Annotated in this window: 42 protein-coding genes; 26 read left to right on the top strand and 16 right to left on the bottom strand. The window is 61.2% G+C overall.

All coding sequences use genetic code 11. The features are described 5' to 3' along the window. Positions 1-23: 23 nt before the first annotated feature. On the top strand, positions 24-887 hold the full coding sequence (locus B5520_RS07530; RefSeq protein ID WP_079596468.1) for a GAF and ANTAR domain-containing protein: 864 nt from the start codon (positions 24-26) through the stop codon (positions 885-887). Between the two features lie 10 nt (positions 888-897). On the opposite strand, the gene B5520_RS07525 is transcribed toward B5520_RS07530, so the two are convergent. Continuing rightward, positions 898-2,217: a BTAD domain-containing putative transcriptional regulator gene (locus B5520_RS07525; RefSeq protein WP_254865514.1), complete on the bottom strand. Its 1,320-nt coding sequence runs from the start codon at positions 2,215-2,217 to the stop codon at positions 898-900. 517 nt (positions 2,218-2,734) lie between these two features. Between B5520_RS07525 and B5520_RS07520 the strand changes: the two genes are divergently transcribed. After that, positions 2,735-2,992 (top strand): hypothetical protein, encoded by a 258-nt coding sequence (locus tag B5520_RS07520; RefSeq protein ID WP_079596466.1) that lies wholly within the window; start codon positions 2,735-2,737, stop codon positions 2,990-2,992. A gap of 41 nt (positions 2,993-3,033) precedes the next feature. Beyond that, positions 3,034-3,750, top strand: a complete 717-nt coding sequence (locus B5520_RS07515; RefSeq protein ID WP_176156810.1) for a GAF and ANTAR domain-containing protein — start codon at positions 3,034-3,036, stop codon at positions 3,748-3,750. 98 nt (positions 3,751-3,848) lie between these two features. Here the strand turns inward: B5520_RS07515 and B5520_RS07510 are convergent, their stop codons facing one another. After that, a complete protein-coding gene (locus B5520_RS07510) occupies positions 3,849-5,879 on the bottom strand; it encodes a multicopper oxidase family protein (protein ID WP_079596464.1) in 2,031 nt (676 codons plus the stop codon). Between the two features lie 151 nt (positions 5,880-6,030). On the opposite strand from B5520_RS07510, the gene B5520_RS07505 reads away from it, so the two are divergent. Then, entirely contained in the window at positions 6,031-6,411 is a 381-nt protein-coding gene (locus B5520_RS07505; RefSeq protein ID WP_079596463.1) for a DUF1304 family protein, read from the top strand. A gap of 285 nt (positions 6,412-6,696) precedes the next feature. Here the strand turns inward: B5520_RS07505 and B5520_RS07500 are convergent, their stop codons facing one another. Both B5520_RS07500 and B5520_RS22705 read right to left on the bottom strand, forming a co-directional pair. Next, complete coding sequence (locus B5520_RS07500) at positions 6,697-7,911, bottom strand: acyltransferase family protein (RefSeq protein ID WP_254865513.1); 1,215 nt, start codon at positions 7,909-7,911, stop codon at positions 6,697-6,699. Between the two features lie 306 nt (positions 7,912-8,217). Beyond that, positions 8,218-8,358, bottom strand: a complete 141-nt coding sequence (locus tag B5520_RS22705) for a hypothetical protein (protein ID WP_176156809.1) — start codon at positions 8,356-8,358, stop codon at positions 8,218-8,220. A gap of 225 nt (positions 8,359-8,583) precedes the next feature. On the opposite strand from B5520_RS22705, the gene B5520_RS07495 reads away from it, so the two are divergent. Both B5520_RS07495 and B5520_RS07490 read left to right on the top strand, forming a co-directional pair. Then, positions 8,584-9,309 (top strand): hemerythrin domain-containing protein, encoded by a 726-nt coding sequence (locus B5520_RS07495; RefSeq protein ID WP_079596462.1) that lies wholly within the window; start codon positions 8,584-8,586, stop codon positions 9,307-9,309. Between the two features lie 7 nt (positions 9,310-9,316). Further along, positions 9,317-10,975: a serine hydrolase domain-containing protein gene (locus B5520_RS07490; RefSeq protein WP_104443455.1), complete on the top strand. Its 1,659-nt coding sequence runs from the start codon at positions 9,317-9,319 to the stop codon at positions 10,973-10,975. Here the strand turns inward: B5520_RS07490 and B5520_RS07485 are convergent. Continuing rightward, positions 10,866-11,675 carry a hypothetical protein gene (locus B5520_RS07485; RefSeq protein WP_079596460.1) on the bottom strand — a complete coding sequence of 270 codons (810 nt, stop codon included), beginning with the start codon at positions 11,673-11,675 and terminating at the stop codon, positions 10,866-10,868. The two genes, B5520_RS07490 and B5520_RS07485, sit on opposite strands and share 110 nt — an antisense overlap. Before the next feature lie 393 nt (positions 11,676-12,068). Here B5520_RS07485 and B5520_RS07480 point away from each other — a divergent pair, with 393 nt between their 5' ends. From B5520_RS07480 to B5520_RS07455, 6 genes are all read left to right on the top strand, one after another. Then, on the top strand, positions 12,069-12,500 hold the full coding sequence (locus B5520_RS07480; RefSeq protein ID WP_254865512.1) for a hypothetical protein: 432 nt from the start codon (positions 12,069-12,071) through the stop codon (positions 12,498-12,500). Positions 12,501-12,542: 42 nt separating this feature from the next. Beyond that, positions 12,543-12,965 (top strand): hypothetical protein, encoded by a 423-nt coding sequence (locus B5520_RS07475; RefSeq protein WP_079596458.1) that lies wholly within the window; start codon positions 12,543-12,545, stop codon positions 12,963-12,965. A gap of 26 nt (positions 12,966-12,991) precedes the next feature. Further along, the gene (locus B5520_RS07470; protein WP_176156808.1) at positions 12,992-13,210 is read left to right on the top strand and encodes a hypothetical protein; all 219 of its coding nucleotides are present in this window, start codon (positions 12,992-12,994) and stop codon (positions 13,208-13,210) included. Between the two features lie 653 nt (positions 13,211-13,863). Continuing rightward, entirely contained in the window at positions 13,864-14,475 is a 612-nt protein-coding gene (locus tag B5520_RS07465) for a GtrA family protein (RefSeq protein WP_079596457.1), read from the top strand. Further along, positions 14,472-15,764, top strand: coding sequence for a glycosyltransferase (locus tag B5520_RS07460; protein ID WP_079596456.1), 1,293 nt, complete (start codon positions 14,472-14,474; stop codon positions 15,762-15,764). The genes B5520_RS07465 and B5520_RS07460 overlap by 4 nt, the downstream gene beginning before the upstream one ends. Beyond that, the gene (locus B5520_RS07455) at positions 15,761-17,440 is read left to right on the top strand and encodes an ArnT family glycosyltransferase (RefSeq protein WP_079596455.1); all 1,680 of its coding nucleotides are present in this window, start codon (positions 15,761-15,763) and stop codon (positions 17,438-17,440) included. Before B5520_RS07460 ends, B5520_RS07455 begins: the two co-directional genes overlap by 4 nt. Positions 17,441-17,538: 98 nt before the next feature. Here B5520_RS07455 and B5520_RS07450 read toward each other — a convergent pair whose 3' ends face one another. Continuing rightward, the gene (locus B5520_RS07450; RefSeq protein WP_079596454.1) at positions 17,539-18,366 is read right to left on the bottom strand and encodes an SGNH/GDSL hydrolase family protein; all 828 of its coding nucleotides are present in this window, start codon (positions 18,364-18,366) and stop codon (positions 17,539-17,541) included. A gap of 246 nt (positions 18,367-18,612) precedes the next feature. On the opposite strand from B5520_RS07450, the gene B5520_RS07445 reads away from it, so the two are divergent. Beyond that, positions 18,613-18,903, top strand: coding sequence for a hypothetical protein (locus B5520_RS07445; protein ID WP_079596453.1), 291 nt, complete (start codon positions 18,613-18,615; stop codon positions 18,901-18,903). A 123-nt stretch (positions 18,904-19,026) separates the two neighbouring features. On the opposite strand, the gene B5520_RS07440 is transcribed toward B5520_RS07445, so the two are convergent. Further along, positions 19,027-19,446 carry a nuclear transport factor 2 family protein gene (locus B5520_RS07440; RefSeq protein ID WP_079596452.1) on the bottom strand — a complete coding sequence of 140 codons (420 nt, stop codon included), beginning with the start codon at positions 19,444-19,446 and terminating at the stop codon, positions 19,027-19,029. 215 nt (positions 19,447-19,661) lie between these two features. On the opposite strand from B5520_RS07440, the gene B5520_RS07435 reads away from it, so the two are divergent. Both B5520_RS07435 and B5520_RS07430 read left to right on the top strand, forming a co-directional pair. Further along, positions 19,662-20,519, top strand: a complete 858-nt coding sequence (locus B5520_RS07435; protein WP_079596451.1) for an SGNH/GDSL hydrolase family protein — start codon at positions 19,662-19,664, stop codon at positions 20,517-20,519. A gap of 77 nt (positions 20,520-20,596) precedes the next feature. Further along, positions 20,597-21,511 (top strand): TM2 domain-containing protein, encoded by a 915-nt coding sequence (locus B5520_RS07430; protein ID WP_254865511.1) that lies wholly within the window; start codon positions 20,597-20,599, stop codon positions 21,509-21,511. Between the two features lie 124 nt (positions 21,512-21,635). On the opposite strand, the gene B5520_RS07425 is transcribed toward B5520_RS07430, so the two are convergent. Continuing rightward, positions 21,636-29,660 (bottom strand): PKD domain-containing protein, encoded by an 8,025-nt coding sequence (locus B5520_RS07425; protein WP_079596449.1) that lies wholly within the window; start codon positions 29,658-29,660, stop codon positions 21,636-21,638. Positions 29,661-30,163: 503 nt separating this feature from the next. Between B5520_RS07425 and B5520_RS07420 the strand changes: the two genes are divergently transcribed. From B5520_RS07420 to B5520_RS07410, 3 genes are read left to right on the top strand one after another with little or no spacing between them, the layout of a single operon-like run. Further along, the gene (locus B5520_RS07420; protein WP_079596710.1) at positions 30,164-30,835 is read left to right on the top strand and encodes a LuxR C-terminal-related transcriptional regulator; all 672 of its coding nucleotides are present in this window, start codon (positions 30,164-30,166) and stop codon (positions 30,833-30,835) included. 56 nt (positions 30,836-30,891) lie between these two features. After that, a complete protein-coding gene (locus tag B5520_RS07415; RefSeq protein ID WP_079596448.1) occupies positions 30,892-32,037 on the top strand; it encodes a sensor histidine kinase in 1,146 nt (381 codons plus the stop codon). Next, entirely contained in the window at positions 32,034-33,029 is a 996-nt protein-coding gene (locus tag B5520_RS07410; RefSeq protein WP_079596447.1) for a hypothetical protein, read from the top strand. Before B5520_RS07415 ends, B5520_RS07410 begins: the two co-directional genes overlap by 4 nt. Before the next feature lie 391 nt (positions 33,030-33,420). Here the strand turns inward: B5520_RS07410 and B5520_RS07405 are convergent, their stop codons facing one another. Genes B5520_RS07405 through B5520_RS07395 form a run of 3 tightly spaced genes read right to left on the bottom strand, consistent with a single transcriptional unit; the run spans position 33,421 to position 37,246 of the window. Then, positions 33,421-34,899, bottom strand: a complete 1,479-nt coding sequence (locus tag B5520_RS07405; RefSeq protein ID WP_079596446.1) for a dihydrolipoamide acetyltransferase family protein — start codon at positions 34,897-34,899, stop codon at positions 33,421-33,423. 2 nt (positions 34,900-34,901) lie between these two features. Further along, on the bottom strand, positions 34,902-36,014 hold the full coding sequence (locus B5520_RS07400) for an alpha-ketoacid dehydrogenase subunit beta (RefSeq protein WP_079596445.1): 1,113 nt from the start codon (positions 36,012-36,014) through the stop codon (positions 34,902-34,904). Continuing rightward, on the bottom strand, positions 36,011-37,246 hold the full coding sequence (locus tag B5520_RS07395; RefSeq protein WP_079596444.1) for a thiamine pyrophosphate-dependent dehydrogenase E1 component subunit alpha: 1,236 nt from the start codon (positions 37,244-37,246) through the stop codon (positions 36,011-36,013). Before B5520_RS07395 ends, B5520_RS07400 begins: the two co-directional genes overlap by 4 nt. Positions 37,247-37,543: 297 nt before the next feature. Here B5520_RS07395 and B5520_RS07390 point away from each other — a divergent pair, with 297 nt between their 5' ends. The 4 genes from B5520_RS07390 (at position 37,544) to B5520_RS23235 (ending at position 40,787) form a co-directional block, all read left to right on the top strand. Then, the gene (locus B5520_RS07390; RefSeq protein ID WP_079596443.1) at positions 37,544-38,155 is read left to right on the top strand and encodes a metalloregulator ArsR/SmtB family transcription factor; all 612 of its coding nucleotides are present in this window, start codon (positions 37,544-37,546) and stop codon (positions 38,153-38,155) included. A 409-nt stretch (positions 38,156-38,564) separates the two neighbouring features. Beyond that, positions 38,565-38,786, top strand: a complete 222-nt coding sequence (locus tag B5520_RS07385) for a hypothetical protein (protein ID WP_079596442.1) — start codon at positions 38,565-38,567, stop codon at positions 38,784-38,786. 195 nt (positions 38,787-38,981) lie between these two features. After that, positions 38,982-39,446, top strand: a complete 465-nt coding sequence (locus tag B5520_RS07380; RefSeq protein ID WP_079596441.1) for an Lrp/AsnC family transcriptional regulator — start codon at positions 38,982-38,984, stop codon at positions 39,444-39,446. Positions 39,447-39,662: 216 nt separating this feature from the next. Further along, on the top strand, positions 39,663-40,787 hold the full coding sequence (locus B5520_RS23235) for an acyltransferase family protein (RefSeq protein ID WP_079596440.1): 1,125 nt from the start codon (positions 39,663-39,665) through the stop codon (positions 40,785-40,787). A gap of 1,301 nt (positions 40,788-42,088) precedes the next feature. Here the strand turns inward: B5520_RS23235 and B5520_RS22365 are convergent. After that, the gene (locus B5520_RS22365; RefSeq protein ID WP_139386220.1) at positions 42,089-42,418 is read right to left on the bottom strand and encodes a hypothetical protein; all 330 of its coding nucleotides are present in this window, start codon (positions 42,416-42,418) and stop codon (positions 42,089-42,091) included. A 468-nt stretch (positions 42,419-42,886) separates the two neighbouring features. Between B5520_RS22365 and B5520_RS07370 the strand changes: the two genes are divergently transcribed. After that, a complete protein-coding gene (locus tag B5520_RS07370; RefSeq protein WP_079596439.1) occupies positions 42,887-43,648 on the top strand; it encodes an ANTAR domain-containing protein in 762 nt (253 codons plus the stop codon). A 19-nt stretch (positions 43,649-43,667) separates the two neighbouring features. On the opposite strand, the gene B5520_RS07365 is transcribed toward B5520_RS07370, so the two are convergent. Both B5520_RS07365 and B5520_RS07360 read right to left on the bottom strand, forming a co-directional pair. After that, positions 43,668-44,483, bottom strand: coding sequence for an MBL fold metallo-hydrolase (locus B5520_RS07365; RefSeq protein ID WP_079596438.1), 816 nt, complete (start codon positions 44,481-44,483; stop codon positions 43,668-43,670). A gap of 1,800 nt (positions 44,484-46,283) precedes the next feature. Beyond that, positions 46,284-47,213 (bottom strand): MinD/ParA family ATP-binding protein, encoded by a 930-nt coding sequence (locus B5520_RS07360; protein WP_254865510.1) that lies wholly within the window; start codon positions 47,211-47,213, stop codon positions 46,284-46,286. Positions 47,214-49,249: 2,036 nt separating this feature from the next. On the opposite strand from B5520_RS07360, the gene B5520_RS22360 reads away from it, so the two are divergent. Further along, on the top strand, positions 49,250-51,097 hold the full coding sequence (locus B5520_RS22360) for a hypothetical protein (RefSeq protein WP_139386219.1): 1,848 nt from the start codon (positions 49,250-49,252) through the stop codon (positions 51,095-51,097). Positions 51,098-51,403: 306 nt separating this feature from the next. After that, the gene (locus B5520_RS07350; protein WP_139386218.1) at positions 51,404-53,212 is read left to right on the top strand and encodes a glycosyl hydrolase family 28-related protein; all 1,809 of its coding nucleotides are present in this window, start codon (positions 51,404-51,406) and stop codon (positions 53,210-53,212) included. A 169-nt stretch (positions 53,213-53,381) separates the two neighbouring features. Here the strand turns inward: B5520_RS07350 and opgC are convergent, their stop codons facing one another. Continuing rightward, positions 53,382-54,473 carry an OpgC domain-containing protein gene (gene opgC / locus B5520_RS07345; RefSeq protein WP_139386217.1) on the bottom strand — a complete coding sequence of 364 codons (1,092 nt, stop codon included), beginning with the start codon at positions 54,471-54,473 and terminating at the stop codon, positions 53,382-53,384. Positions 54,474-55,060: 587 nt separating this feature from the next. On the opposite strand from opgC, the gene B5520_RS07340 reads away from it, so the two are divergent. Continuing rightward, positions 55,061-56,650 (top strand): SGNH/GDSL hydrolase family protein, encoded by a 1,590-nt coding sequence (locus B5520_RS07340; protein ID WP_079596432.1) that lies wholly within the window; start codon positions 55,061-55,063, stop codon positions 56,648-56,650. An 88-nt stretch (positions 56,651-56,738) separates the two neighbouring features. Here the strand turns inward: B5520_RS07340 and B5520_RS07335 are convergent. Then, a partial coding sequence (locus B5520_RS07335; protein WP_139386216.1) for an isomerizing glutamine--fructose-6-phosphate transaminase occupies positions 56,739-57,671 on the bottom strand: 933 nt, incomplete at its 5' end.

Raw genomic sequence — 57,671 nt, 5'->3', positions numbered from 1 at the left:
CTGACTGTCATGGGGGGCAGGCTATGAGTAGTGAGCTACACGTGCACGGTGCACGGTATCAGGCAGGGGTCGGTGACAGAGGCAGCTGCGGGACAGCGTCGTCCCGCCGGCGGTCACCGGCCCCGGCGTCCATCCCGCCGGCCCGGGATGAGGTCTTCTCGGCAGACAACTGGTGGGAAAACCCCGCAAAATTCCTGCTGGATGTCCATGCCGACACGGAGCATGATTCCTTGTGGTTGCTGGCCCTGACCGCCAAGTCAGCACTTCTGCAGGCTACCGGCCAGCTTTTCGACTGTGCCGTGACACTGGCCCGTCCGGGAAAGACCCCCTTGACTGCCGGGAACTGCAACCGTGCCGCCAGCCTTGCCATGTGGGACGAAAACAGCGGTGAGGGGCCCTTGTCGCAGGCACTGGCAGGGCGGCTGGCGGTCACTGTCAACGGTTATTCACGAGATCTGCGCTGGCCCGCCTACCGGGAACAGCTGCGGATTTCCGTTTACCGGTCGGTCGCGTCTGTGCCGCTGCCGATGGCAGCAGGACACTTCGGTGCGATGACGCTTCTTGCCACAAACGGCGGCGTCTTTACTCCTGCTGTTCTTGGCAAAGTTATGGCCTTCGGCGCAGTGGCCGCCACGAGCCTGACGGCAGCAACTGAGGTCAGGGAGGCACTAAGTGCGGCAGATCAGGCGCGTTCGGCGTTGAAGGGGCGTACGTCGATCGATGTCGCCTGCGGTGTGATCATGGCAAGGAACCGCTGCTCCTATGACGAGGCGTTCGCCGTCCTCCTCAATGCCTCCAACCACAACAGCGTGTACCCGAACGATGCCGCGGAGACCATCCTCGACGACCTGCCGGGCGGTGCTCCCGCCGTTCATTTCAAACGCTGAACCGGTAGGGTCAGGCAGCACCTACCAGGCCCGCAAAGAGGGATGGGTGGACGATCATGTTGCCGGGATGGGCGTGCCGCAGGGTGTCCAGCATGACTCCCAACCCGCCGTCTTTGGGGAGAAACCCGCAAATACCCATCCGGGCAGCCTCAGTCAGTGCTTCCTGTGACGGGTTGCCGGTGAGCATGATGATCCGGGCCTTCGGTGCTTCCGAGAGGATATGTGCGGCGGCCTTGAGGCCTGACCCGTCCGTCAGATGAAGGTCCATAATTACGACGTCGGGACGCAACTCGCGGAACATGGTCACCGCGGACTCCACTGACTTCGCCGCCCCCACACTTTTCAGGTCCGGTTCCCGATCCAGTGCCCCGGCCAGCAGGTCCGAAAAGGTGGTGTGGTCATCAACGATCAGGATGCTCAGCCGTTCGGTTTCCTGCTCGGTCACCACCGGTGCAGCGGCACGGCTTTCGGCCACTACGTGGATAGGGGTCCGGCCCTCCGATGGCATGCGTCCTGCCGCGGTGCTGGTCAGGAGCCTGGCGTGTGCCTCTTTCAGCGCCGGACTGGGCGCGCAGCCCAGTTCCTCGTCCAACACCTTGCGGCAGCGGTCATACGCCCGCAGTGCCTCTGTTTTCTCGCCGTTTCGCTCCAGCCCCAGAATCAGGGCCGTCCAGGCCCGTTCATTCAGGGGATCTTCCTTCGCCGCCACACCGCCCCACGTAATCGCTTTGCCCACGTCCCCGACGGCCAGCGCGGTCTCAGCCGCCTGGACCCGGACCATACTGACACGGGCTGCGTGCAGGGCCCTTTCCTCCTCAGCCCAGGTCGGCAGCAACTCATCCCCCAGCAGCGGGGCAGAAGCGATCTCGAGTGCTTCGGTGAGCAGTGCCAGCGCGGCGGGCGCGTCGGCCTGGCTGGCCTGCGTGGTCAGTGTGTCGAACCGGTTCAGGTCCAGGTCCACCAGCGAGCGGTCGATCGCGTAGCCGCCGGTGACCGTCCGCAGCGGGCCAGTCCGGCCGGTACCCGGCTGCAAGTGCCGCCGCAGGACACTGACATAGCTTTCCAGGGTGGGCAACGCCACCGACGGATGATTGTCACCCCACAGCAGGTCCATGATGCGGGTCTTGGACACCGCCGAGCCGAAGTTCAACAAAAGGATCTCCAGCACCTGCCGGGGCTTGGGCCCGCCAAGATCGTTCGAGCCCAGCTCCCTATCCCCTCGGCGGATGGTCAACGGGCCGAAAACCGAAATCGTCAGCACCGGCGCCTGCTGTGATGCGGGAACCTGCCCCGGACCGCCGCTCTTCTTCGCCATCTCCAAAATAGTCACGATGTGCCCCCCGAGTAAGTGAGTACTGCTGGTTTCTATTGAATTGGCGGGAAAAAGGGCGAACAACAGTGGTCACTACTCGCTTGCAGGCCGGCTATTTTCGTCTGACTACTTGGTACTTGGGGGCAGATACTCAGCGGCCATACAGGCGAAACGGGGCTGTACTCGGGCAAAACCACTAAGCGATGAGGCGTTTGTGCTGGTGAAACGTGAATCGTGGCGAACCTGTCTCAAACGATTGGACAAACCTAGGTAGCCCGGCGCGGAGGCGAAATCACGGATTCTGCGCCGCACCCCGTAATCCCCCTATTTTCACGATGACGCGGAAGATGGGCTTCTCTCGGAACCCTGCATAGTCCAGGCGGCCGGGTGGACAGGCGGCATGTGATTGGTCCATCCTGAGTGGTAAGCGTCGCACCTTTGTGGGGACGTTTCCCTTGTGGCCGAGTGCAGGGCCTTGAGGAGTACCGCTAGAGCCTGCTGGCGGACAGATGCACACCGGGGAAAGAGAGCCGACATGGCCACCTCGCATTTCACAATGTTCCTTGCAGAAGCCACCGTCCCTGAATTCGACACGGACTGCCCCCTGACCGCCGACTGCCTTTACGGCCTGTACGTCAGCTGGTGTGTCCTGCAGGGTATGGATGCAAAACCGGACGTCACTTTCCGAGCAGCAATGCACTGCCGGGACGTCGACGTTCATGATAGCCGGCTTCGAATGGTAGGCCCGGCGGCCGCGGACTATATCCTCTCCAGCTACCCCACCGCGGCTTGATCATGTCCATACATCCGGCGGGCCCGGTTAGAGAAACAGCCATGAACGATGCCCTTCCACAGGCCTATGAACTCTCCGGAGTAGCAGGGAGGATGCTTTCCGGCCTCCTCACCGAGGACGATGCCTCCAAGGCGGTCCAGTCCCTGTCGTACGTCTTAAAGGACTCGATCCCGAACTCGGCAGGAGCTGGGGCGTCAATCATTCACCCCCGCGGCCGTAGCGAAAGCACCGGTGCCACCGATACGGTCGTGCTCGGAGCGGACAAACTGCAGTACAGGTTCGGCGAGGGACCGTGCCTCAGCGCTTGGGCGGAACAGCGCCCCATCATCATCCAGGACATCCGGGAAGAAATTCGCTGGCCTACCTGGACGGCGGCCGTGGCGGATCTTCCGCTTCGTTCTGTTCTCAGCGCACCGCTGACCACTGGGCGAAGAAAAATTGGTGCCCTGAAGGTCTACTCCCCCCTCCCGCTGTCATTTGATGACACCTCGGTCTTCCTGATCGAGCGGCTCGCCAGCCCAGTCGCGGTCTTGCTGCGCCACATGCGGGACCGGGAAGCTGCACAACGGATGAGTGAGGAACTGGCGGAGGCCCTGGCCAACAGAGACATGATTGCAAAAGCGCAAGGGATCCTGATGGAGCGCATGAATTTGAACTCACAGGAGGCTTTGGAGGTACTGTTGGCCCGCTCTCGTGGAGAGAGCACACCACTCCACGATGTAGCACGGGATATTCTCCGAGAGGCCACCCGGGAGTAGGGGTAGCAGCGGAGCCTCGCTACCCAGGCCGGCTCCCCGAAGCCCTCACTGCATGGTTCGGCCCCCGGCGGTAAGACCGCCGGGGGCTTTCGAACCTGTTACCGGGTATCCATCCGGCGGGTGGCCGTTCCGCCGCGGCTGGACACGGCCCTGACGGATGTGACCTGCTGGCGCGGGCCGGGCTTAGCTGACAGGGACCAGCTGCCCAGGGAATTGATGGGGACGGTTCCCAGCAGGGTTTCGGTACGTCCGGGCGTGACGTCGTAGACCTTCACCGAGGCTGAACCGGTGGGGACGGCCCCGTCGATCCTGGAGGTTCCCGCAACGTCCATGTCCTTGTTAAGGCGGTGCCGCGCGGTGGTGATGGTGAGGACGTCGCTCGTTGCCGTCGGGGTTGCTGTCGCCGTCGGTTCCGCGGGGGCAGCGGTGGCCGTCTCCGTTGGCTCGGCAGTGGCACTTGCGCTGGCGGTTGGTTCCGGCGTTTCCGTTGTCGGCTCGTCCGTGGGTTCCTCCACCGGTTCCTCCACCGGCGCGGTCTGGTTGATCGGATGCGGCTTCGAGGCCTCGATGGGGTGGTTGGGGTCGGGGTCGTTCGTGTCGATGCCCACGCTGAACTGCGCCATCATGTCGTGGTCCTCATGCGGGAGGTTGTGGCAGTGGATCATGTACCTGCCGCGGTGGTGCTCAAACTTCATGAGCAACCGGACCGTCTCGCCCTCGCCGACGTACACCACGTCCTTGGGCCCGCGTTCGTAGGCAAACGGCGGCCGTCCGTTGCGGCTGAGGATCTGGAAGTCCACCAGGTGGATGTGGACGGGATGGAACCATCCGCCGGAGCTGTTTTCGATGGTCCAGATTTCCACATCGTCCAGGTCCGGATCGGCCAGGACCTTCTTGTAGCCGCTTTCAACCACCTCGTCCCACGTCATGCCGCCGATGGTCCAGATGTCGTTGTCCCGCTTCACGCGCATGTGCCGGCTCTTCACGGACTGGGAAGGTGTCAGGCTCATGGGCCCGCTCGGGGTGAGCAGAGTCGGCATGACCTTTGCGGCCGGACCGGACGTGTCCACCGGTTCGTCGGTCACATCAAAGGCCATGACCTTGCCCGTGAAGTCGTAGTCCACGTTGTTGTCGTTGGACAGGTTGCGCAGTTCCACGCGCCGTCCTGCCGCGTATTTGGAAAAGTCGATGAGGACCTCGTAGCGCTCCCCGCCGCTGTGCCGCCATGACGACACCTGCTGGGCAGTGGGCATCAGCCCGCCGTCCGTGGCCACCATGGTCACCGGATCCCCCGTGCTCAAGGAGAAACGGTAGGAACGTGCAATCGAGGCATTGAGGATGCGGAAGCGGTAAATCCGCCGCTGGACCTTCATGACCGGCCACGGTGCCCCGTTGACAAGGACGACGTCGCCCCAGAGGCCGGAGTGGGTGTTGTCGTCGTAGGCCAGTTGTCCGTCGGCCGCGAACATGGCGTCGGATACCGTCAGCGGCACATCGAACTTGCCCTGGGGAAGCAGGCTGCGTTCCACGTCGTCATGCATGTGGTACTGGCCGGCGAGCCCGGAGTAGACACTTTGCGCCGTGTTGTGGACTGCATGGTCGTGGTACCAGAGGGTCCGTGCCGGCTGGAAGTTCGGGTACTCGTAGTCCTTGCAGAAGCCAAGCCCGGTCAGGTCGTTGGCGTACCCGTCGAACTGCGGCAGCGACGCCGAACCGTGCAGGTGGGTGGACGTATCCAGCCGGTAGCCCCACTGCGGGTGGAACAGCGGCAGAATGTTGTCCATCATCAGGGTGATTCGTTCGCCCTGGTTCACCTTGATGGTGGGGCCCGGGAACGTCCCGTTGTAGCCAAGGATGGGTGTGCTCAAGCCTGGGACGATATTGGCCGAACCGAGCTTCTGCTCGATGCGGTAGTGATGCCGCTTGTGGCCGTCCGGGTCCACCGTGGTGCGCGTCGGCGCAACCACCGTGGGCACCTCGAGGGTCCTCTGGAAGGGCCTGGGCATGTTGCTGGGTGCCAGCCGGCTTGCCGACTTCGCATCCACTGACGTCAACGGCACCGCCAGACCAAAGGCGCCGATGATTCCAACTCCACCTATTTGCAATGCCTGCCGGCGTGTGATTGACATGGCTAAAGACTGGAATAACCACCCTGAGAAAACATTGGGGAAATCTGGTCCTCTGGCGAAGTGCACCTCGCCGAAAGCCCTTGAAGGCGCTTGCCGCTGCGGAGTACTCTGCACGAAAAGCCTGCGGCCCATGGGATGAGGAAGGACGCGGATGAACCTGCTGAGCCAGATCTTTGCCGGCGGAACCGCCCTGGCCCTGCTCGCCGTCGGGCCCCTGGAGATTTTCTTCCACGGTGACCGCCGCTTCTACCGGATCTTCCTGATCAAACCTGAGGATGTTGCGGCCGTGCGCATGTGGGCGATGAACGTTGGCGCCTACAACATCACCTTTGGCGTGGGCATTGCCGCCGGCCTGTGGATGGTGAACACCGGGAACGCCGCCGGCGGGACAGCGATCGTGCTCTTCTGCTGCGCGAGCCACATCTTCCTGGGATTCTGGCTGTGGGTCACCGAAAAACGGCTGCTGACCAGTGCCATTGGACAGGCATTGTTTCCCGGCCTGGCAGTGCTCTTCTACGTTTTCTTCCGGTAAAGCCGGGACGACCCGCAAAAGCGGCTTTGGCTCCGGGCGCCGGCAAGGGGAAAGCCCCTCCTAGGAGGGGCTTTCAACGTAGTGGTCATTTGTCTTCTGGTAACGGTCAGCGGTGATGCACTCCCCCTTCCCGGACGCCCCTCAGCGCCCATCCGGACTATGACAAGAACTGACTCTAATAAGCCGGGCCCCCTACGTAAAGTGCTTCGGCAAAGGAAATTCGCTGGAGATTATTCGCGCAGGTGGAGGACGCTGCAGAGGGCAGGCAGCGGGCAAGCAGGCACCCTACGTCCCCCGCCCGGCGGACACCAGTTCACGCTCCGGCACCTCCGCAGAGGCAGAACGGACGACGGCGGGCTCCAGCCTTTCGTTGGCCCAGCGGCGGAGCGGCCGCTCCACCAGGCGGAAGGACGCGCAGGCCAGCAGCACGGTGAGGACGGCCGCCAGCGCGATGCGGAGAGGCAGCTCCGGGATCAAGGGCATCAGCAGCAGGTAGACGGGGATGTGCCAGAGGTACACGGCGTAGGAGAGGTCCCGGCCGGGGCCTGCAAGCCAGGGGTGGCTGAGGAACCGTGCCATGAAGCCGGCCGGCTGCAGGACCAGCGATCCGATCAGCGTTGCCGCCAGCAGGGACAGCACCGTGGGGCCGGCCGTCCAGAAAACACCGAACCACGGGCCGGGGGTGTCCGGTTCCTTCAGCAGGAACACCGCAGCCACCACGATGGCGGCCGCCAGCGGGGCGCCCCACCGGGCAGCCGCCTGCAGGGAGCCGTGGAGTGGTGAGCCCCGGCGGACGCAGGTGAACAGCAGGGCCAGCGCGCAGCCGATCAGCAGCTCATCGGCCCTGGTGTCCGGCCCGTTGTAGAGTCGGCCCAACGGCGCGCCGAGTGCAACCAGCACGAACCGTTCCAGCAGGAAGGCGACGGCCAGGCCGGCCGTTATCCACGTGACAACGCGCAGGTTCCAGAACCGCAGCATCAGCAGGAGCAGCGGCGGCCACACCAGGTAGAACTGCTCCTCCACGGCGAGGGTCCAGGTGGGGCCGAGGGTTTCGCCGGTGATGGAATTGCCGAAGACGCCGACGTGGGCCAGGTTCATGACGTACCCGGCGGCCGGCAGGACGAAGCCCTCCTGGCCGCCCCACCCGGACGCGGGAAAGAGCAGCCCCACCGCGAGGATCACAGCGCACAGCGCCAGCAGCGCGGGCCACAGCCTGGCCAGCCGCTTGGCGTAGAAAACACCGAGGCGCAGCCGCCCGGTGCTGAGGCGTTCCTTCAGGATCAGCAGGGTGATCACAAAACCGCTCAGCGTGAAGAACACGTCCACGCCGATGAACCCGCCGGGGATGAGTTCCGTTGCCGTGTGGAAGAAAAAGACGCCCGCTACGGCGATGGTGCGCAGCCCGTCCAGGGCATGCTGGCGCCCGGATACGAGCCCCGTGTCGGGGGCTGCCGCGCGTTCTTTGACTGATGAAATTCCGCTGCTTGACCTAAAAACCACTAAGCAAGCATATATAACGTTCCGGTAACTGCGCTGGGTGAAGGCTGGGCGGAACCTCCAAGAGGAGGCGTACGACGGCGGCGCGGGGCCGTCGTCGTACGCCTTCTTCCTCGGACCCTACGCTGCGCCCGGAGGTTCTGTGACGGCGGAGGGACCACTGCGGGAGGGGTCAAAAGTGCCGGAGCCACCCAGCGCCACCTGTCCCGTTAGTGACCCGCTGCATGCGTCACAACGTCCCACAAACTGATGCGGGCAATCGAAATCCTGCCCTTCCGGGGCCGGCAGTACGACGTGCATCAGCTTGGACTATCGCATCAGGGCGTACGCGGTGACCAGTGCGGCAATCATCAGGACGACGACACCCAAAACAGCGAGAGGCTGGCCGTTTCCCTTGGCAGGACCAGGCCCTCTGCGGCGCCCGTGCCTGCGCTCAATTACATTTGCCATGCGCCGAGTCTATGCAGCCCAAGGCGCCGGCACCCGCGCATCGCGTACCTGTCTTTGAAAGGCCAACTACTTGAATAAAGGGTACGACGGCGGCGCGCGCCGCCGTCGTCGTAAGCACCACACAGCGGCACCAAGCATGGGCCATTGTGAAGCAAATAGGCAGGCGTTACGATGCTGGCGGGGAGAGGTCCTGGTCTGCATGACGTCCATGAGAGGGCCCATCACATGACCGACTTCTTCACCATGCAGCCCGGCGAGACCGCTGCTCCCCTGCCGCCGGGGCCCGTGCTGTGCACCGGCTCGGCGTCCATGCGGAGGATCCACCGCTTTTTCCTGTGGGCGTACGACGAAGCGCCCGGCCTGGTGCGCTCCGTCAAGGCTGGGGACACCGCCCGCGCCGCGTACGTGGGGGAAGTGCTCGGCAACTTCGACAAGGTCCTCCACGTGCACCACGAGGGCGAGGACCTGCTGATGTACCCGCAACTGGAGCAGCGGGCCCCGGCCTGCGCGCTGCACGTGGGGCAGATGCTCGAGCAGCACAGGCAGGTCACCCAACGGCTGGAGCACATCGAGCCCAACCGCCTGCGCTGGATGGAGACCGCCGACCTCGAAGCCGGCTCGGAACTCGCCGCACGCTACGAGGACCTGTCGGCTGTCCTGAAAGTGCACCTGCGGCGCGAGGTCACGGAGGTGATGCCCGTGGCGGACAGGGTGATGACGGAGGAGGAGAACAAGAACATCGGGCAGCACGGGATCAAACAGTTCGACAAGAAATTCATGGTCGCCTATCTCGGGATGGTGCTGGCCACCAACCCTCCCGCGGACCGGAGGGAACTGTTCAACGAGATCCCCGCACCGGTCCGCCTCGCCTACAAACTCGTGGGGCGCGGCATGTACCGGAGACAATACGCCACACTTTTTCCGGGACGCCCCATTCCCGAGACGCTCTAACCAGCCGGTGGCCTGGCGTGTGGAAGCGCGGACGACGGCGGCACGTGCCGTCGTCGTTCGGGTGGCCCTGGCCGTTGTCATCGCCATGGGGGCGATCGCCGCTTCCCAGGTGGACGTCAAGGACCCACCCGGCGCCGTGGGGCAGATAGGTGCTGACCGGTTCCAGGCCGCGGACCAGTACCTGCAGGAACAGATGGAGCAGCTGGGCCTGCCGGGAGTGCAGCTCGCGGTGGTGGAGGGTGACCAACTGGTCCACCTTGCCGCGTTCGGCGTGGCTGACGCCTCCGGGCGCCCCATGACCCCGCAAACGCCGGTACTCCTCGCCTCAACGAGCAAAGCCCTCACCGCCGTCGCCGTGATGCAGCAGGTGGATGCCGGCCGGCTGGACCTGAACACGCCGGCAAGGGACTACCTTCCGTGGTTCCGCACGGCGGACGAGTCAAAATCTGCACGAATCACGGTGGCCCATCTGCTGAACCACACGGCGGGCTTCTCGGAACGGGACGGCCGCGCCTACCAGGCCGCGGATGACCGCAGCCCGCAGGCCCTGGAGCAGGGCGTCAGGGATCTGTCGGACGCGGTCCTCGTTGATGACCCGGGCAAAACCTTCACCTACTCGAACCTCAACTACGACATCCTGGGCCTGCTGGTGCAGTCGGTGACGGGTGAAAGTTTCGCCCAGTACATGAAGCTCTACGTTTATACGCCCCTGCAGATGGCTGACAGCCATGCCTCTGCCGATTACGCAGCGGCCAACCGGGCAGCCCAGGGTTACTACCAGTGGTTCAGTTCCGTTTGGCATCCGGCTGACATGCCGGTCCCCGCAATGGGCGCGCCCTCGTCCACCATGTACTCCTCGGCCGAGGATCTGAGCCGCCTTCTCATCGCAGAACTGTCAGGCGGGCAATATGCCGGAAGGGCCATCGTGTCCCCCGAATCCGCCGCGGCGCTCCTGAAACCGACGGTCAATGTGGACCAGTTCAGCTCATACGCGATGGCATGGTTTGCCCGGCCGCTGTGGGAGAACCTGGACCCGGCGGGGCCCAAGGATCAGTGGTACGGCCTGCCGCTGGTGCTGGAGCACACCGGTTCGTGGTCCAACACGCAGTCATTTCTGGCCATGGTTCCCGGCGAGCGCCTGGGCGTTGTGTTGCTGGTCAACGGCGCCAGCCAGTCCACCGCTTCCCTGGCCCGTGCCATGGACAGCAACGTCCTGAGGATCCTCCATGGCAAGGCGCCCGTGCCGGCGGAAGTCCGGGAGGAGCCGCTTCAGCAGTACGGCTGGGCGGTGGCGCTGCTGGCCCTCCTCGCGGAGCTCGTGTCGCTGGGTTTCGTGGGCCGCGCACTGAACCGGTGGGGACGGAGCGGCCGGCCGGTTCCGGGACGCCGGATCGCCGCCGTCGCGGTTCTGCCCCTGCTGCTGGACGCGGCCATCCTGTGGCTGGGACTGGTCTACATCCCGAACCATTTCGACGCCGACCTGCCGGTCATCGTGCGCACAGTCCCCGACGCCGGGCTGTTTATTGTGCCCGCCCTGGTGTTGGCGGCGGTGTGGGCTACCGTGCGGACTGCCGTGGCGGCATGGCTTTGGTTCCGTTCGCGGGCAGCAGCGCCAGGGCCGTCCCCCACAGCACCATTGCGACACCCCACATCGGGCCTTCCATAGCGCCTGCCCGGTCGGGGTAGGCGAGCATGGCCACGCCGATATAGACGGCGGACAGGCTGATGCTCACCCTCAGAAGCGGACGGCCCTGGCCCCACCAGCCCATGATCAGGGCAGCCACCATGATGGTGATGCCCGCGGCGCCCTGGACCGGCCAGTGCTCGATCCCCCAGGTGTCGTGCCCTGCGTTCGGTTCCAGCCTGGACATCTGGAAGGCGTGAATCGAGTACGGCAGCCAGAGCGGCACTCCGGCTGCCCCGAACAGGAGGTGTAGCCAACCCGGCCGCAAGGAACGGTCGGGCGGCGCGATCTCCTTACGTGCGGAGAAAAGGAGTCCGATGGCCGGGACGGCGACAATCAGAGCCAGGGGCAGCGGGCGGCTGTCAGCGCCGAGCATGGCGCACACTACGAGCGCCATGCCCGCCACAACCAGAAGGACTGTTCCGGGCCAGGGGTCACGCGGGTTCAGCGCGATGCTGGCGTAGGATCCTGCCAAGATGAACGTCATCAGGCTCCCCCAACTGGCCTCCAGCGAAACGGCCCAGACATAGCGCTGGTCCACCCAGCCGGGGAGGGTCATGAGATCGGCGATGCCGAAGAGCCCGACGGCGGACACGGCCACCATAAGCCAGGCCACCACACGGACGAACTGCAGCCGGTCGGGCAGGGACTGCTTCTGATCGAGGGCTTGGTCGTCGTCCATAGTTCATTCTCCGGGCAAGCCGGTGGTTGAGCTTGGAGTCGGTGGTTGAGCCTGTCGAAACCTCCAACCGGTGGTTGAGCCTGTCGAAACCCGAGAACACCTTCCGGGGCCCGCCGCGATGGGCACAACTCCCCTGCCTGGAAGTTCGCTGGTCATCCCGGCAAGTGATTTACTGACCAGACCGTCGCATACTCATGGGGGATCAGTATGAAGGGCTTGGTTGCCTCGTTTTTGCTCACATCGCTGGTGCTCACAGGCTGCGCCGTGACTGGTCCTGGTACTCTCGCAACAGCGTCACCAGCGCCCTCGCCGCCATCGGGCGCCAAGCCCTACTCACGTCTGGATCCGGCCGGAATTGAACGGATCAAGACGTCAAAGATTGCATTCTTCGATATGACGTCTGGCGAGCTCAGCAAAAAAAGCGTCGGCCTGGAGGACGGCACCAGCCAGGCGCCGGATGTCCTGATTTCCGATGGTGTCATGGAACTGATCATTGAAGCGCCGACGGGTCTGATCCGTACCCATACGGACAGGCTCCGGCTCAACGGCATGAACAGTGGGCCCGACTTCCGTGAAGTCACATTTTTCCTCACAGCCGAATCATTGCCGGACTTCACGGCCCTGATTCGCGACGGCGTGGACCGCTACGGCATTCCCAGTGAATCGGCAGAGGACTGGATCGAATCCACGTCCCGCCATCCAGACGACAGAAGCGACTTTGCGCTGGCGCCGGGCACTTCGACAGGCCTCCAGGTCCAGTACGACCTCCGCTACGACGGTTCAAAGGACGTCCAGGTCATTATCGTGCACGTCCACCCCGTCTGACCGCCCGTGAAAGACTTGCAGCACAAGCCAGAAGAGAGCACCGTGGAACCCCATCACCAGTACCCTCATAACCCCGCCCAGCACCCGGCAGCTCAGGTCCAAGTACCACCGTTGCCTGCCTGGGCCAAGGTGTTCAGGACGATTCTGCTGGTCGTCGCCGGTCTCCTGATGGTCATGTTGCTGCTTCTTTTTCTTGCGGGCACGTCCGCCTCGGCCGATATGTACACGCCAGGCGGGACAGATGTTCTGCAGGCGACCATCTGGCTCGGTTTGGGAACGGTCGTGATGACAGTCCCGTACCTGATCGCCAGCATCATTTACGCCATCCTCTGGGCGGCTAAGCTGCGCGGCAGAGGCTATCGCGGGTATCCGGCCACCTGGGCCCTGATTGCCGGGCCCGTTGTTGTTGCACTCCCTATCGTGGCCCTAATAGGGCTAATCTCGGTCCACCCCAGCACGCTGTAAAAACGCGGAAGGCTTAAGGTCACACCGTGGTCCCGATCCGGCCACCCTTGTGGGGTGGGCTGTTCGTGACTGCCCTGTCCGGCGGTGCCACCTTTTATACATTCACGGTGGCCAGAGACGAGTACCGGGCCACCCATCTCCGTATGCTGCGGGGCTCGCCCAAGCCGGGCATTTCCGGCAGGGTGGACATCAATCTCCTTGAGCTGGGCCGGAAACATCCCGACGAGCCCGACACTCCTCAATAGGATTTGTTCTTCACCACTTCCCGCCGGAGATGCCGGACACGCTGGATTACGTCCTCCATTGAAATGCGACGAAGAGATTGACAATTATGCGCGCGCAGTGATTCTCGTGTGCCATGAGCCCAGTCAGGTGATTTAGCCATCATTTAGAGCGTGAGGGAGATTTACGGTCCACGTGCCCGCATTCCGGCGAGAATGAGCGTAAACGCCGCTCGGACGGCCTGAACTGGTGCGGCATTGGTTAATAAAAGAATTATGCCCGCGCATAAGTGAAATGTGAGTAATGGGACGGAAACAAAGTGTTCGGAAATTAGTTCCAACACGGGACTAATACAAGTAATCCACTTTATGAAAGACAGGTACTCGGTTTTCTGTAAAAGCTGTCTGAGGGCGATCTACGCTGACTCTACGTCGAGCCAACGGCAACAAAGCTAATAGCCCCGAAGCGGTATCGGTTACGACCTCCCGCTCACATCGAATCAGAATTTCGCTCGTCCACACAGGGATTCCCGGGCTGATGCCCTGGATCTTGTTCCCTGTGAGGCAGCACCGAACTCCGACTTAACTCCGCTGAGAGTGCACAACGCTTATGACCTCGGCGCCATCGCAGCCTGTCTGCATGGCGTCCAAACTGCGAAAACTCACCGGGAGCTACCATGATTTTCGGCATGAAGCAGCTGCCTCAACGCAGCTTCAAGAATCTGCACTGGCCGGAGTTGTCCTTCATGGTCAGTAAGCGCCTGGCGGCAGAGAACAAGACCAGCTGGCGCAACGGAACTCTGTCTCTCTATCAAGCGGCGAGCCTCCGCCTGGGCCGTATGACCCGGTTCGCGGTAGTGGGAGCGCTCGGGACCGTTGTCAATCTGCTCGTCATGGCACTGCTCGTCCACGATGGATTCGCAATGGGTTACGTTGCCGCCGCAGTCATTGCCGCTGAAATTTCCATGCTTCATAACTTCCTGCTTCAAGAGCGGTTTGTGTTCCGCGACCTGCGGGACGGCACCCACTCGTGGCGGGGCCGCCTGACTCAGCACCTGGTGTTCAACAACGTCGAGGCGCTTATCCGTCTGCCGTTCCTGATCCTCCTTGTCGAAACGATGCACGTCCTGGCGGTACTTGCCCAAGCGGTGACACTGGCCATCGCGTTCATCGCCCGGTTCCTCTTCGCGAGCCGGGTGGTCTATCGTCCCAAGCTGGCGAAGCGGGACGCACGCCACCGTGCGGCCGGCGACCGAGTAGGCGACCGAGTAGAGGAGGTCTCCGCATGAGCGCGCTAATCTTCTTCCTGCTGCTCGGCACTGTCCTGCTCTTCACAGTCTGCGTAGGAACGCTGTGGTGGATGCTCCATGCCTGGCGGACTCCTGAGAACTACGAGTCAACCAACTTCGCCACCGACAGCGTGTCCAGCCAACGCTCCTTCTCGATCATCGTTCCTTGCCGGGACGAACCGTATGAGGTCATGACCGCGACCGTTCAGCGGCTTTTGGACCAGACTCACAGTGACGTCGAGATCGTCATCTCCGTGGGGGACGACGACGTGGACACGGTCGACCGTGCTCGGATGCTCGCCGCCTTGCACCCTCAGAACATCAAGGTTTCGGTCAACAGCGACCCCGTCAAAAACAAGCCCCGTCAGCTCAACTCCGCACTCCAGCTCTGCACCGGGGACATTGTCGGGATCATAGATGCCGAATCCTTGACCGCTCCCGGGCTGCTCGACCACATCGACGGCACATTCCAGCTCACCGGTGCGGACGTCGTTCAGGGAGCGGTTCACCTCATCAACTACCGGAGTCGCTGGTTCACGCTGCGCAACTGCCTGGAATACCGCATCTGGTTCCGATCACGCCTGCACGGCCACGCGGTTTCCGGGTTCATCCCGCTCGGGGGCAACACGGTCTTCGTGTGGCGTCACCTTCTGGAAGAGGTAGGCGGCTGGGATGACAATTGCCTCGCAGAAGACTGCGAAATCGGCGTGCGGCTTTCAGCACTGGGCAAGCACGTCGTGTGTGTTTACGATCCGGCGCTCACAACGCTGGAAGAGGCGCCGACCACGGTGAAGGCGTTTATCAAGCAGCGGACCCGCTGGAGCCTCGGTTTTATGCAGGTGCTGGCCAAGGGAGAGTGGAAAAAGCTCCCCTCGTGGCAGCGTCGCATGAGCGGCTGGTGGACACTGGTCCAGCAATACGCGATGGCACTGGCGGGGGTCCTCCTGCCCATAGCGTTCCTCACTGCCATCGCGTTCTCGCTTCCTACCGGCATCGTGTTGACCACCTACGTACCGCTCATTCCACTGATGCTGACTGTGATCTTCGAGGTCTTGGTGTTGCGGGAGTTCGGGCGCGATATGAACTTCAAGATCGGAGTGCGCGACTATATCCTCCTGGTCGTCTCGACTCCGTTTTACCAAGGCATGCTGCTATACGCCGCCGTTGCCGCCGTGGTTAAGTTCCGCCGCAGGAACTTTATTTGGGACAAGACTCCCCACACCGGTACGCACCTCAATGTCTTCGCCACCAGCATCATCAATCCTCCGGCTGAGGGGGCCAAGGCATGACCGCAATCCAGGACACGACTCCCATCGTCCCCAGGGCGGTGGCACCTCCTTCTAAGACAAAGCAGGCTGATCCGCATCGCTGGAGCTACCGGCTGCTCAGAGCAATACCGCTGATTCTGGTCCTCACACTCGTTGCAGTCCTCTACGGAGTCAATCTTCACGGATACCCGGAGTTCAGCAACGACGATGAGGGCACGTACTTCGCACAGGCCTGGGCAGTAGCCAATCAAGGAGTCATGGCGCACTACACGTACTGGTACGACCATCCGCCGCTCGGATGGATCCAGCTGGCCGTACTTCTTACTCCGCTGCAGTGGTTCTGGAGTGGCGACGGCATCCCAGTTCAAACCGCAGGGCGCGGGGTGATGGCCCTGATCGCGGTCATCTCCGCTGCGCTGATGTACAAAATCGCACGCCACGTGGGGCTGCCCAATTACGTTGCACTCGTGGCTCCGCTGGTATGGGCGCTGTCTCCGATGACGATTAATCTGGGGCGGCAGATTTTCCTGGACAACATCGCCCTTGTCTGGCTGCTCGCCTGCTTCGCACTGGTCACCGGTAAGCCCAAGCTCCAGTACCACATCGCGGCTGGAGCTGCCTTCGGGGTTGCCGTCCTTAGTAAGGAGACCGCGGCGGTGGCTCTGCCCGCGGCCCTGGTAGCCCTGTGGGTATCCTCATGGGCCCGGACTCGTGCCTTCTCGTTCGTTGGGTTCCTGGGAACCGGAGCGTTAGTGATCAGCGGCTGGCTACTGTTCGCAATTATCAAGAACGAACTGGTCCCGGGACCCGGGCACGTCTCGCTCTGGGAAACCATAGTTTGGCAGCTCCACGGCCGAGGCAGCGCGGGTTTTATGTTCACGGACGGCTCGGGTGCGAACAATATATTGAAGGGGTGGCTGGGTCTGGATCCGTACCTTGTCACCGCGGGGATGCTGCTGAGCTTCGTGGGGCTGTTTTTCCGACAGTCGCGCGGAATCGCGCTCGTTCCGGTGGTCTACCTCGTGGTAGCGCTGCGGGGCGGCTACATCCCCGGAATGTACATCATCACCCCGCTGCCGTTCTTCGCGTTGATCATCGTTTACCTCGCCTGGAAGCTCTGGCACACTGCAAGCTTTCGATCTCGAGGGGCGGTCAAGTGGACGGGTCGTGTGGTCGTAGCGGGCCTGGTCGCAGCATCTGTGTTCGCTGTGGCTCCGTCATGGGCCAGCAAATCGTTCCGCGCAGTGACCGAGAACCAGAACGTGCCGTACCAGGAGGCGCTGGCTTATATCGACTCCAATCTTCCTCGGGAAACGACAATTCTTACTGACGACAACGCGTGGAACGAGCTGGTGGACATGGGGTGGAGTTCGGACGGCTGGTCCGGTCCGCTCTGGCATTTCAAGTTGGACCGGGACCCATTGGAGCAAGCGGAACATTTGCCCGGCGGGTGGAAAGACGTTGACTACATTTTCACGGGCCGTGCCATGGAGGTGTTCGTGGGAGGAGAAATCCTAGGGATAGAAAACGCTCCTCAAGCCCATGCTGCTCTCTCGCACAGCGAGTTAGTCAAGGCGTGGGGCCCTGTTGGCCAGCAGATCCGCTTGCTGAAGGTCAATCCGGACATGGACCCGGTCGACCCGGAGTGGATGCGTCTGAACCCGGAAGAGGCACCCACCGCTGCCATCACTCCTTGAACATGCTCCGACACGACAGGCCTGCCGGCAGGATGCGCTTCGGAGTGGCGGTATTCGCCAGGACCGATCGGCAACTGGTCCCCGCAGAGGCATCAGGCTCATTGCACCAGCGTGGCCCAAGCCTCCAGGAACTTCTCAGCCATGTATGCGTGGCCGGCGGAGTTCGGGTGGGCACCGTCAGCGTCGAACCCCGGGCTGTTGGCAACTGTGAACCAGCCGGCCTCGATGGCGTCAACGAAGGGTGCGCCGGCAGCTGCGGCGCCGGCGCGGACGGCGCTGTTCACGCCGCGCAGTTCCTCCGCGAGGGGCTGTGGCGCGGACGGTCCCAGCACCACCACCTGGATGCCCGGCCAGAACCTGCGGGCGGCCTCGATGGTCTGCGCCGTGGCAGCAGTGACTTCTTCAGCATTGGGGACCTGGGAATCGTTCTGTCCGCCCTGCAGAATGAGGACGTTGGGCACGAACGCGGGGTTGGCCGCAATTTCGCGCAAACGGATTTCGTACTCGCCCGCCAGCTGGTCCTGCCCGCCGCCGCCCCAAGCGAACCCGGTTCCACCCACGCCGTCAATGTTGGTGGGGTATCCGAGCTGCCCGGCAACCAGGTACGCCCACCCCTGGTCCGGCTGGTCGGCACCAACACCGGCCGTGTACGAGTCGCCCATAACAAGGAGGACGGGCTCAGCCGGCAGCTCAATCCCCGGTTGCGGCGCGGTTGCAGTAGCCGTGGGTGTAGGAGCCGGAGACGTGGGAGCCACAGAGGCAGTCGGCGCCGGCGCTGCCACCGAAGCACTTGCCGTGACGGGGACAGTCTCGTCCACACCCCGTGGGCCCATCAAAGCGATAGCCGCTACCCCGAATGCGGCCACGGCCAGCACCAAAAGTGCAGCGTACTTGACCCACTCCGGAATGCGCCCGCCGTTTCCCATCACCCGCAAATCATACCGGCGGAAGTGAGCCCGTCCGGGGAGCGGACCGTTTAGGGCTTCGATCGTCGGTGTAAGCAACGCGGGAAGAGCCCTGCTGACAGAGACCCGAAGCGGGGCTCTTCTCCTGCCTACGACGGCGGCGCTGCTTAAAGGGTTAACCAACCGTGACCTTCTGGTCGTTCCTTCGCCGCGCAACAGCCATTACTGTCGACTCCACCATCCGGACAAAACGGAAAAGAGGCGACGATGAGCATCGACATCGAAATTGGTAGCAGCCTCAGCAACGAGGACGCGGCGCATTTTGCGGCCAAGACGGAAGTCATCACCACAGCGATGCAGCGGGTACGGGAAGCGCACGCGGCATACAGCTGGGCGTGGACAGACGAGATCCGCTGCCGGGGATGCAACGCCAGCCTCGACATACCTCTTCTCGCGAGCACGCACGCCAACGCGGACAAGGCCTTTCAAGCACACCAGGCCGCCGAACTGGATGCGTTGTTGGCTGCCCGCGGCATCAGCCCGGCAGACGAATCCTGAAGACTCCCTGATACAGCTGGAGGCGTACGACGGCGGCACGCGCCGCCGTCGTACGCCTCGCCTCAGGAGCGGGCTGGCTGGGATATCGGTCAGGAGTGCGGCCAGCCCTTCCAGTGGCCTCCGCTATGAAGCGGAGGAAGCCGGCGGCGGGGGCTCGTCTGCAGGCACGTCGGAGCGCCAGGGAGCACGCCACTCAGCGGCGTCCCACCCATCCATGATGTAGATCCGCTCGTGCGCAACGCGATCGCCCCTGAATTCCAACAGATTGACAGAGAACATCCAGGGCGCACCGTCATAACTGATCATGTTCTCCACGACCACCAGATCCGCACGATGCGTGACCCGCCGTGTGTGGAATTTGAGCTCCGCTGGATACCGGCGCCGCCATTCGCGGAAGTTCTCCACGCCCTCGAACCGTTCCCCGGACTGAGGGAACTCCAGGACTGCATCATCGTGGTAAATCTCATGGGCGACGTCCTCGTCCTTACCTGAGTACTCCCAGTGACGCCGCAGGGCCTGCATGAGGTCCGCCTCTTCGAGCATCACGCGCCTCCTTAAACCAGGGACTAATGGTAGCGCTGGCCTCATTCTCCTGGACAGGGCTGATCCAAAGCCGACGGCGACGTTCACGCCGCCGGTCTCGAACAGGATGAGTCGTAACGCCGCAGTAACGCCACTGGAAGTAGTTGTGGGACATCGTTCTCCACGAACGTCAGGGCATCTGCCGTAACCCGGACAGAAAGCGAAGGGACAGAACCATGAGGAAGTTTGCGGGGCGCCTCGCGACCTTGGCCGTTGCTGCCACCGCACTGGTGGCCGGCTCCATAGCCGCGCCGGCAGCCGCACATGAATCCGAAACACTGGACTACGTAGCCTTCGGCGATTCCTACACGTCAGGCATTGGCGCGCCGAATGTCAGCGTCTCCCCGCTCTACCCCGTTAGTCCGGCGCCGTGCTATCAGGCATCGCCGGGCTATGTGGACGTGCTGGATGACCGGCCCGACGTGGAACTCGCAGCCAACGCAGCCTGCGCCGGCTGGACCGCCGCGATGGTTCCCCTCCAGGTCGATGTGGCGTCGGCCGCCGGCCGGCTGAATGCTGAAACGGATCTGGTCACCATCACGGCCGGCGGCAACGACGTCGGCTTCCAAGGCATTCTCGAAGCCTGCCTCAAGCCCAGCCTGTTGCACGACTGCAAGCAGGCCGTCAAGGCTGGCGAAGCAGTTGCTAGGACCGCGGTTCTGGCCGCCCTGACCAATGCCTACGCGGCCATTCGCGCCAAGGTCCCCAACGCCACCATCGTCGCGCTGGGATATCCGTACCAGTTCTCCCCGGAATTCGGCGACCAAACCTACATCACGGACGAGGCCGCCAAGGTCTTCAACAAGGGCACGGACACCTTGAACAAGGTCATCAGGAAGGCGGCCAGGCAGGTCTCCGGGACGGTGTACGTCGACGTCACCGACGAGTTCGACGGGCACGGCATCGGCTCGCCGGCACCCTGGATCCACTTGCCCGGAAGTGACGCCGGCTTCCACCCCACTCAAACCGGCTACGCCAAGGGATACTACCGGGCGGTCGTCCGCGAGGCGGGAATCCGGGCTTTGCAGCACTGACGTCTGAAGAGAACGCACGACGGCGATGGGCATTTCTGCCCATCGCCGTTCTGCGCCGCCTCCAGTACGTTCAACGGGTGAATGAAAACTCAGCCCCGCCGATCCCCACAGCACCTGCCAGCTTTGGCGGACCGTACCAGGGAGGACAACAGGGCGGATACCAGCCGGGCCCCTATGGAAACCCTCCTTATGCCACCGCCCCGGGTAAGTCCTACGTGGTTGCCTGGCTCCTCTCCCTCCTGCTGGGCGGCCTGGGTGTGGACCGCTTCTACCTCGGCAAGATCGGTACCGGCGTCGCCAAGCTGCTGACCATGGGCGGCTTCGGCATCTGGTCCATCATCGACCTGATCGTCATCCTGACCGGGAACATGCGGGACAAGAACGGGTTGCCGCTGGAGGGTTACCCGGAAAACAAGAAGACGGCCTGGATCATCACCGGCGCCGTCTGGCTCGTCGGGGTGGTTGTCGGCATCCTGTACACCGTGATGTCCTTTGCCCTGGCCAACAGTGCGGTGGACACACTGCGCAAAACCTCACCCGAGGTCACCCAGGCCTCCGATCCGCAGGTCAGTGAAGCGGCATCAGGGACCTCCGTTACCGCCGGTGATGACACCTCCTTCACCGTTACGGTCTCCGACGGAAACACCGTGAGGGTGGGCGTCATCGACGCCATCTACACCCAGGAAATTCCTGCGATGTCCTACATGAAGCCGGCCAACGGAGGCTTCCTCGCCATCAATGTTTCCTGGGAGACGCTGACCGGAACCAGCCTTGCCAGCTCCTCAAACTTCGAGGCCTACGACGCCGACGGCAACGAGGGCGAAGGGATCTACCTGGAGGAAGGGCTTGAGGGCCTGCCCACCGAGGAAGTGACCGCCGGCGATGCACGCCAGGGTGTAGTGGTGTTCGACGTCAAGAAGGGCCCCACCACCATCGTGGTCACCGACGACGTTGGCGATAAGGCAGCCACTTTCACCCTGACTACCCAGTAATCGAATGAGCAGAAACCCGCGGCCCCCGGTGGAGGCCGCGGGTTTTTAAGTACGACGTCGGCACACGCCGCCGTCGTACATTTCACCTTTTGCAAGGGGCGGGTGCGCCCCCCTATGAAATCGCCTACGCAGGCTTCTTTTCGGCGCCGGGGTTGTAGGCGGCGTAGTTCCGGACTTCCGATCCGGACGATGCTGCTCCGAATGCGGTCACGCGGACGGCCCCCTGCGGCGTCTGCTTCTGCTCAGTTTCGAACAGGTGAGTAACGGCCGCCCCGGGTGCAATGTCCCCCAGGTTCTTTGACCCGAAGCGGCTGTCCAGCGTCACCCTTTTGGACTCGTTAGAGGTGTTCCAGACCTGGACTTCCAGGACCACCTTTCCGGCCACGAATTTCGGGGTAACAACCGTGCTCACCCCGTTGGGAAGAATCTGGGGAAGCACTTCCTGGGGCTCAAGCTCCATGGAGGGACGGCCCGGAACAGTCGCCGTGGCTGTCACTGTCCCGTTCCCTCCAGTGGGAACCGGGATGATCGATTCCGCGTAGCCCTTGGCGTCGCTCAGGACTTTGTAGCTTTGTGAGCCTCCGGCGAAGGACGCCGGACCGTCAACTCTGAACTCGACCTCTGCTCGGGCAACGGCATTGCCGGCGCTGTCCAGCAGCCTGACGCGGTATGGCTTCAGCTCAGACTCCGGAGCAAGCACTGTCTGCGGGAAAATCAGAGCGACCGCCGCCCAGCCGGCGCGAACTTCGAGGGTAACGCCCCTTCGTCCAAACTCCGGGTGGCCGATCAAGGATACAGGGAACTTCCAGTAGCCCGGGGGCACCTTACCGCTGACCATTCCGTCCGGCGTGACAGTCAACTCCACGCCTGGGGGCAATGTTTGCGGATCGAGCTGCCAGATGGCTGTAGCTCCTTCCATTGGTTTGGCCTCGAGCTGTGACTCGAACTTGACGTTTCCGGCCGTTTCGATTTTGTACGGGTCGTCCGTCGGGACTGCAACACGCATGAGACGGTCACGGGTCAGCTTCGCGAAGCGATATAGCTCCGCATCCTGCCGTTCATGGTAGTGGGTATGCACCAGGTATCCGTCCACGAACCTGGTCCCATCACACGCAACTTTTACAGCGGTGTTCACGTTACAGATAATCGTGCTCACGTCGTCACAGACGGTAGTCGTAGCGCCATCGCAAACCACAGAACCAGCACCGTCGGATGCCAAAGTGGTGACAGTGTCGCAGACCATATCATTTTGGTCGCACAAAGAGTACGTTCGGTCAGCCAGGTGCCCGGGAACCACGGGCTTCCACAGAGGCCAAGAAATGCCGTACTTATGTTCCGCGGTTCCCCAAATTTCTCCTCCAATCGACGGGCTGTTTGCGGCATTCGCAAGAAGGAAGACACCAGCCACCTTTTCCGCAGGAAACAACTCCGGAGATTCCCATATTGCGCGCGAAACGACTATCCCGCCTTGGGAGTAGCCAGCGAGAACATATTTCTCATCGGCGCAGTTTTTTTCTGCACGTTTCGCCAGGAAACGCTTGAGCTCGACCACTCCTGAATCGATGCTGCTCAAATAATCCAGGGGGTCAACTGTCACGTTGAAGCTCACCACCGGGACGGGAGCTGCAGGATAATCCACGCGGATAGCTCCGTAGGTGCGGTCATCGCCTAGCTGCTCGTCCAGTTTGTTCCTAACAGATGTGATGCCCGGACCCATGAGGCCTTCACCGGAACCTGCTGCACCTATGAAGAGTACGTCCACACACTGCACGGAATCGGTTGTGCTTCCGCCGATAGCGGAGCCGTTGTTGGTCTCCGCGATCTGCAGCGGAGGAGTGAGCGGCATCTGGAGGATCCGGTGTTTGGGAGTCAACGTGCCATTGCCCAGTTTGGTGACCACTGAATAGTACTTCCCCAGCTGGCTGCTGCCTCCCTGCAGCTCCCGGACCACGGGCATGATCGGGAGGTGCCCTTCAGTCACCAAATTCCACTGACCGGAGTCCAAGTCATTCCTCGAGTACAGAAAGTATTGCTCGGCGTCAGTTGTTCCTTGCCAACCTATGGTCAATTCGTTAGCAGGCCACAGACCGCCCCAGACTCCCTTGACGTTTTTATCGTCTGTGCGTGAGGAGTGCGTCGTCACCGGGGCGTAGTCAACGTCCACGGTTCCGCCGGTCGAGACAACAAAGCTTTGGCGAAGATCTTCATCGTCAACCCCGATTTCGCCCGAGCCGCGTGAGTACACGATGAAGTCCTTTTCGAGCACATCACCGGGGAGGAGCGCGGCGGCAGACATCTTGTAGTCAACGTCGGGTGCCAGCAGGTAATTCGTGCCTGCAAAAACCTCGAACGTCGGGTTGTAGACAGGTATCCCGGAGCCGTCCGGCGTCTGGTTCCGCAGCTTCACGGTGACGCGGAACGGGTGAAGTTCTTCCGCGGAAGGATCGGCGACCACTTCCATCTGCAGTGCCGAACCGCCCCAAACCTTCAGGGGTTTCTCCGTGCTGGCCTCCAGGCGGACCGGCGCACCCACAGGTTCCAGGACACCGGTGTAGGTAGCGGCGATGTTGTATTCGCCCTCCGCGTCGCCCCTGAGCGTCCAGTAAATGGTGGTGCTTCCGCCGCCCGGAATGTCTGCTGCCGGCACGAGGGCCGTCTGCAGAGCCGCTGTGGGGGCAAGGCTGATCCCCGCGGGAAGGGCAATCTCCGCCTGCCCCTTGGTGAAGGTAAAGGCCGCATCCGAAAGGTTCTGGACAACGAGGCGGGCCTCAAAGAACTCCTTGAGGTAGCTCCCCCGTGTTGGAACAATAAGCCACTGCACAATGCGCTGGCCGCCAACCGTGGTGGTACTCGGGGCGAAGTCGTAGTTTCCGATGGTGAGGCTGGTGGTGGTGATTCCCACCCAGTGGACCGGAGCGAAGGGGTCCGTCCGGACACCGATGGTGTCATCGAGGTTCCAGATCACCTGGAGCGGCGGAACCTCAGCGGCCTCTTCACCATTGACAGCGAGATGGATCTCGGATTCGAACACCTGCTGGTTTTCAGGCGCCGCCGGGTCGATCCCGAGTTCGGTAATTTCACCGATGGTCAGTGTCCGCGTATCGAGGACCGCGGAACCCACGTCCCCAGAGGTCAGTACCGCCTCCGCACTGCCTGTTCCCGCGCTCACCACTCCCTGCACCACCAGGGGCAGGTGTCCGCCGGCTGACACGAAGACGCTGTGCCCGCCGTCGGGCAGTCCTCGAAGGACAGCAACTCCGTCGGCGCCAGAAGTGGCGGTGACCCGCCGGCCGTCGGAAAGGTTGGTGGTCACGACGGCACCCGACAGGAGACCGGCCCCTGACTTCACCGTGACAGCCAGCCCCGGCAGGACACTCGCCTGTTCCACCCTGACGGTGGTCGAGGACGTCGCAGTCTCACTGCCATTGCGGACAGTCAGCGAGACAGCGTACTCGCCAGCCGCCGAGTAGACGTGCTGGGCGCGCAGTCCGCTGCCTGTGGTTCCGTCACCGAAGTCCCACGTGGCTTCCTGAATCAGGGCCAGAGGCTTGGACCCGCCGGCGTCAAACAGCACTGCCTGACCGGTTTCGGCCTGTTGAGGCTCTCCCGCGTCCGCCAGCAAAGACTCCGGCAGGACGACGCTGATCCTTGCCGTCGTGGATGTCGACCCCGCGCTGTCCCGTACCGTGGCATGCACCAGGTAGGAGCCGGCTTGGGTGTACGCGTGAGTGATCGTTTGGCTGCTTGGATACCTGCCCTCCGCGCCTGCGCCGTCACCAAAATCGATGGCGTAGGACAGTGCGTCACCGTCCGCGTCGGTCGCGTTGAGCACGTATGTCACCGGCGTACCGATCTCGACGGCGGCGGCTGAAGTGGTCAGCTCAAGCTGCGGCGCCGTGTTGGGATCCTTGATGGTGAGCTCGTAGGCGAACGTAGCAACACCGTCTGCTGAGGCAACAATCGACAGCGCGCCGGCCGTTGCCCCCGCAGTCACCAAGGGCGAGTAGATCCAGCCGTCCGCGTTCGTCTTCCCCGTGTAGGTTGCAGCACCATCGGCGAAGCTTGACCCTCTCGAGCCGGTGACGGTAAAGGTGACACTGACCTGCTCAGCCGGGTTGTCCTCGGCGTCCAGGGCACGGACGCCCAGCGGTACCGGGAAAACGGCTCCTGCCGTTACTGATTGTCCGTTGCCCGTGGCTTCGGACAGAACCGCGGGCGTGGCCAGTGGCTCTGCGGTCAGCGTAAAGGCCTGCGGTTCCAGGGTTCCCGAGACTGCAGTGATGGTGGCTTCGCCTGTTTCGGGTCCAGCGGTGATCGGGCCGGAGCTGGCCCGTCCCTGGCTGTCGGTGATGGCGTAGGTCCTGAAGGTCCCCGCGAAGTTCGCCCGGCTGGGCGCCTCCGTGGTGAAACGGACACGCTGGTTCGCTACCGGATTCCCGGAGTCGTCCTTCACCACCACCTGTACCGGCTCAAACGTCTTGCCGACCTTTGCAACCTGGCCGTCCCCGGCCAGTTTCTCCAGGATCCGCGCGGAACTGAGTACGCCAAGGTCAAAGACCGCCGGCGCTATTCCTTCAGCGGTTGCCGTCACCGTGAAGCTTCCGCCCTGGCTGCCCGCGAAGAGTGCTGGTGCAACCACCCATCCTGCCGCATCCGAGGTCACGACCGTTGAAGCGGCGCGGGTCCCGTTGTCGAGGACGAAGTAGGCGTCTGTTGCCCCCTCGATGGCCCACGTGACCGGGACGTTGGGAATGCCGACAGCGGCGTCGGAATTGGCGACCCTGGCTGACAGCCGTGCGGGGAAGCCGGTGTTGGGCTGGACGCCCTGGCTCCCCCCGCCGGCATTGTCCAGCACGTTCGCCACCGGATATGCCAGAGCCTCAAGGTTGAAGGGCCTGTAGGTCTGCGCGCCGTGCTCCACGGACACAGTGAAAGGTCCGGTGGTGCTTCCAAGATAGACACCGGAGTAGTAGGAGTACCCCGGCATCGCTTCACCCTTGGCGTCGGTTGTTGCCGCTACGGAGGTGGACCAGGTGTAAGCGAAGCGGTGTTCCAGTTCCGGCGGCAGTGTGAAGGTGATCGACTGGTTTGGAACGGCGTAGCCGTCTGAGTCCCTGGCCACCACGCGCAGCCCGGAGGTGTAGTTGTTCGGGTAGAGCTTTTGGCCGTCACCGGCTACGGCGGTCACGGAAGCGATGGGACCGACGACGCGCAGGCCGTCCCAGCGCAGCTCATTCGATTCGCCGCTCCTGGCCGTGACAGAGAATGTTCCCCTAACCTCACCGGCAGCAATGGTCGGAGTCGGAAGGCTGCCCCACCGGTCTGCTGTGAGGACTACCTGTTGTTCCAGGCTGACAGTTCCTGTTGCCGGATCGGTGACCTTGAAACGGGCGTCCGTGTCTCCCTCGATGGCATAGGTTACCTGGGCGTAACCCGCAGCATTGCCGCTGCTATCCCGGGCATAAACATAGGGGAAGCCATAAAGGTCGTCACCGGTCTTGACGTGGGGACTGGACGGGTCATATGCATGCAGGACAGCAGCCGCGGGGAACGGCTTCACCGTGAACGTGAAGGGATCGCCCTGTATTCCGGCCGCCGCGACGTCGACGATGACCTGGCCGGGGGCTTCAGCGCCGGCGTCGGCGCACAAGGCCACGGACGAGTACGCGTTCCCGAACGCGTCGCTTCTTACGGTCATAGTCTTGTTGCCGTTTGCCTGGCCGCCGCAGTACCCCCACCAGTACCCGGAGAACGAAGCGCCGCCTTCCCGGACGGTGAACGTGACTTCCTCGTTGCTGACGGGGTTTCCGGCTTCGTCCTGGATACGGACACTGAGATAACCAAAGCTGTCCTCGGGAAGCACTTGAAGGCCATCCTGGGACGTCTTGGTGATGCTGCTGGCCCCAGCACTGACTGACAGGTTGACCTGCAGATGGGGCACGCCTGGCGCCGATACCTTCAGGTTGATACTTCCGGGTGTTTCACCGGCCATGATGGTGGGGGCCTGCGCGTAACCGTAGCGCGACGCAGTGACAGTCACAGGCCCGTCCACCCGCTGGCCCTGTCCGTCCAGAAAATAACTGCCGGTGCTTCCGCCAAGTTCAAAGGTCACGTCGGTGTAGCCTGCGTAGGGCCAGGTCTGGCTGTCGGCAAGGATGTCTACTGCTCCAAACATTTCGCCCGGCTTCGCTGAGAGGCCTTCACCGCCAACCACCAACAGCTGCTTGACGGCCGGATAGGTGACAACGGTGTACGACGCGTCAGCCCGCTGCCCGCCGGCGAGGGTGGCGCTGAGGGCGGCCGGGCCATAGGCGGACTTCCCGGCGCCCGTGTAAAGTGCATCCCCCGCGTAGGCGATGCCATTGGAGTCGGTGATGCCGCTACGGCTCTTCCCGCTTCCGTCGGTGCTGTGTCCAATGCTGACGGCTCCGCTCTCCACGGTGAAGGTGACCGTCTGGTTGCCCACGGGCCGTCCGTCGCTGTCGGTGACAACTGCATAGGGCCATCCCAGGCTGGAATCGGGGTACGCCGTGGTGCCCGTTTCCGGATAGAGGCGTACGGATGCAGGCTGCCCCACAACGTCCAGGTCGAAAGCCAGCTGGCCGGCGAAGTCAGGGGTGGTTGCCTTGACGGTAAAGCTGCCCAGGGAATTCCCGCTCCAGAGCTGAGGTGTACTGGCCCGGCCGTAGCGGTCTGCCTCAACGGTCAGCGCCGTCGTCCGGCTACCGTCGGCGAGCGCGAAGTAGGCGCCGCCCCCGTTAATGATCTCGAACGTCACCGGAGCGTAGCCGGCCAAACGGCCCTGCTCGTCCCGGGCGTAGACGCCGAGCGGCGTGGCGAACGCGTCCCCGGCCGCCGTCGTCTGGCCGCTGCCGTACTCCTGCGTCAGGTTCCAAGCCCTTGGCTGCGGGGTGACCTTGAGGTGGAAATCGGTGCTCATGCCACCGCTTGAGGTACCGACGGTCAGCGACGTACCGGAAGCAGCATGGCCGCCGTTCGCACGGAGCGTGTTCCGGGGCACCGTGACGGTGCCATCCCATTGGCTGGAGGTGTCAAAGGTCTTTTGGGCTTCACCTGTGTTCATGAAGCTGGCTTCGCCGGTGATCTGGAAAGTGGTTTTTCTGTAGGCCAAAGCCTGGCCGTCGCGGTCCCGAAGAACTGCTTGGAGGGGCTGGTAGTAGTCTTCCCCGGCCACTTCCTGGTTGTCACCGGAGAGGATGTCTATGTTGTGGACGGGTGCCAGGGGAATGGAAAACGGAACGGGTTCAGCGCCGGCGAGCCTGGCTTCGACCTCTGCGGCCACCGCGTACCCCTCGGAGCCGACGCCCGACCGGAGCACCTGGTAGTAGTTGCGGCCCTCACTTGTTGAGGCAACACCCTCCTGGTTGGTGGTGATGGTGGTGGTGGGATATGACCAGGCGAAGTTGGCAGTGCCGTCCTTGGCCGCAAACTCAATCTGGGTATCAGGAACCGGGTGGCCGTCGCCGTCAACGGCGCGGACGGACAGCGGCTTGATCACTTCGTAGGGGCTGCGGAGCTGCTGGTCGCGGCCTCCCACATATTCCAGCCTTTCGGCCACTGTGGAATGGATCTGGTCGAATGTGAAGGATGCAGACGAACCAGTCACGGTTGCCTGGACCGTGATGCTGCCCGTGTAATTTGAACCGGCAACGAGTCCGCTCATTGCCTCGCTGTAACGGCTGCTGGCGGATGCGACGCCTTCCGCGTTGGTGGGCATCTCAAGGACGGTGGTGCTGGTCCGATCAAAAAAAGCGTCGCCCGCGGTGACTTGGAACTTGACGACCGCGTCCGCCACCGGAGAACCCGTTTCATCAGCCAGCCGCACGGACAGTATTTTCGGGCTGTAATTGCCCGGCCGCATGCGCTGGTCAGTTTCACTCTGGTTTTGCGGATCCATGGTCCAGGCTGGCAGGGATTCGCTGGGAGCTGTCAGTTCCGGCGCGGAGGGGCCTGAGGGGGCGCTTGTGGACCCTGAGGGCGAGGGAAGGGGTTCCACGGCACCTGCGGGGATCATCGAGGCCGGGAGCAGGACCATGTATCCCGCCAGGAGTGATGAGGTGATCCCTACGGAGATGACGCGCCTCAGGCGCGCTATCCCGGACACGTTCGAAGCAGGACCTTGTTTCATATTGTTCCCCCAAATGCGGCAAAAGCGCTATCGAATGGAAGATATCAGAAACAGAAAAAATTACGTTGTCCGCTGGAATATGTCGGAATTCCCAAAAGACCCTTTGGGAGCATGTGACAAAATCTGTCACCAACATCTGCTTGTTATTTTATTCGAGGGCCTAGTGCGTGACCAAGTATTCATACGCTAATTAGTTTTTGTCAGGCATTTTATGGCTCTGGAGAATCCAGCGGCCCCCCAATATGACCGCTGGTTTCCCGGCAATTACTGGAGTAGCAACTGCCTGCTCTTTGCCTTCGCCCAGTAGTTCTGCTCGACTCTAAAGCCGGTAAGAACACGCAGCACCAGCAACAGCGAGTTAATCCCGGCAATGTCCCCGGAAGTGGGGACACCGCGTAACCCTGGGGAGACAGCTGAAACTCACTGCGTCACAGTTGGTACATTTCGAATGGAACCCCAAACTGATCTTCTTTGAAGGCTGCCGGAAAACGCAGGGGGTTTGGGTGGAAACAGTACGTGCGGGGATTATCGACGATCATGAAGCCGTCAGGCTTGGGTTTGCGGCCTCGGCGGCCCGTGAAGCCGATGGCAAAACGCCCTATGTACGGGTTATTGGTGGCGCCCCCACCGTTGATGCCTTTCTTGGTGCAGGACGGGATATCTGCGATGTTGTGGCCCTTGACTTGTCCCTTGCTGACGGGTCCCAGCCTGGCGACAACGTTTCGAGACTGACGGCCGCCGGCTACAGGATCCTCGTCTTCACGCTTGGCGACAACGTGGGGCAGATCCAGGACGCCATCGCCAACGGAGCTATGGGAGTCTCCCTGAAGTCCGAACCAATTTCCGAGACGTTCGCCAAAATCCGGCGCATTGCGCTGGGCGAAACGATCGACAGCCAGGAGTTGGCCGCCGCTATTGAGGTGGACACAGACTTCGTCGAAGCAAATCTGTCGGACCGCGAACGCGAATGCATCGCGCTATATGCCGCAGGACTGGGCCAGTACCAGGTGGCACGGCGTATGGGCGTTGCCGAGAGCACCGTGAAGAAGAACATCGACCGGATCCGCGAAAAGTATGAGGCAGCCGGTCGCCCGGCGACGACAAAGATCGACCTTTACCGGCGTGCGGTAGAAGACGGTATCCTTCCCCCTCTGCTTCCTCTGCGGAAGCGCTGAGTCTGATGCCCGCAGCCTCCCAGACTGGTATTTCGGCGAGAGACACCCACCGATTGATGGCCCGTGGCATAGCAGCGTTCGCACTTCTGCTGCTGCTGCAGGCTGCAGGTTCCGTGACCAGCCAAACCCCGTACGCTGCCACGTGGTGGAATGCTGTGTTCCTTTGGCTGTTCCTTGCACTGGTGGTGGTTTTCACTGTGGCCTCCGTTCGGGGCCACGGGCTGTCCCTTCTAGCGGGCACCCTCGCAGTGCTGGTCATCGCTGGCCTCGCGTTGTGGCCCTTCGCCGTGCCAACGTCTGTGCCGGAAAACTTCGGGACGCCCTGGCTCTGGTCGATGATCAACGTCGGCGCGGCGTGGTCTGCCTACAGCTTTGGGGCCCGCAAAGGGTGCCTTTACACGGTGATCATTGGAGGCGTGTTCGGTGTAGTAAGGACAACGCCCCAGGGCGGATCCGGTGGGTGGCTGATTGCGGTCCAGGACGCTACATTCGCAACCGTCTTGGGGCTCATCATCTGCGTCACGATCGGAATACTCAGGCGGGCGGCGCAGCGGGCGGATACAGCCGCAGACCAGGCTATCGAGCAATACGCGGGAGCCGCCTCGGCAACTGCCCTGAGCAACGAGCGGCTGCGCCTTGACGGGCTGCTGCATGACAGCGTGATGACGGCCCTCCTGACGGCCGCCCACGCCGGCTCCCCCGAGGAACGACTGGCCAGCGCCAAACTGGCGCAAAGCGCGCTGGATCGGCTGGACCGGCAAGCGACAGAAGCTCCGGAATCCGCCCCTGCCGCGGTTGCCGAGGTTGCTGCCCGCATCCGTTTTACGGTTGGGCCGGGTACGTCAGGACCACTTGTGAACGTCACCTGTGAGTCTGCGGAGCACCTGCTGCTGCCCGCCGACGTCGTCAGGGCTGTCTTCGAGGCAACAACGGAAGCAGTTCAGAACGCAGTGCGGCATTCCGGTGCCGACCGATGCGACGTCAGCATCACCGGACACCGCACGGATGGGCGCGCGAAACTGCGGGTTGCCATCAAAGACAGTGGTTCCGGTTTCAACCCGGGCACGGTCTCAGATCGACGCCTCGGGCTAAAGGTCTCCATTGTCGGGCGAATGGAAGCCGCCGGCGGCTCAGCGAAGATCATCACCGCTCCCAGCGCCGGTACCGAGGTGCGCCTCGCCTGGGAAGGAGTGGAACCATGATCCGTGCCATTTCCACCAAAGTAATGGCCGCCCTATGTGCAGCGTTCGTCGCCGTACACATCGCCCTCGGACTGCTTTCCTTAGACATGGTCTCCTCGGCGTGGCCCGTGCTGTTGGCCATGGCCGTCTATCTCACCGCCGTCGCCGTCGTCCTCAGGCCCTCTTCGGGACGGCTGCCCCTGCGTTCAACCGTCTTCGTGCTCATGGCAGTCACCGCGCTGACCCTGTTGGTCACCAGCGTCCTGCCCACGGACAGGTGGCCCGGGTACGCTTCATGGCACCTCGCCGCGACGTACACCCTGTTGGTGGCCGTCAATATTCGTGGACAAGTACTGCTGTCATGGATCGGCGTGCTGCTCTCCGTCATCCTGAACACATTCTGGGCATCGCAAACCACGCTGGGACTCGTTGGCGGCCTGATGCTGAACATCGCCACTGTCGGATGGGTAACCGTCAGCACGGGGATCGGGCATCTCCTGCGCACCAATGACCGCAAGGTAGGCCAGTACCGGGCCGACGCCGAGGCTGCCGCTGACTGGTTCGCGGCCGAACAGGCACTGCACGTGGCACGGACAAATTGGCTGGAGCATGTCCGCCAGGTCGCCGGTCCGGCCCTGGGCCAAATTGCCAACCCGCACCACGCCATCACGGAAAGGGACCGGCTGGAGTTTCAACTCGCGGAGGCGCAGTTCCGTGATGAAATCCGCGGGCGCGTCCTGGCGACGGCAAAAGTGGTTGAAGCCGCCCGAAGCGCCCGCCAACGCGGAGTCACAGTTCAGCTCCTCGATGACCGGCGTCAGAACCTCACGCCACGAATGCTGGCCGCCGTGACTGAACACGTCGTCAGCATCCTCAACCAAGCTCGCACCGGCACCGTAACCGCCCGTGCCAGACCGCAAGGCGGAGACCTGGCCGTCACTATCTATGCCGCCCCCGATAACCCGGACGAGGCCACCTTCGTGGAGTTCACAGACCGGTCCCCCGAGCCCTAAGTCAATCAGGGGCGGCAGAACAAGGCGTTTGGGCCACTACAGTCAATTCGTGGATTGATACCAAGCAGACCAGCCGGGAAAGTTACCTCTCGAACACCCTCGACGATGTAAGACGTCCTCAATGAATGGGCGCCGAACTTAGCGCTGGCGGGTCTCCCGGAGAGGGCCACCAAACCTAAGACCCGCCAGCACTGGTGACCGGTGAGGGTTGGGTTTGAGACCTCTTGGCTTAGGGAGACCTCTCCTCGCTGGCTTCCACCAGTCAACAACGCTGCTCAACCCCGCGCACGAGTAGACGGTACCTGTTCTCCGCCTGTCCTCAGATCCGGGTACCACCTGCCAGTACCTAGGAGCCAGTAAGGCCGTTTAAGTGCCCCTCTGACTTCTGCAGTTACAGTTCAACCAACAGCTTCCGGGGATTTTCTATCGCGTCCGCCACGAATCGGAGGAAGCCGGCTGCCGTTCCGCCGTCGCAGACGCGGTGGTCGAAGGTCAGCGTGAGCTCGGTGACCTTGCGGACCGCCAACTCGCCGTTCACTACCCACGGCTTGTCAATGATCCGGCCGACGCCCAGGATGGCCACCTCGGGGTGGTTGATGATCGCCGCCGATCCGTCCACGCCGAACACCCCGTAGTTATTCAGTGTGAAGGTTCCGCTGCCAAGTTCAGTTGGGGTTGCTTTGCCTTGGCGTGCGACGTCGGTGAGCCGGCGGATCTCTACGTCCAGCTCGCGAGCACTCAGCTTTTCAGCGCTGCCGACTGACGGCACCACGAGTCCCCGGTCGGTCTGTGCGGCGATGCCGAGGTTGATCCCGTCGAACGCGACGATCTCCTGCGACCCGTCCTGCGCAGTCTCGATGCGCGTGTTCAGCTCCGGGTACTTCTTCAGCCCCGCGGTGACAAAGCGGGCGATGAACGCGAGCAGGCCGGGGACTTCGGAGCCGCCAGCTTTGAGTTCCTTGCGAAGCTCAACGAGGCCACTCGCGTCGACGTCTACCCACACAGTTGCCTCGGGGATTTCCGAGCGGCTGCGGGACATGTTCGCTGCGACGGCTTTCCGTACTCCTCGAACCGGCGTGCGGGAGGAGACGGCGAGGCCGGTGCGGGCGTCGGTTCCCTGGGTTTCGACAGGCTTGGTTTCGACGGGCTCAACCACCGGCGCTTCCTTGGTTTCGGCAGGCTTGGTTTCGACAGGCTCAACCACCGCCGGGTGGATCGTCGCTTCGACGTCCTTTCGCATGATGAGGCCGCCGTCGCCGGAGCCCGGGATTTCACCTAGGTCGACGCCGTGCTCCCGGGCCATCCGCCGGACCAGCGGGGAAATCACCGCGCCCAACTTGCCGGGGACCCTGGTGCGCAGGAGGGAGAGTTCGTCCTCGGCAGGCTTAGTTTCGACAGGCTCAACCACCGCAACTGATGACTTGGGCGCCCGGGTACGACGGGCAACGCCGTGGCCGCCAGGAGTTCCATACCCGATCAGGACATTTCCCGATCCCGCTTTCTCCTCTTCACGATAGGTCTCGGCCTCTTTGGTTTCGACAGGCTGGGTTTCGACATGCTCAACCACCGGGTCGCCCAGCTCGGTTTCGACGGGCTCAACCACCGGCTGGGCAGGCTCACCCACCGAGACAGGCGTCACCGAGATCAGCGGCTTCCCCACGTCCAGCGTCTCCCCCGGCTGCCCGTGCAGCTCAGCCACAATCCCGGCGTAAGGAGAGGGCACCTCAACCGTGGACTTGGCCGTCTCCACCTCGGCAATCGGCTGGTCCACGGAAATAGTGTCACCAACAGAAACATGCCAGGACACCAGCTCCGCTTCGGTGAGCCCCTCACCCAGGTCCGGCAACAAAAACACGCGTGCTTCACTCATGGTCAGTTCTCCCACTGCAGGTCGTCAACGGCGTCGAGGATGCGGTCCACGCCGGGCAGGTAATACTTCTCAAGCTTCGGCGCCGGATACGGGATGTCGAACCCGGTCACGCGGCGGATCGGGGCCGCCAGGTAGTGGAAGCAGCGCTCCTGCACCCGGGCCACAATCTCAGAGGACACGGAGGCGAAGCCGTGCGCTTCCGCGATCACCACGGCCCGGCCGGTCTTCCGGACCGACTCGCAGACCGTAACGTCGTCGAACGGCACAATCGTGCGCACGTCGATGACCTCCAGCGAGCGCCCTTCCAGCGCGGCGGCCTCGGCGGCGGCGAGCGCCGTGGGGACGGACGGCCCGTACGCGATCAGTGTGGCGTCAGTGCCGGAACGCGCGACGGCGGCACGCCCCTCCGAGGACTGCCCCGCCGAAGCAGCAGAAGAGTAAGAGGACCGCAGCTCGGCCAGGTCCACCAGATCCTTGGACCAGTAAAGCTTCTTGGGCTCCATGAACATCACGGGGTCGTCCGAGTCGATCGCCTCGCGGAGCATCCGGTACCCGTCCGCCACGGTGGCCGGGGTGAACACCTTCAGCCCGGCGGTGTGGGCGTAGTAGGACTCGGAGGAGTCGCAGTGGTGCTCCACTCCCCCGATGCCGCCGCCGTACGGCACGCGGATCACCAGCGGCAGCTTCACCGCCCCCTTCGTCCGGTTGTGCATCTTGGCCACGTGGCTGACGATCTGCTCGAACGCCGGGTACGCGAACGCATCGAACTGCATCTCGATCACCGGGCGCATCCCGTTGATCGCCATGCCCACGGCCATGCCCACAATCCCCGACTCGGCCAGCGGGGTATCAAAGCAGCGCTGCTCGCCGAACGTGGCGGTGAGCCCGTCGGTGATCCGGAAGACCCCGCCCAGCATGCCGACGTCCTCGCCGAACACCAGGACGGACGGGTCGGCGTGCATGGCGTCGGCCAGGGCCGTGTTGAGAGCCTTGGCAAGAGTGACCAGCTGCGGCCCGGCGGCTTCCGCCGAAGCGGCGGCCGAGGCGGCGGCACGGGCAGTTGCAGCGGAAACGTTGCCGTTGGCCTCGGACGAGGTGGTGATGGTGGGGCTCACTTGGCGGTCTCCTCGGTAGATGCTGCGTCGCGGGCGAGTTCGTCGGCGAGCAGGGCGGACTGTTCCTTCAGCTGGGGCGTGGTTTTGGCGAAGACGTGGCGGAAGAGCTCCTGCGGGTCCACCGGCACGTCCTCGCTGAGGCCGTCACGCAGCTGCGTGGCAATTGCCTCCGCCTTGTCGCGGATCCGTCGCTCGCCGTCGTCGTCCAGCAGACCGCGGTCGGTAAGGTAGGTCCGCATCCGGTTCACGGGGTCCTTGGCCCGCCACTCGGCAACTTCAGCGCTCTCCCGGTAGCGCGTGTCGTCGTCGGCGTTGGTGTGGGCCTGCATCCGGTAGGTGTGCGCCTCCACCAGCAGGGGGCCGGAGCCTTCCCTGGCCAGTTTCACTGCCCGGTCCAGGACGGCGAGGAGCGCGACGACGTCGTTGCCGTCCACGCGTTCGCCGGCCATGCCGTAGCCCACGGCCTTGTGCGCGAGCGACGGCGCCACGGACTGGTGTGCCAGCGGCACCGAGATGGCGTACTTGTTGTTTTGGACGAAGAAGATCACCGGCAGGTGGAAGACGGCGGCGAAGTTCAGAGCTTCGTGGAAGTCGCCTTCGCTGGTGGCGCCGTCGCCGCACATGGCCAGCACCACAGTGTCCTCGCCGCGGAGCTTGGCCGCGTGGGCAACGCCGACGGCGTGGAGCAGCTGGGTGGTCAGCGGCGTGCACTGGATGCCCACCTTGTGCTCGAGGGGGTTGAAGCCGCCGTGCCAGTCGCCGCGGAAGATGGTCATCACCTGGACGGGGTCCACGCCGCGCGCCATCACCGCGACGGCGTCGCGGTAGGTGGGGAACATCCAGTCGCCGCCGGACAGGCACAGGGCGGCAGCCACCTGGCAGGCCTCCTGGCCGTGGCTGGACGGGTATACAGCCATGCGGCCCTGCCGGACCAGCGCCGAGTTCTGGTCGTTGACGCGGCGTCCGACGACGAGCTGCTCGTATGCTGCCAGCAGTTCAGCATCGCCGGGCACAGGGTACTCGTGGCCGGGTTCGGTGCCCTGCTCACCTTCGGGCTTGAGCCGGCCGTCCGGGTCCACCATCTGGATCTGGTGCCGGGCCGGGAGCATATAGTCCTCCACCGTGATCCCGAACTTTTTGACGGCCTCGGTGAGGGCGTCCTCTGTTGGCGCGTTGCCGGCCTGGTGCGCGTTGGCAGTGTCCGGTGCGGTGTGGTCTGCGGAGATCGTCATTGGTCCATCCTTCGAAAGCCACTATTTACTCCCAGTATTGACCCGGGGAAGGTTTCGTATCCAGCGTCTGCGGGAATCGTGGAGAAGCTGGCTGATTCTGCCGCTGCTGGGAGACGAATTGTAAGTGTGACGCAGGTTACCGGCGGTGCCGTGGACAAAATGGCGGCTGGGGATACTGGACTCAAGCGGGCGAAACCCGTCCGCCTCCACTGACGCCTGAATTCCCCGACCTGATCTCCCGGCCGTGAACCGCAGAGCGGAGGATAATGGCGTGCATAGCCCAAGGAAGCGAAGCGCATGAGCAGCCATGACACCGGCTCGGAGAGCCGCACGGCTTCGGCGGCCGGACCGGTTGACGGCGGCGCCGGGCCCACGACGTCTGCCGCGGCGGAGGTGTTCAAGGCCGTGGCCCATCCGGTGCGGGCGCAGATCCTGGAGCTGCTCTCCCACCGCGAGTCCTCCATCCCGGAGCTCTGCGAGGGCACGGGAGTGAAGGCCACACACCTGGCCCGGCACCTCACCCAGCTGCGCGGGCAGCAGCTGATTCAGCGCATCTGGTCCGGCGGGCGCCTTGTCTACCGGCTGGCATACCCGGAAGCCGCCGGCCTGCTCGTCGCCGCCCAAGCCGTACTCCAGGCCCGGACGGCATCCGCCGACGGCGCCCTGCGCGCCGCGCCGGAGGAGTTGCCGGATCCGGCCTTGCTGGACGAACAGTTGTCCATGCTGGAGTCACTGCTGGCCTCGCGCTCGGTGATCGCGGAGGCCCGCACAGCGATCGCCGCGCGGAGCCGCTGCACCCCGGAGGAAGCAGCCGCACAGCTTTTCCGGACAGCCCGCAGCCGCGGCGTCACCCTGCTGCAAGCCGCCCGGGACGAACTTGGCAACGGGCAGGAACAGCGCCAAACCTGACCCTCGGCACTCCCCCGTCTGCCCGGTTGCCAAAGCAAACAAGTGCTGCCAGCCTGCCCCTTGGAGTAAAGGTTCGTCTCTTTTCAAAAAGCCCTTGACCCCCACGTACGGGAGGGCCACACTCGGATGGTCGCGATTGACGAAAACGTCAATCCGTCAATGTCCGGAAGATTCCTTTCCGTTCATTACAGGCAGGAAGCTCCGCATCAGGTGGCAGGGATTTCCCGTGGTTTGGGGGCTCGTGGTGCGGCGACGGATGCGGAGGGGACAGCGCGGTCCCCTCCGCCTCTGGATCACTCTTCGCGGTCAGCCTTCCCTGCGGCTGGCGGGGACTGGGGACTTGGGTCATCCGTCCCGCGGGCGAGGCGGCATTTCATACACCGGGAATGACAAGAGTGGGGTAACTGTAATGGGCATCGACAAGCTGTGGGACCGGCTTGAGCCAGAAACGCGGCAGTGGCTGCTGGACAATCCGGGGTGCAGGATCCTCCCCCGGACCATCGCGGCACAGATCAAGAAGGCCACCGGAGCGGAGTTCGAACAGGACCGGCACGGTGAAAGCATCCTCTCCCCCAGCGATTGCGACTTCATCCGGCGGGCGGCTGAACTGCACGTTGCCCAGCGGCGGTAACGTCCCTTACTCGCGCCCCTGACCGCGACCCGTTGTTGCAGGCCTTCCTGAAGCCACTATCCACTCGTAGTGCCCTGCCGTGGGAGGTTCGTATCCCGCTTCGGCGGGATACGTGGAGAAGCTGGCTGATTCTGCCTATGCTGGAAGACGAATTGTAAGTCTCACCAGAATTGCCGAACAGGGGCCGTGGACACAATGGCAGCCAGGGATGCCGGGACGGAACCCGTACCGTTGGACGACATCGACCGCAGGATCATTTCCGAACTCACCCGGGACGGCAGGATGTCCGTCACCCAGGTGGCGGAGAACGTCCACATCTCCCGGGCGCATGCATACACCCGGATCGGCCGGCTCACCAGTGAAGGGGTGCTGTCCCGGTTCACGGCGCTGGTGGATCCCATCAAGGCGGGCCTCCGGTCGTCCGCCTACGTGACCCTGAAGCTGCGGCAGGATTCGTGGCGGGAGCTCCGCGACCAGCTGGGCGCCATCCCGGAGGTGCACCACATTGCCCTCGTGGGCGGCGACTTTGACGTGATCCTGCTGGTCCGCGCCGTGGACAACATCGACCTGCGGCGGGTCATCTTCGACCAGCTGCAGTCCATGCCCGGAGTACTCGACACGCAGACGTTCCTGGTGTTCGAGGACGTGGATACCCGCTGACCCGGGGGGAAGGGGCACCGTAGCGTCAGGGGTGCCAGCCGGATACTGGAGCTGGTCAAGCGCAGTTGCACAGGGGTCATCGCCTTGGTTCATGTCGCGCTTGTCCCCTCTAGAGCAGTTAGGACACTTACCGGTCTTAGGGCCGCCAATTTCCCCGTACACTTGAACGTCGAAGTAAAGAACCATCTGTTGGGGGAGCAAGTGACGTCTACAACCATGCCTGCACAAATCAGCTCAGTGGGCAGGGTGGACGCCCTAGATGGTCTTCGCACCGTTGCTGTGGCTGCCGTTGTAGTTTCACACGCGGCCGGCCCACTCATGCCAGGGGGACACGTAGGCGTTGACGTCTTCTTTACTCTCAGCGGGTTCGTCATCACCCTGCTACTGCTCCGGGAGTTCAATGCAACAGGGCGCGTTAGCTTACGCGCTTTCTACTTGCACAGGCTTGCGCGGCTATGGCCGGCTATGTTAGCGGTATGCGCGATTGTCGTCGTCCTGGCGCTCGTGGCCCCTAACGAGTGGGGGGAACAAGGTTGGAATGCAGTCCTTTCGGCTTCGCACACGATGAATCTGTGGAGGGGAGGCTGGTTCGGGAGCAGTGTTGACGGTGGCGCACTGGGGCACACCTGGTCCCTCGCCGTAGAGGAACAGTTCTACCTAGTGTGGCCGCTAATTTTGGTCGTGCTGCTGCGGAAACTTACACTGCGGGCCGTGAGTGCGGTTACTGCCGTGCTAGTCGTGCTGGCACTCGTTGAGCGCGCTGCACTGGCATTCAGCGGTGTCAGTCCATGGCGGCTCGCTAACGGGCCCGATACCCGGGCGGACCAACTCCTAATCGGTTGCCTGCTCGCGATGTTGCTTACGCTGGCGCCTGGGTCCAGGATCCATGAGTGGTCGATTCGGCTAGCGTGGCCGGCTGGATTAGTGCTCGTGACGGCGGCGTTCCTACTGGTTCCCCATGACGGGCCGGGGCCTCTCGACGTCGCAATGCGAGCATTTTCCCCGATCCTCATCGCGGCGACCTCGGCAGTGCTGATCTCAGGGCTGGTATGCGCCTCGGGTCAGGGACTCTCGTTGCTGCTCGCTCATAAGGCGTTAGCCTGGACCGGCCGAAACCTGTCCTACGGAATATATCTTTGGCACTACCCAATCCTCTTTGGCGTTCGCGAAGTGATTGAATTCCCTGGCGCTGAAATTCTTCGCGCTGCACTGAGTGTGGCCCTAACTATTGCCGTCGCCTACTTGTCGGCCAGGTATATAGAAGCGCCTATTAGGTCAGCGGCGAAGCGAGCTACGGTAGCGCCCGCCAAACGGCCGAGGCACCGTGCAGCCCACTCCTAGACAGCTCTCGGAAGAACCAAAAGTTGGAAGTCGACCACCCACTGGGTTACCTTTGGCTCGGTCTTCTTCACGCATGCCCCAAGCGCGTGCCGGTGACCGGAAGGCCCCGCGCTAGTCACGTTGCCGCGGGGCCTTCTTGTCCCCAATTCTTGATATGACCTTGAGCTTTACCTTGGGCTGTGTTGATCAGGACCCGATAACTATTGGGGATGGCCATTTCAAACGACCGCACAGGGGAAGTCTGTCCAACATGTCACCACGCAGACGCTGGCAAGACTTCCGTCGTGGAAGCGTTCGTTCGGCGAGTGCTTCGGATGCCCCCGCCCTCGCCACGCTGCTCCTTCGACGATGGATTCGGCGGCGGCATCGAGCACGATGGCAGCTGCCCGTGCCGAGACCCATTCCACTCTGGCACGCGTTAGAGTCAAGACTTTGAGGAACGTATGACTCGCACGCCGCTGGGTCGCTTGGTTCAACCGCCCGCGCAGGTGCCCTAGCTGCAAGGCACCCAGACGACAGTTGGTAGCTACTGCTTGAGGCGTGCTACGACGAGTGGTTGAACGGCACCTCCTACTAGCCTGTCCAGCACTCTGCGGACGCCTACCCGGCCCACGCCGGAACGTGGTGTTTCCACTGCGGAGCAAAACAAAACCTCACAATGCCGTGCCAGCGAACAGAACAAAGTTTGGGTTACGAACCACAAGGAATCCTGCCTGTTGATCGTCATGCCGCCGGCGAAAGACTGCAAGCCAATGTCGTGGGAGCCGATTCTGGCAGCTGCGCTGGTAAGCGGTAGTAGCTCGATGCCTGCGTAAGGAAGCTGCACCCGAAGGAGTAATGCCCCATTCGGTATCAACGGACAGATCCGCTTCGGCGTAGACGGTGTCCCCCCTTGCACGAAGCCGGTGGTGGCGTTGGTGTAGATCATCTGGCTTCCGTCCCCACCAGCGGCAGTAATTCTCGCTGGCAGTAGCCCTGCACCCCGTCGTGCAAACAATGTTGTATATATGGACGCCGCGCCGCTGTGGAACCCGGACCAGTCAGCCGCGAGACTATCCCATGCGGGGATGGGGATGAAAGAATCCTTACTGCCGAGAAAGTTCGTGGTGTCCACCAGTCCACAGGAGGTTGCCCTTGGGACAAGGTGGCGGACGGCGTCGGCGGTGACCTTGCCCACCATATACGTGCCGTTCGTGCTTGGCGTGGATGGCGTCGTTAGTTCGTCGCGGCCGGCACTCGTTAGTGGTGGGCCACGAGCGACGAGTACATGTCAGCGTGCGCACGATCTGGCGCGGCGAGGGTCATGTCACGTAGTTATGCGTGAACTGGTCCCGGCTGGTCCAACTGCCGAGTGGCTGGTGTTGGGCGAATCGGCAAGGATGACGATTTTGGGGATGCCGCTGGCGGCGCGGGTGCAAGATCAGGTTGTAGCGGGTTATGAGCTGGTCCAGTGTGACGTTGAGGCTGAGGTCGTTTTTGCCGTCGAGGATGAACACCCTGGGGTTGTGGCTGATAACACCGGTTTTGGATGGGTCGGTACATCTGGTGAAGGTCGCCGTTCTTCTATCGTGAAGACCGTGCCCCCGCATGACGTTCATCCGCGAGCACCAGTCACCTGTGTTGTAGACCATGGGCTCGTCTGTGGGTGGCTCGTCGCCGCGGCCCATTGAAATGTGAGTCGCCGTAGACAACTGCGGAGAACGGCTGGACTGGCTCGAAAAACGACTTGCCTTCGTTTTCACGCCGTCGAGAAGCGTGGCAGAAAGTGCCCCCAGGTAGGCCGGGCTTGGGGTTGTATTCGATCCTTATGAACTCGGTAAGAGTTGCAATCCGTGCGTCCCTTCCCAGTGCCCACAGCGCTGACTGCGGCCAATCATCGCAGAGCCCTCACCGAAGCTAGTGCTCGCCACCAAAAGGCGACGCCTACCGGCCTTTCTGAATGGCTTGCGGGGCGCGGTAGCCTAAAGCAAGTACTGCTCAGAACTGGCCAGAAAAATAGAGTACCGGCTACTCGTGTCCGCACCCGGGCACACCCCTAGATTCGAGGAAAGGGCCGCGCTGTTGCGGTGCAGAACCGATCGTCGAGTGGGGGCAGAAGCGTGACAGTACAGCCGGCATCCGGAAGTAAGCGCACGGAACGCCCTGGATTCCTGTTGGACCTGATCACCGGAGCGGACACAGAATTGGCGTCGGTGCAGCGGCTGGCTGACGCTGCTGCGCTGGCACTCACCGGATCGGCGGGGACGGGGGTTGACTGTGCCGCCACGATGGTGTCCGAGGGAAGTCCCCCCGTCACTGCTGGCAATACCAGCCCGGCAGTCAATGTCGCCTCCTCCGAGGACCGATACGGCGACGGTCCCATGGAGCACGCGGCCGCTACGAGAGGACCCGTAGCGCTGACAACGGGCGGCACGGCCCAGCGTTGGCAGGCATACCGGCGCCGCCTGGCGGGGGCAGGGTACGGCGGGGCGCTGGCTGTTCCGCTGGAGCTTCAGGCGCGGGCAAGCTGCACCCTGGTGTTCCTGGGGCCGGCGGGTTTCGAGTTCACGCCCGACTTGGTGGGCGAGGCCACATGGTTGGCGAGGGTCGCGTCGTCCAGCATGAAGCTGGCTTTGGAGGTGCGGAGCGTACGCTCCGCCGGGGACAACCTGAAGACAGTTCTGGAAAGCCGCACGTCCATTGACGTGGCATGCGGAGTGATCATGGCCCAGAACCGCTGCTCCTACACCGAAGCGTTCAGCAAGCTTGCCGGGGTGTCCCGTCAGCGGAACCTGAAAGTCCGCAGCGTAGCGGAGAACATCCTGAAGGCAATGGCCGGCGGCTCGCCGGGGACTCGGTTCGAGCCGCCGGTGCTGGCGTAGGACGCTTCTATCGCGCGAGCTAGTGCGCCCGGCGGGTCTCTTGGAGGCGCTTGATGAACCAACGTGACTGCTCCGGCCCATAGGGTAAGACTGGGATGGCTTTAGTGGCATCGCTAGGAGTGTCCCGAATGGACTGCCGTGCCTGGCGAACTGCGGTGGTCATTGTTTCCGCCATGGTCTTGACGAACTGGTCGCTGCATAGCTTCCCGTGCCCGGGAATTAGGAAGTCGTAACGGTGGCGCAGCGCAGAAATATGCCGGAGCGCATCCGCCCACTCCTCCGGGTAGGAGTCCTCGAAGGACGGGGGCGCGCCCTGCTCCACGAGGTCACCCACGAAAAGGGTGGTGGGGGTGCCCACGAGCAAGTCGCCGTCGGTGTGGCCCCGGCCCAAATGAAACAGGGCCGCGCTCAGTCCGCCAAGGTCAACCAGCACGGGCTGGTCCTTCACGATGGCGTTGGGAACTACGATTTCCACGTTCTCGCCTTCAGCTGCGGACATCTCCGGTTCCAGTGTCCCAACGAAACGGCGCTGCACGTCCCCACGTACTTCGATATCGGTGGCGCAGTTCCGGTGTGCCCAAAATTCCGTGACGCCGGCTTCCGCGAACACCGCGTTGCCGAAGAAGTGGTCGTAATGGGCGTGGGTGTTGACGACGACGAGCGGCAGCTGACTCTTTTCCCTTACCGCGTCCAGAATCTTCCTGCCCTGCCGGGGACCGCAACCGGTGTCGATCACCATAGCCCGCTCGGATCCCACGATCAGTCCCGTGTTTAGCAGCGATCCTTCGGTGACCAGCACGTAGTTGTCCTCGCCGACTTCGAGCCATTCCGACATTTTTTCTGCACCTCCAGCAAACCAGCGTTCATTCGTCCAGCCGTCCGATTCTACCTAGCACTTACGCGAGTTCCACTCAGTCCCCCCAGAGGAGCCGGAGAGCTTCCTGCGCAGGACGGTCGACAACGAGACTGGCAGGTGCTCCACAGCGTCCGCCACAAAGCGGAGGAGTTCGGCGGCGGTGCCGCCGTCATAACCTGTGGTCGAAGCTCAGCGTCAGCTCTGTGACCCCGCGGACCGCTGCGTCGGACGCGTCCACGCCTACAGACTCCTAGTCGTTCAGCATCAATGTCTCGGTGCCAACACGCTGAGGGCCTTGGACTGACGCGCGCCGTCAGCCCGCCGGCGGACTTCCGCCAGGGCGGGCGCCTAACTGGCTTAGTGTGCGTTGGCAGTGCCCCGTGGGATCTATTCGTTGGTCGGTTCCTAGTGTTGCCACTATTCCTTTCCGACATTTGATTTAAATATTTTCGTATTCAGCTCTAGCAGGATGGTGGAGCGGCTGCTCAGCCTTATGCGCGCTAGTAGACGATTCATAAATGCGAGGCAGAATACCAGTGACGGGAGGTAAGCAGAAAGTCAGTAAGGATGCCAAGACTGAACCCTTACCGACCCGGCACGGCCAAATGTCCGTGACAGACGGGAATCTGAACATCTCGGGGGCACACGAGACGGGCTCAAGTCCTCCCTAGGTAAGCCTGAAGCTGCAACAGGATCCGAGTCCGAAACTGCACGGTTTAACGAGGAGAGATTCCCCAGTTGCAGAGCGTCGCGCGGGTCTAGACAATTACGACCCTCACTCCTTCAACTGACAGAAGAGTGCATCTAATCCGTGCTATACAGCTTGAGCAATAAATTTGGGGGATATTATCCGACTGTCGCTGATGTGCTTTATGCTCAAGTTCTTGTTCCTCAGCTGGTGACGGAGGGCTTCGTTACCCTGTTGGTCAGTCCCAGGAGAGCATCGATCCTCACCGGGGCAACGCTGACGAGTGCGGGTTACGCTCGGGCGCTGAATACGTTGGGCTTCGTGGCGTTGAGGATGCGAGGATGTGGTGAAAAACGGCACCATGTCCTTCACGGAAACCAGGGGACCAAGAATTTCCAAACGGCTGCCACGGCTGCTAGAGCCGCCGATGGGATTATATTTGACCACCAATGCCCGGGTGAATCCACGTAAGTTATTCGCAGGGCATTGTAGATCAGGCTGCAGCGACGCATCCGTGGCTCTGAGGTGGCATATGACGGAAAACCACGTCAAGGGATGGAATCTACCAAGCGGAGGCGCTGATGGGTTGTTACGCTCGCCCAAATTTTTTCTACTCTGACATTATGTCAGCAATGGGCGCTGCCAAGGCATGAAAAGAGTTGCGGCACCCACAGCGCCCGTCATGTTCGATGCCACCCCCGAACCCGTCATCTGCCCGGCAAATAGGCCGAACATTCAGTATGCGGCGAAGCCGGGCAATAAGTAATCCCTGGACAACCTGGTGCACGTGTTCACATTCCGGACAGGCAGCAGGAAGATGGTACTTAGGTATGCGGGCCAGAGGGCTGATGTTTTCCACGCCCGAAGACTAATATGGGGAATGCAACTTTCCCCAAAGAAAGCCTCAAGGAAATATCAAGATTACTATTCGGCTGGCTATATTCCGAAAGTCGGCTAATACGAGTGGTCGCTTGTGATGTGGTCGGCGCTGGCTGCATTGGCGTGAAGCCAGCCACAAGAGAAGCTCTGCTTGCCCCCTCAGTTAGCGGGGCTTCTTTCATCACCGTATCCGGTGCATCTTTAAGCGAAAGCTATCGGTAACCATCCACGATCGCGGCTGCAATTTCTTTATATGCACGGCGTGTCTCGGGCCTGAGCACATCCAGCGTGACCAAATCTCCATCCGCTACACCTCGATCATGCGGCACAGCGATGAGTTCACGACAGATACCAGCAAGGTGATCCTCAATCGCGTCCTTGTCCACGCGGGACGAGACTTCGTCTTTGTCCGTTATCACTACAATGGCATTTCTGGCCAACTCCTCGTACCCATGGCTGGCCAACCAGAGCAAAGTGCTTCGGGCACGCTTGGCACCGCTCACTGCGTAGCCGGCAGCGATGACAAGGTTATCGGCAGACTGCAAGATACCGCTCATGGCATTGTGTGTTACTCCAGTACCGCAGTCGGTCAATGCCACCGAATAGTAGCCTGAAACGAGCCTCCGGATACGCAAGTATTCCTCTGCGGTCAAGGAATCTGAAACCTCAGGGTCCTGCTCTCCGGCTATAAGATGCAAACGCCCGGCATGGTGCATATACCTGGCCAGGTCTGTCAAAGAATCAATGGAGTCAATGTTTCTAAGGAGATCTGTGATGGTACGCGGGCTGGATTGTTGATATATATCCTCCCCCAGTGCGCGCTCCACGAGGTCGCCCGAGTCGGGGTTGGCGTCGATGGCGCATGGGGCGTCTCCCCGGAATTCAGCGAGAGTTAGGCCGACGCCGACAGTAGTGGAAGTTTTTCCAATGCCCCCCTTGAGACTCAGGACGGCCGTGTTATAGCTGCCCTGCAACTGCCGTGAGATGCGGCGAGCCAACTCGTCTTCCTGCCGCTGCTTAGCACCTGGGCCCAGGTTCCAAGCACCGCCGGTGAGTTTATAGAGGGCACCACGGATTCCGCCCACTGGGCGCGGCTTCTGTTCCTTAACGAACAATCCAGGCGAACTGATGAAGTCAGGCATAGGTCTGTCAACAAGCATCTCGGCAACAGTAGGCCGGTTTCGGCGGAAGCCTGAAGCACCAGCAGGAGCGTTCGATGGTGGTGGCGGAGTCTGGCTGGAGCCAACACGTGGCAAGGAAGTATCGGATTCTGCAACGACAGGCTGCACGGCATCGGATGCGGCGGCAGCATCCGCCCAGGAGGTCCGGCTCTTCGCGGGAGGGCGGGCGTCGCGTGGACTGGAGGTGTTGGGCGGTACAGCTGGCATGTTTCCTGTCCTGGCATCCATCAGCTCAGACCGACGTAAATCGCGGCGACGTCGCTGTAGCTGCCCTGCGTCCTTATCATGAGCGTGTGGATCTCGATCCGTCGGATCGGTCATGTCAGTCCCCCGGACGTTTGAGCATAAGTTCGTACGGCATTGATACAAACAGTAAGTCTAGGGGTTAAGGCGATCAGGGCGGGTCATATGCGAGTTATAGCAGCTGCCACAACGGTGGCGGTAAGAATAAGTAGAACGATCAGGATCGCGTAGCCCTGCCATCTAGGACGGCCTTTATGCGGGTTGATATCAACGTACGGCATGGCTAGGGGCGGTTACCTCGAGTTGCACTATTTACCGGGAGGCGAAGGGCTCGACGCTTGAGTCGAAGCCTCTGGAGAAGGACGAAGAAAGGAACCAGAAGTGTGCCTAGCAGTGCACACAGCGCCAGAGCATAGTCGGAAATAGCCACAGCAGCCTCCATCGGTCATTGATCCCCATCGCCAATGACCTAATCACGTGGCCGGTGAATTCACAAATCAAGTCACCAGTCGGCTCGTCCCACAGGAGTTCATTGCCGTAGGGCGACCACCACTACAGCCATCGTGGCAACGGCCAGAAAGGACAGCATGAGGTATGAAAGTTGCTGCAATTTGCGCTGACGCTGCTCTCGCCGCAAGTACCGGGCCTGATAAGTACCTCCGTATTTACCCATGCCCGAGATGCTACGAACACAGCCTCAAGGAATGATCAAGTCATGCCTTTTATTACGGCAGCTATCGGTTCATGTAGCGAAAGCGCTCGGCCTACGGCTTATGAAAATCATCTGCTTGCATCCACGGGGAACGTTGCACACTCATGAACCGTCATCGCGGGCGAGCTGGGACCAGCAGAAACACCTTGCACTAGGTTGTTCGCTCTTCGACGGCTCTTTCTTAGTGTTTTCCGGCGTGGCTATTCGTCTTCTGCCTGGACTCGCGTCCTTAGCTTCAAGGACGGGCTTTTCTATAAACCAGCTAACTACTGCCGGCGGAACTGACGCGAGGGCAGTCACTACTGCGCAGAGCAAGACCCCGAGCCAAGAGAAGCCTCCTGGCGGTAAGAACTCAATGCCGGGAGATATGACAGCAGGTAAACACGGCCCCGAGGATACGGCACACCTCTGAAGCATTCGCGTAACAAGTCCAGCAGGCCGCCGCCCGCTATGCAGGGGACGGCAAACTCTTGCTCGGTTAACTTGTCCGGCTTCAGCGCCGACAACAGGCAGCATGATTTGCTACGTCAGGCCCAACATACTGACGAAGCTGAATTGCTACAGGACCAGGCGTGGTGGACGAGACCCGACCAGGCAGGCTCAACAAGCACCGCTTCGCCGTAACGCATTCGTCAGCGGCAACCTCCCTCGCCGCCTTTTGAATTTTGGCCCTTGCGTACCTAACAGCATGTCGTTGTCACGGATCTGCCTGTCGGCCTATCGAGATACTTCTCCATTCGCTGGGTTCCTGAAACAGGTAGTACCTCTGAAGACTAAGTAGACATGGCGGTAGCAAAAGGGTACACGCCACGGTGGTAGGGAGATTTGCAACCAAATAGCTTCGAATAACAACAGCAAGTATCTATTGTTTGAGGGGCGCAGATGTTGATGCTGAATTCGTTAACTTTCCAGGTCTGCAAGTCAGTACTAAGGTCGTGGACCCGTGGGTAGCCCATATAGCGCGGAGCCGTGGTCGGCGTCTGAGAACACGCAGGCAGTTAGACGGCGGAAGTTTCTTACTTTCGGAACCGTTGTCGCCGGAATGACTGCCGCCACAACTGTTGGCGCAAATCGGGCTAACGCGGCCGCTGAGGCCACCAACGCAGTTACGGAATTTATTTCGGTGGCCGAAAAAGGGGCGGCAAATGGTGTCGCCACTTTGGATACCAACGGTAAAATTCCGATGTCGCAAGTGCCCCTTTTCCCAACCTCTACCCCAATTTCGGTACAAGCAGACCGAGCAGGGGCAAGGATTGGCTCGCCAACTCCAATCATGCTCGGGTCCAATATGACTCGTATTGTGTCTGGAGTCGAAGGGGCGAGCGAACTTCGGGAACAGGATGACATCGTATGGGACCCCGACGACCCTAACCTTGATATGTGCCCCGAACGCGAGTTCAAATTCTACTTCACCGCTGTGATCGAGGGGCTTTCTCGCATCTACGTGGCCTTCTCATCAGATGGGTCTACGTTTACCGCCCCGGTCCGCTGCGTCATGGACAAGGACGATAGACCCAGCGAAGATCCTAACGTGACCCAGTCGCTCGTTCCCCGAGGCAAGGTTTACCGCGATACTGACGGCCTTTTGTACCTGTATGTAGAAGATAAGCTCTCTAGCACAATTTTCGCCTATTCGTCCGCTGATGGTGTTGATTTTTCCGTCCTTGCAGGTAATCCTGCGATTCCGAAGGGTCCTTCAGGAACGTGGGACGGGTATTTGGCGGGGAGCCCTATAGCGCGGCATGATGGCACTCAGTTTCTAATCGGTTACGAAGGCGTGGAGGGCACCAATTCAAGTACGACCCGCGGAATTGATGGCGCACCAGGGCCCTTTGAGTCATTTGGTTTGGCTTATGGAAAGACGGCGAACTCGCTTACTAAGTCTCCAAGTAATCCATCTTGGCCAGCTGGTACCGAGCCTCTAGTAGGGTCAAGTCTTGTAGTCGATTCATTCTTCTTCAATGATGACCAAAGCGCATTTATATTTACTGCTCATAATGGACGACTGAACGATTTGCCAAAGTGGACGACACTACGCGGTATCACCAAAAACATGAATCCGCTCACCTGGAAAGCAGGAGACATAGCGGGATTCGGAGGTTCCGTGGATCACAACTACTTGTTCGATTTCACTGTGGATCACAGCCACCAAGACATGAGTCGGATCATCACCCAGCACGGTGGTGGCGGAGGATTTGTTAGCAGGGCACTGGCAAAAGTTCCCGTTTCATACGGCGTACCTCTGGCCATTTGGCTTGACGCATCTTCAGAAACACAGTACACGGACGGTGCACTATTGACCTCGTTGACGGATAGGAGCGGCAACGACCGCCATGCGGTGGCCTCGGGTTCGCCGACCTATGCCTCCAACGTCGTAGGCGGTAAACCTGTCTACCGATTCGGTGCGACTACATCTGCTGACCATGCGGATTCTCAAGCCTTCAATCTACCCGTGCCCGTGACCGCGTTCGTTGTGGCAAATATCCTCACCCCTGAGTATGTATTCGATTCAGCCAGTGGGCAGCGGGCCGGATTTGGTGTTGGTGTAATAAGGCCTGGTGAAATAGGTTTTTTCAATGGTGAAGCCACGACGTATGCTTCTGGGCCAACTTCCCTTCCAACGGGATGGCATATATGGATGATTCACACGGCGGGCGGACCGTTCGAAAACGTCATATATCGCGATGGCGTCATATTTGCCCGTGGCCCGGGCGCTGCGACGACTTGGACTGAACTTCGCATCGGAATGTCCCAGACAGGAGTGCGGGGCGTTGTTGACATTGCAGAAATAGGGGTAGCAACGACGGCACTCACATTGGACAGGATCAACCGCATCGGTTCGAGGCTCGCGAAGAAGTACAGCCTTTCTTGGCTACAAGTCACCGACTGATCGACGGCAGTTAGACGCGCTGCAGTATGTTATGGCGGACAGCCGGCGCTTCTTCAGCCCTGAGCATTTCATTCGTTTCCAGCATGCAAGTAGATGACCGTAGTTAGACGTACCGAACTTGCAAACATCTCATGCTGAGGAAACGGGTATAATTCATTGCAGTCTCGCCAAGTAGCAGACGTAGGCTTGCGCGGATCCACAGTCCATCATGGGGGGCTTCTAGGCCGATGAGCAGCCTAACTAGATCGGATATGAAACATCAATCGTTTCTTCAACCTCCAGTTGTTGGGGAGAGGCTACACCCGCATGAGTGGAACAGACGAAATTCCTAAACTCGAAATACCTGCGGCTGTGAGGCGCCGAAGACTTCTAACTTTTGGAGCCTTATTCACAGGCTTTTCTGCGATATCCAGTCTCAAATTCCACGACTCTAATGATTCTTCTGAGGCCAACCCATCAGCGGCAGCAACAGGTGTCGCAACCCTAGACTCGAACCGCAAGGTTCCGCTGGGGCAACTTCCAGACTTGTCGTCAATGTTTGTGAGTGCAACAGTACTGTCCGGCCCAGGCATCGATCCGACCGGGAGAGCAGATTCGGCTGCCGCCATCCAAAGGAAAATCGACGCTGTCCGCGATGCCGTCCGCGAAACGGGGTTGGCCACTAACAATGTCCTCGTTTTACCGGGCGGGCACTACCAAATCGAAAAAACCATAGTGCAACCACCCTACGTCCACATCGTGATCCAAGGCACGGCAATTGTTGAGTGGAAAGGTGGCAACGGGACGTGCTGGCACATAACGCCGCTACCCGACGATCCCGCTAACCTTTATGCTCCATTGGAAAAGAACCAGTGGAATAATCACACGCTGATTGACGGCAATCTTATATTGCACAATACCTCGACGAGCGACGGAACCAGTGTGGGGCTGGAATTGGGGTCGCGTTCTGATCTAGGTGCTGGACGGCTATTAAAGGGCTACTCCATCAGAGGTGTGTCCATTCAGCGGTTCGACACACTTAAAAAGATGAACACCTATAATCACTATCTTGGGAGGTTCGAAAACTGCCTGTTCGAAGTTGCAGGCGGTTACAATGCGACTGTAACAGGGGCTTGTCTCCGGGTCGGTGACCCCGAAAATGGAAACTTCAATTCTGGCGAAAACTTTGAGTACGCTCATTGCATCTTCGCCTCAGCGAAACAAGCAATCGTTGTCGATGCTCCAGGTTGGGACCTAAGCTTTAACAACTGCTCCTTCGATTATTTGGCCACTGTTGCCAAGCTTAACAAAGGTTATGGCCGGCTAGCGTTCCAAGGCGGGCATATTGAAGCAATCAACGTCGAGCAAACAGAAACAAATGGTGTACTCGTGTCTGAAGTGGCAGAAGGAACATCAAATGTTAATTTCGATGCAACAACAATGCTCGTTCAGCCCAGATCCGCTATCCGCGGCAGAAACCTCGTTGTGACGGGTTCTGCGTACCTACGTCCGGCTGGCGACAATAATACTGCGTTTCCGGGCTCATTTCTCGTTACGGAGGAGGTAACTGCTTGCACTCTCAAGAATCTTGAGATCTCCAATAGGCGCATCGTGTCCGCTATGGACAACCGCCTTGTCGATCCATATTTTGAGGACGAAGAGATCGGAGTGTTGCAGGTAGGAGCCTCACTTGTGAATTGGGAAATTAGCAATTGGGGTGTATCCACCGTGGAAGTATCTTCCGAGGGACTATCTGGTGGGGGAAGGTCAGTAAAAGTTGTGCTATTAGCTGGATCTTCTGTCGTCTTTCAGGCCAAAGACGTGGTCCCGCTGCGTAGCGGCTGGGAACGAAGCGGAACCATCTGCCTCCGTGCTGATTTTGAAGGTGTCCGAGCGTCTGTTAGTGCGATATATCTCAGAGGGAATGGCCAAGAATTTTCGCCCGAAGAAGAAGTAAGCCTTCTTGCTGAGCACCTCCCTGCCGGTTCCTGGCGCATGCCCAGCGTGATGCAACAAGTAGCACCGCATAGCAACCACGCCGCCCGTGCTGTGTCCGTCAAACCCATCTTTGCTATTTCAAATCCGACTAATAGAACCATAAGCGCATACATCGGCTACCTATACTTCGGCGAGTAGGTCGGGAAACGTTGAGCCAAGACAAGTTGGCAATTTTGCACCGCCCATCATCGGCTGACCCTGCATTGAAAGACTTGGAAGGCTAGCTTGACGTCCAAGCTCAACTAACATACCCGGGCAACCATCGCAGTGGACAGTAGCAAGAGTAGCCGAAAGAATTCACGGATATTTACGACTGGCGCGGAGCAGATGGCGTCTTCTGCTGTTTGTGCTTTCGTCTAATCGCGCTCGTCTGAAATATCCCCCAAAGAAGAATTACGAGCAGCACGGCGGCTGAGGCAAACATCCCGGTGACAGACGCTGGATCATACGCCTGAAAAGCGGTGGCAGCGAGGAACCAAAAAGCGAGGGTCAGATAGGCGGCCAAGCTATTGCGGCCCAGTATGCATAGAGGAGAAATAAGCCAGCCTGCCCGACTGGTAATGAGCTTTGTTAGGAAGCGCGTAAGAAAAATGAACAGTGCGAACGCAAGCACCAGCGAAGCTGGACCCAGCGAGAACTTACCCAAAAGGAAGTCGATAGCTGGTCCTTCTACTTCGAGAACCCGCAGCAGTCCTCCCAGGCAGAGAAGCATCACTGAGGCGATAAGTGCAGCACGCGAGTCGAACACCTTGCGCACTGCTTTCGAAGTCCAGTGCCAGCCAGCAAGCAATCCCACTACATACAGAGCTTGCCAGGCTCCCAGATTAAAATAGCCCAGCTCGCCGGGTGCGGCAGGTAACGTAAACTGTTGCGGCATGATCAAGGCAACAACGTAAATACTTGCAGAAATGCAAAACACAGCCCATGTTCGGCCTCTAGCAAGCAGGGGCGTTATCGCTTGCGTGCAGAAAATCAGGACTGCATAAACGGACAACAAGTCAGCGTTCATGGCATTTACGGACAAAATCAATGCGCCACCGACGGCTATTAACCAGCCCTGTTCGTTGACAACCTGTGGCAGTAGCGGATGACCAACAGCGTATGCGCCGGCGCATAACGCGGCAAATGTCAAAACCAGATGGTATACGTAAAGTTGTCTTGAGCGTCTGCGTAGAAGCCTAGCACCCGCTTGAAGAGACTTGGTCGCGATGGCCCTACGTTGAATCATCCCGATTAGCACGCCAGCCAACAGGACAAACCCCACCGCTCCGTCAACCCAGCGATAGGCATGTGTCATCTTGTCTAGTAAAGAACCAGAGGAAGCGTGATGAACAACCATGCTGACGATGCAGAGCCCTCGCAAAGCATCGAACGCAGCAATCCTATTGACTTGATTCAAGCATCCCCCCAAGATCGGCCCTTTGACCTTTTTAATGGACTCGCCGCGCAGAGTGAGTGCAGGACAACTCTATCTGATATCGCACCTTTCTCCAGCCGGGAGATTTGAGCACCACAATGCTTTCACTTATTTCCCTGCACTCCTACCTATACCAAGATGTCTAGCGAACCAAATTTTCCCAGGGCAGCTGGGTTCCGACAACGGCCACTGTGACGCGTGCAGCAGGTAAGGCCTACGCGACGAAAAACGTAGAACGGAACGCTATGAAGGGGCAAGTGCGAGCTAGAGTTCGCCTCAAAACCAGAGTTCCGTTGGATCCGACCGTAGCTGAGTTGCGGCGCATGAGTCAGACATTTAGTGGCAGCAGCCGAATGATGCCGCACCCACACATTTCAAGGCGCATGGCAGCGCTCGAATGTGAGTACTCCCAGTATCTAGATAGGTGCGGGATGGCTTTTAGACGCGTACCCCCTACTGTGGTTCGGACGAGACTCACCAACTAGCTTCTTAGCAAAGACAGACCTGATTTTGAAAGGCTCTAAAGTTGATGCTAACCGTAGCTACCGTCCCAGTGCGAAAAGCCTCCCATGCCCGATGCGGTGCTCCCCATGACAGCTGAACGGCATTCGGTCAACGGCGCTAACCCGGCGGTGAGGCGTCGCGGCCTACTGACTCTTGGAGCCCTGATGACAGGCGTCTCAGCAGTGTCGGGACTCGGTGCGAGTCGGGCCAATGCTGCGCAGAGCGCCCAGAACTTGCCCACTGCTTACGTCCCCCTCGCCGAGAAAGGTGTTGCTAGCGGCGTTGCTACCCTGGACGAACAGTGCAAAATTCCGTTGGAACAAATCCCGGATGTATCTGCCAGCGTTGCTCGTAGGTTGACCCAATTGCAAAAGCCGACACTGGGCCCGCTCCTGGCGGGCTACGTTACCCGCACCACCGAACCCATCGGTATCGTGGGCTTAGGATCAAGTACTACCGCCGCGGAGAACCTCGAGGTCAAGTCCCGCTACTTCTCCTTACTCATCAAGAACCTGCAAGCGGCCTACCCCTCAGGGTCAGGCGCGGAGTCCGTGGTGGGGACCAATTCAGACGGAGCAAAAAAGACCCGGCCTGGTATCCACGGCTACAACTTTGGGGTGAGCGGGACCACGTCGGCAGATTATCTTACAGACTCTAAGGTGACGATGATTGGTGCCTTGAACCCGCGGGCGGTCACGCACATGGTGGGATCTAACGATTTTGCCTACATGGTTCCTCTGGCTACCTACAAATCGAATCTAATATCGTGGATAAACAAGCTGCGAAACGCCATTCCTGGCCCTTGCGTGCACATCCTGATCCACGCTCACGAACGATATGACTATCCAACCCCTCGACGACATAAATGGGACGAATACCGCAGCGTCCTTCAGGAAATTTCTGCGGAGAACTCCCGTGACGTGGTCTTCATTGACGTTTCCGAACAGTACAGAGCCGTGGGTATTCCCTCCTCGGATCCCCTCGCCCTCATGCACGAAGATCGGATTCATTTACGTGATTCCGGTCATCTCCTCATGGCCAACTTATTGGCGCCAATGCTTGGAGCGGCAAGCCTGGTAGCCCCAGCGGTACCGGTGGGAAACCCAGTCCACAGGCTGGTATATGACGATTTCCGGCGGCCAGATGCCTCCACTCTAGGCACCGCGACCACAGGGCAAGACTGGATCATAGCGTCCGGAACTTACGGGATTGCCGGCAATAAAGCCAGGGTCACGGCCGGTGGGACCGCCCTGATTGAGACCGGAGTTAAGGACATGGATGTAAGTGCGGTTATTGCTAACCCTACCGTCCAGACGTGTGGAATCGTGGTCCGAGCCATCGATGATGGCACGCGGATGGGATTGTTCATGGACGTCCACGGTTCAACGCAACTATGGATTAAGTACGGCACTGTCAACGCTTATTTTGCCGTGGGAACAGCGGTTGGACTTCGTACAAGTGCGAACATCTTCAGGGTGCGCTCCGTCGGCGACACAGTAGAAGGTTACGTAAATGGGGTCCGCCTCATCAACTACACCTTGACGGCCGAGCAATCAGCCGCGTTGAACACAAGCAGCAACACAAAGGCTGGCATCCGTTGTGGAGTCAAAGACTCACTTATCGGTTGGGCTGAATTTAGTGTGACATCCATTTAGAAGTGAAAGCGTCGGCCTAATCATTTTTGCTCCTCATGCAGAGCGTCATCGGAACCAATGTGAACTCACAGTTCAATGATTGTTAGCACTACTCGACCGTGACGCTCTTGGCGAGGTTGCGGGGCTGGTCCACGTCGTAGCCCTTGGCCGCGGCGAGTTCGGCGGCGAAGATCTGCAGCGGGACGGTGGTCAGCAGCGGCATCAGCAGAGGTGGTGTTTCCGGGACGTAGAAGACGTGCTCGGCGTAGGCCTTGACGGCTTCGTCGCCTTCCTCGGCGATCACCATGGTCCGGGCGCCGCGGGCACGGATTTCCTGGATGTTGCTGATCACCTTGGCGTGCAGCGATTCGCGGCCGCGCGGGGACGGGACAATCACGAACACCGGCTTGCCTTCATCGATCAGGGCAATGGGGCCGTGCTTGAGCTCACCGGCGGCGAAGCCCTCGGCGTGGATGTAGGCGATTTCCTTCAGCTTCAGCGCACCCTCGAGGGCCACCGGGTAGCCGACGTGCCGGCCCAGGAACAGGACGGACGTTTCGTCGGCCATGCTGCGGGCAAGCTCGCGCAGCGGTTCGGCGTTGTCCAGGATGGTCTGGATCTTGGCCGGGATCTTGTTCAGGTCCGCCAGGACGTCCTTGATTTCGCCGTCGTAGGCGTTGCCGCGCAGCTGGGCCAGGTACATGCCCAGCAGGTACGCCGCGGTGATCTGGGCCAGGAACGCCTTGGTGGAGGCCACCGCGATTTCCGGCCCGGCGTGCGTGTACAGAACGGCGTCGGATTCCCGCGGGATGGTGGAGCCGTTGGTGTTGCAGATCGAGATCGTCTTCGCGCCCTGTTCCCGGGCGTACCGGACGGCCATCAAGGTGTCCATCGTTTCGCCGGACTGGCTGATGGAAACCACCAGGGTGTTCGCGTCCAGGATCGGGTCGCGGTAACGGAACTCGTGCGCCAGCTCCACCTCGGTGGGGATCCGGCACCAGTTCTCGATCGCGTACTTCGCCACGGTGCCCGCGTAGGCGGC

This window comes from Arthrobacter sp. P2b (assembly GCF_900168295.1).
Classification (GTDB): Bacteria; Actinomycetota; Actinomycetes; order Actinomycetales; family Micrococcaceae; genus Arthrobacter.
This window is presented reverse-complemented; position numbering and strand designations above follow the sequence as displayed.

Excerpts from the sequence above, each read along its gene's own strand:
- B5520_RS07415 (WP_079596448.1), top strand. The coding sequence starts at position 30,892 with ATGGCCCGTGGCATAGCAGCGTTCGCACTTCTGCTGCTGCTGCAGGCT.
- B5520_RS07505 (WP_079596463.1), top strand. The coding sequence starts at position 6,031 with ATGAACCTGCTGAGCCAGATCTTTGCCGGCGGAACCGCCCTGGCCCTG.
- B5520_RS07405 (WP_079596446.1), bottom strand. The coding sequence starts at position 34,899 with ATGAGTGAAGCACGCGTGTTTTTGTTGCCGGACCTGGGTGAGGGGCTC.
- B5520_RS07360 (WP_254865510.1), bottom strand. The coding sequence starts at position 47,213 with ATGCCTGACTTCATCAGTTCGCCTGGATTGTTCGTTAAGGAACAGAAG.
- B5520_RS07510 (WP_079596464.1), bottom strand. The coding sequence starts at position 5,879 with ATGTCAATCACACGCCGGCAGGCATTGCAAATAGGTGGAGTTGGAATC.
- B5520_RS22365 (WP_139386220.1), bottom strand. The coding sequence starts at position 42,418 with ATGGTCTACAACACAGGTGACTGGTGCTCGCGGATGAACGTCATGCGG.
- B5520_RS07515 (WP_176156810.1), top strand. The coding sequence starts at position 3,034 with ATGAACGATGCCCTTCCACAGGCCTATGAACTCTCCGGAGTAGCAGGG.
- B5520_RS07385 (WP_079596442.1), top strand. The coding sequence starts at position 38,565 with ATGGGCATCGACAAGCTGTGGGACCGGCTTGAGCCAGAAACGCGGCAG.
- B5520_RS07530 (WP_079596468.1), top strand. The coding sequence starts at position 24 with ATGAGTAGTGAGCTACACGTGCACGGTGCACGGTATCAGGCAGGGGTC.
- B5520_RS22705 (WP_176156809.1), bottom strand. The coding sequence starts at position 8,358 with ATGGCAAATGTAATTGAGCGCAGGCACGGGCGCCGCAGAGGGCCTGGT.
- B5520_RS07480 (WP_254865512.1), top strand. The coding sequence starts at position 12,069 with ATGACGTCTGGCGAGCTCAGCAAAAAAAGCGTCGGCCTGGAGGACGGC.
- B5520_RS07495 (WP_079596462.1), top strand. The coding sequence starts at position 8,584 with ATGACCGACTTCTTCACCATGCAGCCCGGCGAGACCGCTGCTCCCCTG.
- B5520_RS07435 (WP_079596451.1), top strand. The coding sequence starts at position 19,662 with ATGAGGAAGTTTGCGGGGCGCCTCGCGACCTTGGCCGTTGCTGCCACC.
- B5520_RS07340 (WP_079596432.1), top strand. The coding sequence starts at position 55,061 with ATGCCCGATGCGGTGCTCCCCATGACAGCTGAACGGCATTCGGTCAAC.
- B5520_RS07460 (WP_079596456.1), top strand. The coding sequence starts at position 14,472 with ATGAGCGCGCTAATCTTCTTCCTGCTGCTCGGCACTGTCCTGCTCTTC.
- B5520_RS07365 (WP_079596438.1), bottom strand. The coding sequence starts at position 44,483 with ATGTCGGAATGGCTCGAAGTCGGCGAGGACAACTACGTGCTGGTCACC.
- B5520_RS23235 (WP_079596440.1), top strand. The coding sequence starts at position 39,663 with ATGCCTGCACAAATCAGCTCAGTGGGCAGGGTGGACGCCCTAGATGGT.
- B5520_RS07455 (WP_079596455.1), top strand. The coding sequence starts at position 15,761 with ATGACCGCAATCCAGGACACGACTCCCATCGTCCCCAGGGCGGTGGCA.
- B5520_RS07440 (WP_079596452.1), bottom strand. The coding sequence starts at position 19,446 with ATGCTCGAAGAGGCGGACCTCATGCAGGCCCTGCGGCGTCACTGGGAG.
- B5520_RS07520 (WP_079596466.1), top strand. The coding sequence starts at position 2,735 with ATGGCCACCTCGCATTTCACAATGTTCCTTGCAGAAGCCACCGTCCCT.
- B5520_RS07395 (WP_079596444.1), bottom strand. The coding sequence starts at position 37,246 with ATGACGATCTCCGCAGACCACACCGCACCGGACACTGCCAACGCGCAC.
- B5520_RS07350 (WP_139386218.1), top strand. The coding sequence starts at position 51,404 with ATGAGTGGAACAGACGAAATTCCTAAACTCGAAATACCTGCGGCTGTG.
- B5520_RS07390 (WP_079596443.1), top strand. The coding sequence starts at position 37,544 with ATGAGCAGCCATGACACCGGCTCGGAGAGCCGCACGGCTTCGGCGGCC.
- B5520_RS07425 (WP_079596449.1), bottom strand. The coding sequence starts at position 29,660 with ATGAAACAAGGTCCTGCTTCGAACGTGTCCGGGATAGCGCGCCTGAGG.
- B5520_RS22360 (WP_139386219.1), top strand. The coding sequence starts at position 49,250 with ATGACTGCCGCCACAACTGTTGGCGCAAATCGGGCTAACGCGGCCGCT.
- B5520_RS07410 (WP_079596447.1), top strand. The coding sequence starts at position 32,034 with ATGATCCGTGCCATTTCCACCAAAGTAATGGCCGCCCTATGTGCAGCG.
- B5520_RS07445 (WP_079596453.1), top strand. The coding sequence starts at position 18,613 with ATGAGCATCGACATCGAAATTGGTAGCAGCCTCAGCAACGAGGACGCG.
- B5520_RS07465 (WP_079596457.1), top strand. The coding sequence starts at position 13,864 with ATGATTTTCGGCATGAAGCAGCTGCCTCAACGCAGCTTCAAGAATCTG.
- B5520_RS07450 (WP_079596454.1), bottom strand. The coding sequence starts at position 18,366 with ATGGGAAACGGCGGGCGCATTCCGGAGTGGGTCAAGTACGCTGCACTT.
- B5520_RS07485 (WP_079596460.1), bottom strand. The coding sequence starts at position 11,675 with ATGGACGACGACCAAGCCCTCGATCAGAAGCAGTCCCTGCCCGACCGG.
- B5520_RS07380 (WP_079596441.1), top strand. The coding sequence starts at position 38,982 with ATGGCAGCCAGGGATGCCGGGACGGAACCCGTACCGTTGGACGACATC.